A 55992-nucleotide genomic window follows, 5' to 3' on the forward strand; every position below is an offset into this window, starting at 1 on the left:
ACACCGGCAGCACGCGCGCGCGTTGAGCCCGGCGCCTGCGCAGGGGTAAACTGCCCGCCCCGTGAAATGTCTGCGAGCTGGAGTCGGCAATGCGTAAAGATAAGAAGCAAGTGATTGGTGACGAGATCGGCGATGAGCAGATCAAGCTGTTTCTCGATTTTGAACCGGTCGATGCCACCTCGCCGTCGCTGCACAAACTGGTCAAGGCCTACCGTGGCCTGCGCATCGACGACTTCGAGCGGTTCCTGACGTTCTTCGTCGCGGCCGGTTACGACGTGGATGGCAAGGACGAACAGGGCAAGACCTTTGTCGAGCTGATCCAGGATCAGCGCAATGCGCCGGATTACATCGAGCTGATCGCGAAGGCTCGCGGTTAAGCGCAAAAGACCGCAGCCAAAAAAAACGCCCCGCACTCACCGAGTGCGGGGCGTTTTTTCATGCGGCGGGATCAAGCGTAGCTTGGGGTCTCGCTGCTTTCTTCGACCAGCTCCAGAGCGATGTTGTTCTGCGTGTTGATCTTGCGATACAGCGCAGCATCGGTTTCCAGAACCTTTTCCCGGGCCGGGAAGATTTCTGCCAGTTTGGCAGCCCATTCACCCTTGGCCTTGCTCGGGAAGCACTTCTCGATCAGTTCCAGCATGATCGAAACGGTCACCGAGGCGCCTGGCGAAGCGCCGAGCAGGGCGGCGAGAGAGCCGTCCTTCGCGGCCACCAGTTCGGTGCCGAACTGCAGGATGCCGCCCTTTTTCGGGTCTTTCTTGATGATCTGCACCCGTTGGCCGGCCACTTCCAGGCGCCAGTCTTCGGCTTTCGCCTCAGGGTAGAAACGGCGCAGGGAGTCCAGACGCTGTTCCATCGATTGCATCACTTCGCTGACCAGGTATTTGGTCAGGTCCATGTTGTTCTTCGCCACGGCCAGCATCGGGCCGATGTTGCCGGCGCGAACCGACAGCGGCAGGTCCATGAAGGAGCCGTGCTTGAGGAACTTGGTGGTGAAGCCGGCGTATGGCCCGAACAGCAGGGATTTCTTGCCATCGACCACGCGGGTGTCCAGGTGCGGCACCGACATCGGCGGCGAACCCACGGCGGCCTGGCTGTAGACCTTCGCCTGGTGGTGCTTGACCACTTCCGGGTTGTCGCAACGCAGCCACTGGCCGCTGATCGGGAAGCCGCCAAAGCCTTTGCTTTCTTCGATGCCCGAGGCTTGCAGCAGCGGCAGGGCCGCGCCACCGGCGCCAAGGAAGACGAATTTGGCGTCGACTTCACGGCTGGCGCCGCTGTTGACGTCCTTGATGCTGACGGTCCAGCCGCTGGCGTTACGCTTGAGACCGGTCACGCGCTTGCAGTATTTGACCTGGGTGTCCGGAGCGGCAGTCAGGTGCTTGAGCAACTGATTGGTCAGCGCGCCGAAGTTGACGTCGGTGCCGTTGATCACGCGGGTGGCGGCGAGCACCTGGTCTTTCGGACGACCCGGCATCATCAGTGGCATCCACTCGGCCAGCTTCGCCTTGTCTTCGGTGTATTCCATGTCGGCAAACGCGTGGTGCTTGTGCAGCGTGTTGAAGCGTTCCTTGAGGAACGACACGCCTTTTTCACCCTCGACGTAGCTCAGGTGCGGCACCGGGCTGATGAAGGATTTGCACGAGCCGAACGTGCTTTTTCTGGTCAGGTACGACCAGAACTGCTTCGACACCTCGAACTGGGTGTTGATGTGTACGGCCTTCTTGATGTCGACGCTGCCATCGGCCGCCTGCGGCGTATAGTTCAGCTCGCACAGGCCGGCGTGGCCGGTGCCGGCGTTGTTCCACGGGTTGGAACTCTCCGCGGCACCAGAATCCATCAGCTCGACGACTTCCAGCTTGATCGCCGGGTCGAGCTCCTTGAGCAGTACTGCAAGGGTGGCACTCATGATGCCGGCCCCAACCAGAACTACGTCGACTGCTTCGTTATGCGCCATTTAACGCGTCTCCAAAATCTGCAGCACCAAATTGTCGGCATGGCTGCCAGGTGTCCGGGGCAGGTTCAGTGGCGCCCCAGATACCCATGGCCAGGATCGCCATGTCCGAATCTTCGCAATTTTTCGCAACTTCGACGGATGCATGCGGCCTGGCTTCAAGAGTTCCATGAACTCATTTCAGCGCGCGGCTGGCAATTCGACTTATGGTCGAGACATCCGTTTGTGCAACCAAATCCGTAGCGGACAGGCTTCAGGCTCCGGTGTTCGAGGCGTTCCCGTTCCTGTGTCGTTGGGCTGTTTCAGACGCTAATGGTGCATGTTCAGACGCAAAACTATTCATTTGCTCGCCACACTCTTGTGAAGTTGTGAAAACCCGTTTTTTTCACGCTCTTTTGAAGACGTGAACCTCAAAAAAGGGCTGTCCCAGGCTGGCACCGTGCCCGAAGGGGCAAACAACTCAGTGGCCGAGCGTCATGACAGCTCTGCAGATTCGCGAAAAGCGGGGATTTGCCAGGGAAACAGCAAGCACGCCAGCTTCACTCGATCTGTGTGGGCGGCTCTCTGTGGGCGATTTGGATGCCAATGCAAGCGCATTGACGCTGTTGCGGGGCCCGATCAGGAGACGTCCTTATAATCGGGGGGAGATTGTATCGAAGAAATGCGGGGAGTTGGTCGAGTTTAATGACTTTTATTAGGCATCCGGTCAGATGCTCAACATCGCCTGTGCCCGTGGGCGTGAACGCTGCTGTTCGACCCGGGCGCTGGCAGGCAGCGGCTGGTGCAGCCAGTTGAGGCGGATTTCTTCGATTTCCACCCAGCCGTCACCCATCGGCTGCAGGCTGCACTGTTTGAATGCCTGGCAGTGGCCGTTGCGGTCGAGCAGGGCAAAGCAGCGGTGCAGCGGGCGTGGAGCGAACAGCGAGATCAGATGACGCATGGCGATATACCTTTCTTTTCCTTGGGGTCGCACACAGGTTGTCAAAGGGCCGTGACGCGCACGTGTAAGGGGAGTGAAGAATCTGTGACAGGAACCGCGGCCGACGGGCTCTGTCAGACATTTCAGTATTCACTGACGGGTGCTGGTGACCCACAGTGGCCCACCGCTATACTGCCGGCCTGTTTGTGCCTGATTCTGGAGAGAAGAGCATGTTGCAACGCCTGTTGTTCGGTTTGATCACTGTGACCAGTTTGACCCTGGTTGGCTGCGCCCACAGCCCGCAACAACTGAGCCCGGAACCGAAGCTGACCACCCAGCTGGCACCGGTCGGCCACGGCCAGCCTGTCGTGGTGCGCGTGGTTGACGGTCGTCCGTCGCCGACCCTGGGCACCCGTGGCGGCCTGTACCCGGAAACCAGCGCCATCACCGTGCAGCGCGAGCAGATCCTGCCGAAACTGCAGGCCCAGGCTGAAGCGGCGGTACGCCTGCTCGGCTTCACCCCGACCAACAACGGGATGAACGCTCCGCAACTGACCGTGACCCTGACCGAGCTGAAATACCAGTCGCCGAAAGAAGGCATGTACGTGACCGAAGCCACCATTGGCGCGACTTTCCGCTCCGACGTGCAGAGCGGCAACCGTCGCTACAGCGGTCGCTACGGTGCGTCCCTGGACCAGCGCTTCGGCATGGCGCCGAACCAGGAAACCAACACCAAACTGGTCAGCGACGTGTTGAGCGATGCGTTGACGCGCTTGTTCAAGGATCCGACCGTGGGTCAGATTCTCGGCGAGTAAGTGCTTCGCCTGATGTGAAAAAGCCCGGGGCCAGTGATGGTTCCGGGCTTTTTTGTAGGGGGGGCTTTGGGCTCAAGCCGCCTGGGAATAGAAGTCGAGCACGCTCACGCCCGTCAGCAGGTCGGTCTCCGGCAGATCGGCATGCTGATGTCCGCCGAGTGCGCAATACACCAGCCAATGGCGATCCTGAACATTGAAGGCGAGGCTGCCGACGAGGCTCTGCTGTTCGTCGGATGGGGTGATGAGGTACAGGCGATCCTGGTTTTCAGCGTGAAGCATGACGCGGTCCGTGGCGGTTTCGAGGCGCGCATGGTGGCCGATGTAAATGACGAAGCCGTGACACAGGACAGCCATCGGTCGATTGTCGGGTTATTTGTCGCAAAGGGTAGGGCACGGGGGGACGGTTTGGGTAGAATCCGGGCGCGGTCGTCGGTCTGGCGTTCGCCATACCGGTTTAGCCTGAGGTCTGTGATGTCGCTGCACTTGATGACGCTGTTTACCGCCCATCCCGCCAAATTGATCAACCTGCTGGCGCTGCTGCTGGCGTTTCCCGGCAGTTGGCTGCTGCATGCGACCCGTCGCCGCGAGCAACGGGCAATGGCCAGCATCGCTGCCCAGCGCGAAAACCGCCCCGATCAGGAGCCGACGCTGGATTGGTCGACCCTGCGCATGAACCGCTTCTTCTACCGTTTCGGGTTTGCCTGCCTGGGACTGGCGTTGCTGGTTTCGTGGATCAGCACCCGGGTCTGACTTTTTCGCAGGCATGAAAAACGGCGCCCCAGGGCGCCGTTTTTGTGTCCGCAAGGCAACCGCTTACAGCGGCAACCCGGCCTTGACCCGATACTGATTGCGCACCGGCGTCGCGTATTGCAGCACCAGATACGGACGGTGTTCCGCCGGGCAGGCGTCGAGCCGGCGCTGCCACTCTTCCTGGGCCTTGGCCAGTTCTTCGGCACCGAACACCTCGGCGGCCTGCGGCACGTGCAGTTGCGGATCGGCATCGGCCCACTGTGCGTACGCCAGGTAATGCACCGGGAATAACCGATAACCGCCGAGAATCTGCTTGTCCATCTCGACCGCCAGTTGCTTGGTGTCTTCAAACAGCTCGGTGATCGGCGCGGCGAAGTTCACATGCACCCGGCCCTTGTAGCCGGTGATGCCCTTGGCGATGCTCACATCATCCTCGCCCGGCGCCTTGCTGTAGGTGCCGGTGGTGGCGCGGATGTACAGTTCGCGGGCCTTGGCCTGGTCGCACGGGTCGTATTCGTAGCTGATCGATACCGGGGTCAGGTTCAGCGACTGAATGACTTCGCCGAACGGCTCGTCCTTGCGGCTCATGTGGAACATCTTGAGGATCGCCGACTCGGTACGGTCGTCGCCGTCCTTGGCCCGGCCCTCGGCCTGGGCGATCCAGATCGAGGCGCAATCGGTGCGGATCGAGTGGTTGATGTAGGCCGACAGCAGTTGATAGGCGGCCATTTTCTCGCGGCGCCCGGTGATCGAGCGATGCACGATGAAACTCTTGTTCAACCGCATCAGGTCGCTGACAAACGGCTTTTGCAGCAGGTTGTCGCCGATCGCGATGCGCGGGGTCGGCAGGCCGGCGTGGTACACGGCATAGTTGACGAAGGCCGGGTCCATCACGATATCGCGGTGGTTGGCGATGAACAGATAGGCGCTGCCGGACTTGAATTGCTCGACACCGGTGTAGGTGACACCGTCGGTGGCCCGCTCGATGGTGTGGTCGACGTAGAATTCGACCTTGTCCTGCAAAGTGGCCACGGACGTCACGTCGGCGAACTCACGACGCAGCCGATGGGCTATAAGAGGTTTGAGCATCCAGCCGAAGGCACCGGCGAAACGCGGGAAGCGGAAGTGGGTGAGGATATCTAGAAACGCCTTGTCGCCGAGCAGTCTTGCCAGTACCGCAGGTACTTCGCTGTCGTCGTAAGGTCGGATGGCATCGAATTCGCCCATCATGCTCTCTTGTTGGAAACGGCTAGGGTAAGTAAAGGTTTTGATCGAAAACCAACGGGGCACGGTCTGAAAAGGTAGCCAGACAAAAATAGCCCTGCAAATAGACCGGCGATTATACGCACAAGTCACTCGGGAGACCGCGATGCTGGAAAGCGCAGACTATGAATGTCCGTATTGTGGTGAAGAGGTCGAGACGACCATTGATCTGTCCGGCGGCGATCAGACCTATATTGAAGACTGTCAGGTCTGTTGTCGGCCGATCACCTTTGTTTTGCAGGTTCACGGAGAGGAATGGCATCTCGAGGTCTTCAGCGAAAACGAGTGAGGGGCAGCCATGCAGCGAATCTACGAGCCGGAAAACCTGATGGAAGGCGAGATGCTCAAGGGCATGCTCGCCAGCGAAGGCATCGAGGCGCATCTGGTCGGGCGCGACCTGCTGGGCGGCACGGGTGAATTGCCGATCTTCGGCCTGCTCGGGCTGTCGGTCGATAACGACCAGGCCGAATACGCCCGCGAGCTGATCCGTGCGTACAATGCCGCGCTGCCGCTGCCCGGCGATGAACCGGAAAGCTTTCCCGGGACGCTGGTCTGTTAGGCTGGCGTTCGTTTTATTCTCGAGCCGTGTTGCCCCATGTGTGGACGTTATGCCCTGTTTCGCTGGAACCGCGACTTCGCGGCCCTGCCAGGTTTTCCCGCCGATCAGCAGGCGCAGTGGAACATTTCCCCCAACGATTCGGTGCTGATACTGCGCGCCGAGCCTGACGGCCCGCGCTCGCTGGCCCGCGCCCGTTGGGGGCTGACGCCGCCGTGGCTGACTGACCTGTCCCGCACGCCGGCCCATGCCCGGGCCGAAACCGTTGCCGAACAACCGATGTTTCGCGAGGCCTTGCGCCTGCGTCGCTGCCTGCTGCCAGCCAACGGCTTCTACGAATGGCGCGGCACGGCGCGCAAGCGCCCGTACTGGCTGACACCGGGGGAGGGCTCCTCGCTGTTTTTCGCGGCGATCTGGGAGGCGTATCCGGTGCAGGAACAGGTCTGGCTGAGTACGGCGGTCATCACCCAGCCGGCGGCCAGTCAACGCCGGCCGCTGATTCTCGATGAGGCGGGGCAGGCGGCATGGCTCGATCCGCAGACGCCGCTGCATGCCTTGCACGCGTTGCTGGCCAGTGAGCCAGTCGCGTTGCGTGAGCGAGTGTTGGCGAATCTGGTGAATGATCCGAAATTGAATGGGCCGGAGTGTCTGACCCCGGCCTAGCGCTCTCGATCAAAAGCCCCCTCACGCTAACCCTCTCCCGGAGGGAGAGGGGACCGATTGTGCGATGTTCCAGAAATACGCCGACCTGAACGCATAGCACCGAATCCATAATCGACTGGTTTTTTTCAGGTCGATGGATGACGCAAGACAACGCGGTCAGTCCCCTCTCCCTTGGGGAGAGGGCTAGGGTGAGGGGCTTTTGCTCTTGCTCTCAAACCTTGAACTGATTGATCAACCGCCGCTGCTGCTCCGCCAGTTTGGTCAGGTCCGCACTCGCCGAACTCGACTCATCCGCGCCACCCGCCACCTCGTTCGCCACCTGACCGATGTTGATCACATTACGGTTGATGTCATCGGCCACCGCGCTCTGTTCCTCGGCGGCGCTGGCGATCTGGGTGTTCATGTCGTTGATCACCGACACCGCCTGAGTAATGGTTTCCAGCGCCTCGGCAGCCTTGGCCGCGTGCTGCACGCTTTCGTCGGTGCGGTTCTGGCTGTCTTCCATGACCCGCACCACGTCGCGCGTGCCCTGTTGCAGTTGCTGGATCATGCTCTGGATTTCTTCGGTGGCCTTCTGGGTTTTCTGCGCCAGGTTGCGCACTTCATCGGCCACTACCGCGAAACCGCGACCCTGTTCACCGGCCCGGGCCGCTTCGATCGCCGCGTTCAGCGCCAGCAGGTTGGTCTGTTCGGCGATCCCGCGAATGGCGGTCAGGATCGCGTTGATGTTCTCGCTGTCCTTGGCCAGGGTCTGGACCACGTCCACGGCCTTGCTGATTTCCACTGCCAGAACGCCGATCGAGTTTGAAGTGTCGCGGACGATCTGCATGCCCTGGCTCGCCGCCTGATCCGCATGGCTGGCGGCTTGCGCGGCCTGGGTCGCGTTGCGCGCCACGTCCTGCGCAGTCGCCGTCATTTCCTGCACGGCGGTGGCGACCTGATCGATCTCGGCCATCTGTTTCTGCACGCCGATGTTGGTGCGGATCGCGATGTCGGCGGTGTGTTCCGAGGAGTCGCTGACGCTCTGCACCGACGTCACCACCTGGGTGATCATCGCCTGCAACTTGGCCAGGAAGGTGTTGAAGCCCTTGGCGATCGAACCCAGCTCATCGCTGCGGTCGCTGCTCAGGCGACGGGTCAGGTCGCCTTCGCCCTGGGCGATGTCGTCGAGCATGGTGACCATTTGTTTCAGCGGTCGGGCGATGCCGTGGCCGACCAGCCAGATCACCAGCAAGCCGAGCGCGGCGATGAGCAGGCCGACCATGGCCATGCCAAAGGTGTCGGATTTGCGTTGCGCGTCGAGGTCGCCCTGGAGCTTTTGCAGGTCGGCCATTACGGCGTTGAGCGGCAGTTGCAGCATCAGGGTCCAGCGCGCGTCGGTCTGGCCGATGCCGAACGGTAGATACAACTCGATGCGGCCCTGCTCTTTATTGACGGTGTAGGTGACTTCGCCACGCTTGAGATTGGCCATGTTGGCAATCTGCTGGGCGTCGAGGATATCGCTGACTTTTTCGCCGAATTTGCTTGGGTCCTTGGTGTAGGCGACGATCCGCCCGTTACCGCCGATCAACGCCATCTGGCCGGCGCCGCCGTAGAGTTTCTGGTTCGCGCCCAGAAGCATTTCCTGGATGAAGTTCACCGACAGGTCGGCGCCGACGATGCCCTGGAACGCGCCGTTGAGCATGATCGGTTCAATAAAGGAGGCGAGCATGACGATTTTGTCGCCGACCTTGTACGGCGCCGGATCGATCACGCAGGATTTTTTGGTTTCCTTGGAACACAGGTAGTACTCGCTGGCGCGCACGCCGGTGGACAGGACTTTCTGGTCGTCGACGTCCACCAGTTTGTCCAGGCCCAGGGTGCCGTCGTCATTGCGGAACCACCATGGCAGGAAACGCCCGTTGCTGGCGTCGATGCCGACCACTTTGGTGCCGACGTAGGCGGCGTCGTTGTGATCCAGTGCGTCCTTTTCCCAGCCGATGTAGGTGCCGAGGATTTTCGGGTTCTTCTCGACGTTTTCCTTGATCAGACTGATCAGTTGCTCGCGGCTGACGGTGAGTTTCGGCTGACCCTCGACGCCCGGTGTGCCGAGCAGGGCATTGACCCGCACCAGTCCGCCGGCAATCAGCAGTGGTGCCTCCAGCTCGCGCTGGATCTGGCTGACCTGGGTCTGCGCCAGCGATGTCAGGCGCTGCTCGATGACCTGCTCGAACTGATCCTGGGTTCGTTGCTGAACCATGTCTTGCGTGCGGGCGCCGGAGAACAGCGCATACAGCACCAGCGCGGCGACCACGCTGAGTACGATGGCGCCGGCCAGGGCGGCTACGGAAAACTGGATCGACTTGAATTTCATGAGGGCTCCGCACGCGAGAGGACGTCTGCGCTGTTGTATCGGCAGCAGGCATTGCGCCATGAGTCAGGCCGGATGCCATTGCGCAGAAATGTCGCAAATGGATCGGTGTGCGACGCAGTTGCCGCGTGGCTCGCAGGTGTCTGTGAAATTTTTCCTACAGGGTGGGCGGGCAGTTTCTGAAAGTGCGTGCAACACGTCCGTTGTATCTGGCGCGGATACATTTACCCGCCTAGGATACGCGGCAGGTTTTCAGGGAGCTTTTGAATGAACAAGACATTGGTTGTAGGTGCGCTGAGCGCAGCGCTGTTGCTGGCCGGCTGCCAGTCGGTCAACACCACCAGCGGCGGTGCCGTGGGCGTGGAACGCAAGCAGTACATGTCCAGCCTGCTGTCCTCGCAAGAGGTCGACCAGATGTACGCCCAGTCCTATCAGAAGACCGTGGGCGAGGCGTCGAGCAAGGGTGTGCTGGACAAGTCCAGCAACGAGGCCAAGCGGGTTCAGGCCATTGCCAACCGCCTGATCGCCCAGACGCCGAATTTCCGTCCGGATGCGGCGCAGTGGAAATGGGAAGTCAATCTGATCAAGAGCGATGAACTCAACGCCAACTGCGGTCCTGGCGGCAAGATCATTTTCTACACCGGGCTGATCGACAGCCTGAAACTCACCGACGATGAAATCGCTGCGGTCATGGGCCATGAAATCGCCCACGCCCTGCGCGAGCACGGTCGTGAAGCGATGTCCAAGGCCTATGGCATCGAAATGGCCAAGCAGGGCGCCGGTGCGTTGCTGGGGCTGGGCCAGGACAGCATGGCGCTGGCCGACACCGTGGCCCAATACGGCATGACGTTGCCCAACAGCCGGGCCAACGAAAACGAAGCCGACCTGATCGGCCTGGAACTGGCCGCCCGCGCCGGGTACAACCCGAATGCGGCAATCACGCTGTGGAACAAGATGAGCAAGGCTTCCGAGGGTTCGCCACCGGAATTCATGAGCACTCACCCGGCGTCGTCCAGTCGTATCGCATCGTTGGAAGCGGCAATTCCGAAGGTCATGCCGCTGTACGAAAAAGCACCGAAGTCCTGAGGGATTTTCAGCGAGGCTGATGGCCTCTTCGCGAGCAAGCCTGTTCCCCCATTGGTTAGCCGTAAATCGGTGGGGCTTGCTCGCGAAGAACGATAACGCGGTGTTACCGGGTTATCGCGTCAAACCCAGCCACTGCTCTGCATCGCCTTGTACACCGCAACAACCGCCAGAATCATGAACGCCGAAGCCGCGAGGCGACGGATCAGGGTCAGCGGCAGTTTCTCCGCCGCGAAGTTACCGGCCAGTACCACCGGAACGTTGGCAATCAGCATGCCGGCGGTGGTGCCGATGATCACCAGCCACAATTCCGGATATTGCGCGGCGAGCATCACCGTGGCGATCTGGGTCTTGTCACCGATTTCCGCGAGGAAGAACGCAATCAGCGTGGTCAGGAACGGTCCGAACTTGCGGGCGGTGCTGGCTTCGTCATCGTCCATTTTGTCCGGGACCAGGGTCCACAGCGCCGTGGCGGCGAAGCTGGCGGCGAGAATCCAGTGCAGGACCGCGTCGGAGAAGAAGCTGCCGAACCAGGCGCCGACCGCACCGGCTGCCGCGTGGTTGGCCAGGGTCGCAGCGACGATACCGGCAATGATCGGCCAGGGTTTGCGAAAGCGAGCGGCGAGAATCAGCGCGAGCAGTTGCGTCTTGTCGCCGATTTCGGCCAAGGCAACGATTGCGGTGGGAACGAGTAACGAGTCCAGCATCAGGATTTCCTAAGGGGCGGGTCGACACGGCTATGACACGTACAGCCTTCCCGCCCCGGGTAAGGTGTGCGTGTCATAGGTCTTGTCAAACCCTGCGATCCGTCTGCTGCGGACGCTTGGGTCGCATACGCCATGATCTGAGGATCAAGTATGTTGACGTATGCCGGACGAGCTTGGCGCTCGTGGGAGACTACTCCCCTAGGACGGAGCGGATTCTGCCTTCGCCAATCCGATAGAGCAAGTACAAATTTCTAGCCGCGTTTGGCCCGATAAATCCGGAAGCCATTGCCCTCGGCCTTGATCGCACACACGCCCAAGTGCTCTTCGATCAACGGCTGGTACTTCAGAAAACTGTTCGCCACCAGGCGCAGTTCGCCACCGTTTTTCAGATGTTTGGCCGCTTTTCGCAGCAAGTTCTCGGTGGCGACATAGTTGGTGTGAACGCCGGTATGGAACGGCGGATTGCTCAGAATCGCGTTCAAACCCATCGGGGCGGCATCGATCCCGTCGCCGGTCAGGACCTCGGCTTCCAGACCATTGGCAGCCAGGGTCAGGTGACTGCTGGCGGTAGCGAACGCATCGACGTCGAGCATCGTCACCTGCGTCTCGGGATAGCGACGTTTGATCGCCGCGCCCAATACACCGGCGCCACAGCCGAAATCCAGCAGATGCCCACCCGGCAGTTTGTCCAGATGCTCCAGCAGCAGGGCGCTGCCGCGATCCAGGCGACCGTGGCTGAACACGCCCGGCAGGCTGACGACCTTCAACGGGCCTTCGGCCAGCGGCAGTTCGTAGGTCTGTGCCAGGCTTTCCAGCGGTTTGGCCTGCGGTGCGTCGGCCACGGTGACTTGCCACAACTGGCAATGCCGGGCGCTGTCGAGCTTGCGCGGCTTGCCGAAGGGGTTGAGCTGTTTGGACGCGCCTTCGATGCCGCTGCGTTTTTCCCCGACCAGAAACACCTCGCGCCCGGCCAGGCGCGCGGCCACGGCGTTGAGCAGGTAATCGGTCAAGTCTTTGGATTTGGGCAGGAACACCACGGCGCTGTCGAATTCGCGCTCCGGGACATTCACGCCGAAGTGGCTGCGTCCGGCGAAACGCGCATCGAGCGCGGCTTGATCGCCGGCGTGCCAGCACCAGCCTAACGCGTTGGGCAGGCGCCCGAGCAAATCGTCGGCGGGCAAACCGGCCAACAACAGCGGCCCCTGGAATAACTCGGCCTGACGAAGCAGTACTTCACTGCGCGGATCCATAACTGCTCCCGTGAAAAAAAGTGCCGCAGTTTATCAACTGACGACCCGCAGCGCCTTACCGCTGAAGAAGGCCTGGGCGTTTTCGCGCAATTGCCCCACGATCCGTTGCCGGGCCTCGCGGCTGCCCCAGGCGTTGTGCGGAGTGACGATCAGGCGCGGGATGTCGGCGGCCAGCAGCGGATTGCCATGGTTGGGCGGCTCCACGCTCAGCACATCGGTGGCAGCGCCGCCGAGATGCCCGTTGCGCAAGGCATCGGCCAGCGCCTGTTCGTCGATCAGGCCGCCACGGGCGGTGTTGACCACCAGGGCGCCGGGTTTCATCGATGCCAGCTCGCGGGCGCCGATGAAGTGTCGGGTGTGTTCGTTGAGCGGGCAGTGCAGGGTGAGAGCGTCGATCTGTGGCAGCAGTTCCTCCAGCGGCAGACGATCCGCGCGGGCAGGGCGACCGGGAATCTGCCCCAGCAACACGCGCATCCCGAACGCTTCAGCCAGGCGCGCCACCGCGCCGCCGAGTTCGCCGTGGCCGAGCAGACCCAGGGTTTTGCCCTCCAGTTCGATGATCGGGTAGTCCAGCAGGCAGAACTGTTTCGCCTGCTGCCAGCGACCTTCGCCGACGGCTTTCTGGTAGTCGGCCAGGCGGGTGGCGAGGTTGAGCAGGAGCATGATCGTGTGCTGCGCCACCGACGGTGTGCCGTAACCCTGGCAGTTGCACACGGTGATGCCGCGTTCGCGGGCGGCGGCCAGGTCGACGTTGTTGGTGCCGGTGGCGGTGATCAGGATCAGTTGCAGATCCGGGTTGGCGGCCATGGCGGCGGCGTCGATCAGGATCTTGTTGGTGATCGCCACCGTGGCGCCTTGCAGGCGTTCGGCGACTTGTTCGGGCAAGGTCTGGGCGAACAGTTGCAGATCGCTGAAGCATTCGCGCAAGGGACTCAGGTCGAGATCTCCCAGATCCAGCGAGGGATGATCAAGAAATACGGCGCGGCGAGCGTTCGTCATCAACTGTACCTTTTGTGCTTTGAGCGGAGGGCGTACTCTGCCGAGCCTAACAGATGAAACAAATCGTTACGCCTTTGTAAGGGAGCCCTCATGTACTGGACCGAGTTCTTGACCGTTGCACTGATCCATCTGCTGGCTGTCGCCAGTCCCGGCCCGGACTTCGCCGTGGTGGTGCGCGAAAGTGTGACCCACGGTCGGCGCGCCGGCACCTGGACGGCGCTGGGTGTGGGCACGGCGATTTTCCTGCATGTCGGCTATTCGTTGCTCGGCATCGGCCTGATCGTGTCGCAGTCGATTGTGCTGTTCAATGCCTTGAAGTGGGCCGCTGCCGCCTATCTGCTGTACATCGGCTTCAAGGCCCTGCGCGCGCAACCGGCGAAAACCGTGACCGACGACTTGCACAAGGAGGCTGGCGAACGCACCGCCCGTGGCGCATTCACCTCAGGTTTCGTGACCAACGGCCTGAACCCGAAAGCGACGCTGTTCTTCCTGTCGCTGTTCACCGTGGTGATCAATCCGCACACGCCGCTGGCGGTACAGGCCGGTTACGGGATCTACCTGGCGGCGGCGACTGCCACCTGGTTCTGCCTGGTGGCGATGCTGTTCAGCCAGCAGCGCGTGCGCGCCGGTTTCGCCCGCATGGGCCACTGGTTCGACCGCACCATGGGGGCGGTACTGATCGCCATCGGGGTGAAACTCGCGTTCACCGAGATGCATTGATCGGCTAAACCAGCTCGCTGAGTTTGTTCAGGGTGTTCAGATAGTCCCGGGGATTCTCCCCGAGCAAGCGGCGAAACATCGCGCTGAACGCCCGCGCGCTGCCGTACCCCAAATCTCCCGCCACGCGCTGCACGCTGTCCCCGGCGAGCAGGCGTGGCAGGGCTTCCATCAGGCGCAGTTGCTGGCGCCAGGCATTGAAATTCATCTGCAACTGCTGCTGGAACAGTCGCGCCAGGGTGCGTGAGCTGGCGCCGACCTGCTGCGCCCAGTCTTCCAGGGTATTGGGGTGATCCGGCGTGCGCAGCAACGCCAGGCAGATGTTCTGCAAGCGCCGGTCGGTGGGCATCGGTATGTGCAGCGGCAGGTTTTCCAGGCTGGCGAGTTCTTCCAGCATCAATTGCTGGATCAGCGGATTGTCGGCGTGGGGCGGGCCTTGCACCGCACGCAGGATCAGCTCGCGCAGCAAAGGCGTCACCGCCAGCACGCAACAGTGCTGGAGGCTGGCGGGCGACAGATGCGCGGCGATGAACAGCGAACGCATCTGCACATCGCCGGACATGAAAATCTCGTGCGCCACCTCCGGTGGAATCCACACCGCGCGACTCGGCGGAATCACCCATGCCCCTTGTGCGGTGACCACCCGCATCACTCCGCTGGCGGCATACAGCAACTGCGCTTCACGGTGCAGGTGCAGCGGCTGGTGTGCGCCGTCCAGATAATCCCGAGGGTAGGCGCTCACCGGGCCGTGGTCGAAATGGCTGATCAACATGTCTGATTTGATGACTCGGATGGCAGGAATGCGCTTTTTCGCCAACTTAGCATAAGCCACTGACAACCACCGATAACTCTATAAAGCGTGCCGCGATGAACCCATCCAGAAACGTCATTCGCTACATCAACGCAGCCCATGTGATCGATCACATGTTCATGCTGATTTTTCCCGCCGCCGTGCTCGGCATGACCCAGGCCTTTGCCCTCGACTACGCCGCGCTGATCGGCCTGTCGCTGGGTGGCTTTATCGCGTTCGGCGCCTGTTCGCTGCCGGCCGGCTGGCTGGGCGATCACTGGAGCCGGCGCCGGATGATGCTGGTGTTTTTCTTCGGCATCGGCGCCTCGGCGATCTTCACCGGCCTGAGCAACAGCCCGACGATGCTGGTGATCGGCCTGACCCTGATCGGCATTTTTGCGGCGATCTATCATCCGGTAGGCACCGCGATGCTGGTGGCCTGTGCGCAGAATCGCGGGCGGGAAATCGGCATCAACGGCATGTGGGGCAACCTCGGCGTGGCGTTTTCGGCGCTGATCACCGGGTTGCTGGTGGCGCAGTTCGGCTGGCGCTCGGCGTTTCTGTTACCGGGAGCGGTGGCGATCATGCTGGGGATCGGCTTCGCCTTGCAGGTGCGCGAGGAACCCATTTCGCAACGTCCGCACACCGCGCTCAAAGGTGCCGGCGGCCAGCGGATTTCGATGGTCATGGTGTTCGCTGTGCTGGCGTTGGCCACCGCCACCGGTGGCGTGGTGTTCAACGCCACGACCATGACGTATCCGAAACTGTTCCAGGAGCGCCTGCACGATTTGTTTGCTTCGCCGCAGACCCTCGGCGTGGTGGTCAGCCTGGCCTATGCCTTCGGTGCCATCGCGCAGTTGAGCATTGGCCGGGTGTTGCACCGCGTCAGCCTGAAGTGGCCGTTCATCGCCTTGACGCTGTGCCAGGCGCCACTGCTGTTTGCGCTGGCCTACGTCGACGGCTGGGCGGTGATCGCCATCGGGGCGGCGTTCATGTTCGTGGTGTTCGGCCAGGTCACGGTGAACGATTCGATGGTCGCCAATTTCGTCGCGCCGCATTGGCAGTCGCGGGTCTTCGCGCTGCGTTACTGTTTATCGTTCGGCGCCAGTGCGACGGCGATTCCGCTGATTTCCTATGTCGAACCACGCCATGGTTTTGTGGGGCTTTACCTGATCCTGGCCGGTTTTGGCGCTTTGACTTTCCTTGCTGCGGTGGTTTTCCCACGCACGCCTTCTGAAGCGGCTGTAGGGCAAACCGCCTGAACGACGATGAATCCCGGCAGATGCTGGCGCAAAGCTAGCATTTGTCCGGCTCTGCAAATCATTCCTTTGGCTGATTTAGCTGTCACGTAACGGTTTTAGAGTACGAATCTGTTCATCAAAACCGTGCAGTCAGAAAAGGGACTCTTATGTTGCAGACTCGCGTTATTCCGCCCGCCGAAGGGGCCTACCAGTACCCATTGCTGATTAAACGGCTGCTGATGTCCGGTGCCCGTTACGAGAAAACCCGCGAGATCATCTACCGTGACCAGTTGCGTTACAGCTATCCGACCCTGATCGAACGGGTGGCGCGGCTGGCCAACGTGCTGACGGCGGCCGGGGTCAAGCCCGGTGATACCGTGGCGGTGATGGACTGGGACAGCCATCGTTACCTGGAGTGCATGTTTGCCATCCCGATGATTGGCGCGGTGATTCATACCATCAACGTGCGCCTGTCGCCGGAGCAGATTCTCTACACCATGAACCACGCCGAGGACCGCTTCGTGCTGGTCAACAGCGAGTTCGTGGGCTTGTACCAGGCCATCGCGCCGCACCTGACCACGGTCGACAAAACCCTGCTGCTGACCGATCTGCCGGAAAAAACCGCCGACCTGCCGAATCTGCTCGGCGAGTACGAGCAACTGCTGGCCGCCGCCAGCCCGCAGTACGACTTTGAGGATTTCGACGAAAACTCGGTCGCGACCACGTTCTACACCACGGGCACCACCGGCAATCCGAAAGGGGTGTACTTCACCCATCGGCAACTGGTGCTGCACACCATGGGCGTGTCGACCATCATGGGCGCCATCGACAGCGTGCGGCTGCTGGGCACCAACGATGTGTACATGCCGATCACCCCGATGTTCCACGTACACGCCTGGGGCCTGCCGTATGTGGCGACCATGCTGGGTCTCAAACAGGTTTATCCGGGGCGTTACGATCCGGAGTTTCTGGTCGAGCTGTGGCGCAAGGAAAAGGTCACGTTCTCCCATTGCGTGCCGACCATCCTGCAAATGCTGCTCAACGCCAAGGGGGCGCAAAGCACCGATTTCGGCGGCTGGAAGATAGTCATCGGCGGCAGTGCGCTCAACCGCACACTCTATGAAACCGCCAAGAGCAAAGGCATTCAGCTGACCGCCGCCTATGGCATGTCGGAAACCGGGCCGCTGGTGTCCTGCGCGCACCTGAACGACGAACTGATGGCGGGCAGCGAAGACGAGCGCACCACCTACCGGATCAAGGCCGGGGTGCCGGGACCGCTGGTGGAGGCGGCGATCGTCGACGGCGAAGGCAACTTCCTCCCGGCCGACGGCGATACCCAGGGCGAACTGGTGCTGCGTGCGCCGTGGCTGACCGAAGGCTATTTCAACGAACCGCAGAAGGGCGCCGAGCTGTGGGCCGGCGGCTGGTTGCACACCGGTGACGTCGCGACCCTCGACAGCATGGGCGTGATCGATATCCGCGACCGTATCAAGGACGTGATCAAGACCGGCGGCGAATGGATTTCCTCGCTGGATCTCGAAGACCTCATCAGTCGTCACGTTGCGGTACGTGAAGTAGCAGTGGTGGGTATCCCTGATCCGCAGTGGGGCGAGCGGCCGTTCGCCTTGCTGGTGATCCGCGAAGGGCACGCCATCGGGGCGCGGGAACTCAAGGAACACCTCAAGCCGTTCGTGGAACTGGGGCACCTGAGCAAGTGGGCGATTCCGAGTCAGATCGCCCTTGTTACGGAAATTCCCAAGACCAGTGTCGGCAAGCTCGACAAGAAGCGCATCCGCCTCGACATCAGCGAATGGCAGACCAATAACAGCACCTTCCTCTCGACCCTCTGAACCTCCCCTGGCGCGCCGAAAACGGCGCGCCAGACCCGCCCAAGCAAGCGCTTGGCTTGTGAAATCCGAATTTTCAGCCATTCTTGCCGTGCCGACGTGTGTCGGACTGGCGAAAGGACTGTTCCAGAGTGGTCGGCAGCGCAAATCACACTTTAGAGGGATCAAGCACTACCACCTGCTGGCTATAGTCCGCTCAAGGATTTTTAAGAACGGGGCAAACGCACAAAACGGGGCGATGCAACATTGAAGCGATTTCGGGCGACCCTTGGCTCCCGGTCCTTCAGGCGTTTTTAAAAGTACTCACTGCCATAACAATAATGCACATGGAGTAGCGTCGATGACCTCAGTAAATCAGTTCTGGCGCCGGGCTAAACTGCCTCTGGCCGTCAGTCTTGCTTCTTCGCTCGCCGGGCCGGCATTCGGCGTCAGTTTCAACGTCGGTGAAATCGAAGGCCAGTTCGACTCATCCCTGTCGATTGGCGCCAGTTGGTCTACCCAGCAACCGAACAAGAACCTCATCGGCGTCAACAACGGTGGCAAGGGGCTGTCCCAGACCTCCGATGACGGTCACGCCAACTTCAAGAGCGGCGAGACCTTCTCCAAGATCTTCAAGGGTATCCATGACCTTGAACTGAAATACGGCGACACCGGCGTGTTCGTCCGTGGCAAATACTGGTACGACTTCGAGCTCAAGGATGAAAGCCGCGAGTTCAAGGACATCAGCGACCACAACCGCAAGGAAGGCGCCAAGTCCTCCGGCGGCCAGATCCTCGACGCCTTCGTCTACCACAACTACTCGATTGCCGATCAGCCGGGTTCCGTGCGTCTGGGCAAGCAGGTGGTGAGCTGGGGTGAAAGTACCTTCATCGGCGGCGGCATCAACTCGATCAACCCGATCGACGTGTCCGCGTTCCGTCGTCCCGGCGCCGAAGTCAAGGAAGGCCTGATTCCGGTCAACATGTTCTACGTGTCCCAGAGCCTCACCGACAACCTGTCGGCCGAAGCCTTCTATCAGCTCGAGTGGGACCAGACTGTCGTCGACAACTGCGGCACCTTCTTCTCCCAGCCGGACATCATTGCCGACGGCTGCACCGACAACCTGCGCGTGCTGAACAAGCGTTCGCAGATCCCTGCCGTCGCCCTGGGGCCATTGGCCGCCGCCGGTGTCGACGTCAACGAGGAAGGCGTGCTGGTGCGCCGGGCCGGCGACCGCGATGCCCGTGACAGCGGCCAGTGGGGTGCGTCGTTCAAGTACATGTTCGACCCGCTCGATACCGAGTTCGGTGCCTACTTCATGAACTACCACAGCCGTGCGCCGATCTTCAGCGCCACGGGTGCGCCGCAGTCGGTGTACAACGGTGTGGCGGCACTGCCGGCGGCATTCCGCGCGCTGGGGCCGCTGGTGGTCGCGGGCAGCTCGAAATACTTCGTCGAATACCCTGAAGACATCCGTCTCTATGGCCTGAGCTTCTCCACCACCCTGCCTACCGGTACGGCGTGGAGCGGTGAAATCAGCTACCGGCCGAACGCTCCGGTACAACTGAACTCCACCGACATCCTGTTTGCCGGTGTGCGTCCTCTGGGCGGCTCCCTGGCCAACGCCTCGCTGCTCAACGGCGTGCCGGGCCAGGATCTGCACGGCTATCGCCGCAAGGAAATCACCCAGTTCCAGACCACCCTGACGCACTTCTTCGATCAGGTCATGGGTGCCAGCCGTCTGACCCTGGTGGGCGAAGTGGGCGTGACCCACGTCGGCGGCCTGGAAAGCAGCTCCGACGTACGTTATGGCCGCGATCCGGTCTACGGTCCGGGCGAACTGCCGGCCACCGGTGGCGCCAACACTTGCGTGGCGCTCAATACCAGCACCATCAACGGTGCCGGTCCGGGCACACCGACCAACAACCGCAGCCGCAATTGCAACGATGACGGTTTCACCACGGCGACTTCGTGGGGCTATCGCGGTCGGGCGATCTGGGAATACAACGACGTGTTCGCCGGTGTGAACCTCAAGCCGAACGTGGCCTGGTCCCATGACGTCAGCGGTTACTCGCCAGGCCCTGGCGGCAACTTCGAGGAAGGTCGCAAGGCGGTGAGCCTGGGTGTCGATGCCGAGTACCAGAACACCTACACCGCGAGCCTGGCCTACACCAACTTCTTCGACGGCAAGTACACCACTGTTGATGACCGCGACTTCGTTGCACTCAGCTTCGGCGTGAACTTCTAAGCACTGCATTTTCAGGACGAGCGAATTTATGAAAATAACAAAGAGTCTGTTCCACGCCGGTGTTCTGGGCCTGTCGCTGCTGGCGACCGGCGTCATGGCGGCGGTGCCTGCCGCCGAAGCGGACAAACTGGGCAAGAGCCTGACCCCGATGGGCGCCGAGATGGCCGGCAACGCCGATGGCTCGATTCCGGCCTGGAAACCGATGGCGAAAAATGCCGGCACCGTCGACAGCAAGGGTTTCCTGTCCGATCCGTATGCCAGTGAAAAGCCGCTGTTCACCATCACCAAACAGAACGTCGACCAGTACAAGGACAAGCTCTCGCCGGGCCAGTACGCGATGTTCCAGCGCTACCCGGACACCTTCAAGATGCCGGTCTACCCGTCCCATCGCGGCGCGACCGTGCCGGATGACGTGTTTGCCGCGATCAAGAAGAACGCGGTCAATACCACGCTGGTGTCTGGCGGCAACGGTCTGGAAAAATTCGATACCGCTGTGCCTTTCCCGATTCCGAAAAGTGGCCTGGAGGTGATCTGGAACCACATCACCCGTTATCGCGGCGGCAGCGTGACCCGACTGGTAACCCAGGCCACACCGCAACCCAATGGCTCGTTCAGCCTGGTGTACTTCCAGGATCAGTTCGTGTTCCGCGACAAGATGAAGGACTACGATCCGGCGAACCCGGGCAACATCCTGTTTTACTTCAAGCAAAAAGTGACTGCGCCGGCGCGTCTGGCCGGTACGGTGCTGCTGGTTCACGAAACCCTCGATCAGGTGAAGGAACCGCGTGCGGCGTGGATCTACAACGCCGGTCAGCGTCGCGTGCGTCGTGCGCCTCAAGTGTCGTATGACGGCCCGGGCACCGCGGCGGATGGTCTGCGTACCTCGGACAACCTCGATATGTACAACGGCGCGCCAGATCGCTACGACTGGAAGCTCGAAGGCAAGAAAGAGATGTACATCGCCTCCGACAGCTACAAACTCGACGATCCGAAACTCAAGTACGCCGATATCCTCAAGGCGGGTCATATCAATCAGGACCTGACCCGTTACGAGCTGCGTCGCGTGTGGCATGTGGTCGCCACCCTGAAAGAAGGCCAGCGCCACATCTACGCCAAGCGTGACTTCTACATCGATGAAGACACCTGGCAAGCCGCGGTGATCGACCACTACGACGGTCGTAATCAACTCTGGCGTGTGGCGGAAGCCCACTCTCAGGATTACTACAACGTGCAAGTGCCGTGGTACACCCTTGAAACCCTCTACGACCTGCAGTCGGGTCGTTACCTGGCCCTGGGCATGAAGAACGAAGAGAAGTCGGCGTATGACTTCGGCTTCACGGCCACTACCAGTGACTTCACCCCGGCCGCCCTGCGTCAGGATGGTGTCCGCTAAACCGTTGTAAAAACGAGGCCGCATCCTCGTGAAAACGCCCCGACTGGTTCGGGGCGTTTTTTTTCCGGGACTTTTCCGTCATCCACGCACGTAGTCTTTTTGTAGCCATTTGTAGCAGCAACCTTCATAACCGGTTCGTTTAAGGCTAGTCTGCGGACATCTGCAACGCCGCCAACAGCAATTCAAACAAGAGCCGGCCATGACTGATCTGTCCCCACTTCCGGGTCCCGCAAGCGTTGCCGTCGCGGCACTGGACGGACGTTTCTTCCGTCCACCGTTGCCCGAGGGCTACGTGCTACGACCGCGTCTGTGTGAACGCCTGAGTGCCGGGCTTGGCGGACGCCTGCTGCTGGTCAGCGCGCCGGCCGGGTTTGGCAAGAGTTCGCTGGCGGTGGAGTTCTGTCAGAGCCTGCCGGCGCACTGGCAAAGCCTGTGGCTGGGGCTCAGCGCCCGAGACAGCGATCCGGGGCGGTTCCTCGAGCGCTTGCTCGAAGGGTTGCAGGATTACTTCCCGCAACTGGGCAGCCGCGCGCTCGGGCTGTTGAAGATGCGTCAGCGGCATCAGCCGTTCGCCTTCGAAGAGTGGCTCGACGGCCTGCTCGACGAACTGGCGCTGCAGCTTGATCCGAAGGCGCCGCTGCTGCTGGTACTCGACGACTACCATCTCGCTCAGGGACCGGTGCTTGACCGTTGCCTGCAATTTTTCCTCAATCATTTGCCCGATGGCCTGGTGGTCATGGTCACCAGCCGCCAGCGTCCTGACTGGCATCTGGCGCGTCTGCGGCTGTCGCGCCAACTGCTGGAACTGAATGAACAGGACCTGCGGCTGACCTACGATGAGGCCATGACCCTGCTCGACCGCCATAGCAGTTCACTGCGCGGCGAGGCCCTGGAAAGCCTGATCCAGCGGAGTGAAGGCTGGGTCGCCGGGTTGCGCTTCTGGCTGCTGGCGGTTGCCGAGGCCGGCAGCGATGCTTTGTTGCCGCAAGCGCTGAACGGCGGGGAAGGGCTGATTCGCGACTATCTGCTGGAAGAGGTCATCGATTGTCTGCCCGGCGAGGTTCAGGCATTCCTTTATGAAACCGCGCCGCAGGAGCGCTTTTGCAGCGAACTGTGCGACGCCGTGCGCGAAGCCCATGACAGCGCCGAGATTCTGCGTTTTCTGCTGGCGCATCAGGTGTTTCTGGTGCCGCTGGACGAACACGGGCACTGGTATCGCTACCACCATTTGTTCTCCGATCTGCTGCGCAGCCGGCCCATGACCCAGGCCATGGTGCCGGCTGCGACGCTGCATCTGCGCGCCTGTCGCTGGTTCAACGCCCAGGGGCTGCTCGACGAAGCGGTGGAGCAGGCGTTGCGCGCCGGCCACCTCGATGTGGCAGCGAATCTGGTGCAGAACCTGTCCGAGGAACAGCTGCTGGCCGAGCAGAACGTCGGCATGCTGCTGCGCTGGAAAATGGACTTGCCCGACAGCCTGCTGATCAGCACGCCACGGCTGATTGTGCTGTACAGCTGGGCACTGGGGCTGGCCTGTCAGCTCGACGCGGCCGAAGAGTTGTCCAGTCATTTGAGCCGTTTCTTGCCAGCGCCCTCGGCAACCGCGCAGAAATCGATGCTGGCGCAATGGCTGGCGCTGAGCGGGATCATCGCCCGGGGGCGCGGCCATCGTGAACTAACGCTGAGGTATTGCACCGAAGCACTGGAGAGCCTGCCGGCCAAGCGTTACGGCCAGCGGCTGATGTGTCTGTCGACCCTGTCCAATCTGGCGATCGCCGACGGCGATCTGTGGCGCGCACGGGGCTTGAACCGCGAGTCGCTGGAGCTGGCGCAGCGGGTCGGCAATCCTCTGTTCGAGGCGCTGGCCCACTACGACCGCGCCCGGGTATTGCAGGCGCGGGGCGAGATCGTGCGGGCGCTGGATGAAGTTCATCAGGGTCTGGAGCGTCTGCGCGGGCTGTCGCCGCAACGCTTGTATGCGGTGCGTGCGCGTCTGACGCTGTATGAAGGTTTTCTGTTGGCGATGCGCCTGCAACCGCAGGCGGCACGTTCACGATTGCAGGCCGGTCTGAGCGAGGCGCGAGCCTGCCGCGACATCAGCGTGCTGATCGGTCATTGCGTGATTGCCCGGCTGGATGGCAACAGCGGTGAATTCGCCAAGGCCTTCGCCGAACTGGCCGAAGCCGAGCGCTTGATGCATATCTGGGATGTGCCGCCGATCTACTACCTGGCGATGATTACCCTGGTCAAATGCGAACTGTGGTTGACTCAGGGGCGCACGGATCTGGCCGAGGCCTGGCTGGCACGACTGGGGCAGACCTATACCGGTGAACGCGCGGCGGCACCGCCGGAGTTTCACCCGCAATTGCCGCTGCATGTCGAATTGCAGCAGGCGTTGCTCGACGTGATCCAGGGACAACCGATGCTCGCCGAAGGGCGGTTGAATGTGTTGCATGAAAACGGACAGCAGACCGGTCGCCAATTGCTGAGCGTGATGGCGTTGACGCAAAAGGTTGCCTTGCTGCTGGCGAGCGGTCGCGAACCGGAGGCTCGCAAAGCGTTGGTCGAGGCACTGGACGCGGCGGCTGGCGGTGTGTTGCAACCGTTCGACAGATTGGTCAAAGACAACCCGGACTGGTTGCGCGGGCAGCTGCAACTGACGGCGTCCAGTCCCGTCAATCAGCAATTGCTGGAGCACTTTCCTGTTTCCACCGCACGTCCTGCGCTGGAATGCGCGACGGCCGAACAGCTCAGCAGCCGGGAGCTGGCGGTACTGCGCCTGATCGCCCAAGGTTGTTCGAATCAGGAAATCAGCGAGCAACTGTTCATCTCGCTGCACACCGTGAAGACCCATGCCAGCCATATCAACAGCAAGCTGGGCGTGGAACGGCGCACACAGGCCGTGGCACGCGCCAAGGAGCTGGGCGTCCTGAGTTGACCGCCACAAAATGACAGCCCAAAAAAACGCCCCGAACCAGTCGGGGCGTTGTTGTTTTCAGTCCCGGCCATTGGCAGGCCGGGTTGAAAGCGTGAGGCGAGCGTCAGGCCACCAGATCGTTGGCGCTGAAACTGTTCACACCCACCAGCTGGATTTCGAAGTCTGCACCGGCGTTACCGCTGACGTTGCCCGACAGAACGTGGTCGACGAAACGCAGTTGGCCTGCGCCGGTGAAGTCGGCTGCGCCAATGAAGGAGAAACCGTTGACGCCGGAGGTCAGCAGGTTGGCATCAAACTTGGTCAGATCGATCTTGTCGCCTTGTGCACTGTTGAAGTCAGTAATCACGTCACGCAGATTGCCCACGCCTGACTCGTTCCAGGCACCGAGCACGAACACATCGGCACCATTGCCACCGGTCAGGGTGTCAGCGCCGAGGCCGCCGGTGAGGATGTTGTTGCCGCTGTTACCGATCAGTACGTTGTTGCCGTCGTTGCCGGTGCCGTTGAGGTTGCTGCTGCCGGCGAGGGTCAGGTTCTCGATATCACTGCCGAGGGTGTAGTTGATTGACGAGATGACCAGGTCGACATCGCTCGGACGGGTCCCAATATCCAGGTCCATGACAATGTCAAAGACGTCATCCACGTAGTAGGTGTCCGAACCCGCGCCGCCATTCATGTAGTCGCCATCCAGGCCGCCGTCGAGGATGTCGTCCCCGGCTCCACCTGTGAGGGTGTTCCAGCCGCTGTTGCCGATCAGCACGTTGTTCAGCTCGTTGCCGGTGCCTTTGATGTTGTCAGTGCCGGTGAGAACCAGGTTCTCCAGGTTGGCGCCCAAGGTCCAACTGATGGAGGAGCGCACGGTGTCGATTTCACTGGCCAGGGTGCTGGTTTCACTGATGATGTCGCCGACGTTGTCGACCACATAAGTGTCGTTGCCCAGGCCGCCCATCAGCGTGTCGGCACCCAGACCACCGTCGAGGTAGTTGTCGCCAGCGTTGCCGGTCATGCGGTTGGCGACGTTGCTGCCGATGCCGCGCAGATTGGCGGTACCGAGGAACAGCAGGTTTTCGACATTGCCGCCGAGGGTGTAGTCGATGGACGAGAACACGCGGTCGTAGGCGGTCGGTGAGTCGTCGGTCTCGATGATCACGTCGCCGACGTTGTCGACGTAGTAGGTGTCGACCCCGGCGCCACCAATCATGATGTCGGCCCCCAGGCCTCCATCGATCGTGTCGTCACCGGCACCCCCGTCAAGCGTGTTGTTGCCGCTGTTGCCGACCAGCGTGTTGTTCAGGCTGTTGCCGGTACCGCTGAGATTGCTGCTACCGGCCAGGAACAGGTTTTCCAGGTTGGCGCCCAGGGTCCAGTTGAGCGAAGCCCAGACGCTGTCGATCTCGTTGGCCAGGGTGCTGGTTTCGCTGATGGTGTCGCCGATGTTGTCGACCACGTAAGTGTCGTTGCCCAGACCACCGATCAAGGTATCGGCCCCCAGACCACCATCGAGGTAGTTGTCGCCAGCGTTGCCGGTCATGCGGTTGGCGACATCGCTGCCGATGCCGCGCAGATTGGCGCTGCCGACGAACAGCAGGTTCTCGACGTTGGCGCCGAGGGTGTAATCGATGGAGGAGAACACCCGGTCGTAGGCGGTTGGCGAGGCATCGGTCTCGATGATCACGTCGCCGACGTTGTCGACGTAGTAGGTGTCGACGCCGGCACCGCCGATCATGATGTCGGCCCCTGCGCCGCCATTGAGGGTGTTGTCGCCGTCGTTGCCGGTCAGGGTGTTGTTCAGCTCGTTGCCGGTGCCGTTGATTGCGCTGCCGGTCAGGATGAGGTTTTCCAGGTTGGCACCCAGGGTCCAGTCCAGTGAAGAGCGCACGGTGTCGATCTCGTTGGTCAGGGTGGGTCAGGCTGTTGGTTGCCGGTCAGGCTGTTGTTCAGCTCGTTGCCGCTGCCGTTGAGGTTGGCCGTGCCGGTGAGAACCAGGTTCTCCAGGTTGGCACCCAGGGTCCAGTTGAGTGAGGAGCGCACGGTGTCGATTTCGGAGGCCAGGGTGCTGGTTTCACTGACGGTGTCACCGATGTTGTCGACCACGTAAGTGTCGTTGCCCAGACCGCCCATCAGGGTATCGGCCCCCAGACCACCGTCGAGGTAGTTATCGCCGGAGTTGCCGGTCATGCGGTTGGCGACATCGCTGCCGATGCCGCGCAGATTGGCGGTGCCGACGAACAGCAGGTTCTCGACGTTGCCGCCCAGGGTGTAGTCGATGGACGAGAACACGCGGTCGTAGGCGGTTGGCGAGTCGTCGGTCTCGATGATCACGTCACCGACATTGTCGACGTAGTAGGTGTCGACACCGGCACCGCCGATCATGATGTCGGCCCCCGCGCCGCCATTGAGAGTGTTGTCGCCGTCGTTGCCGGTCAGGGTGTTGTTCAGCTCGTTGCCGGTGCCGTTGATTGCACTGCCGGTCAGGATGAGGTTTTCCAGATTGGCGCTCAGAGTCCAGTCCACCGACGCGCGGACGGTGTCGATCTCATTGGCCAAGGTACTGGTTTCGCTGATCGTGTCGCCGAGGTTGTCGACGATGTAGGTATCGTTGCCCAGACCGCCGGCCATGGTGTCGGCCCCCAGGCCGCCATCGAGGATGTTGTTGCCGCTGTTGCCGACCAGCATGTTGTTCAGGCTGTTGCCGGTGCCGTTGAGGTTGCCGGTTCCGGCCAGGAACAGGTTTTCCAGGTTGGCGCCCAGGGTCCAGTNCAGGGTGCTGGTTTCGCTGATGGTGTCGCCGATGTTGTCGACGATATAGGTGTCGTTGCCCAGACCGCCCATCAGGGTATCGGCACCCAGACCACCGTCGAGAATGTTGTCGCCAGCGTTGCCGGTCATGCGGTTGGCGACATCGCTGCCGGTGCCGCGCAGGTTGGCGCTGCCGACGAACAGCAGGTTCTCGACGTTGGCGCCGAGGGTGTAATCGATGGAGGAGAACACCCGGTCGTAGGCGGTTGGCGAGGCATCGGTCTCGATGATCACGTCGCCGACGTTGTCGACGTAGTAGGTGTCGACGCCGGCACCGCCGATCATGATGTCGGCCCCCGCGCCGCCATTGAGGGTGTTGTCGCCGTCGTTGCCGGTCAGGGTGTTGTTCAGCTCGTTGCCGGTGCCGTTGATTGCGCTGCCGGTCAGGATGAGGTTTTCCAGGTTGGCGCCCAGGGTCCAGTCCAGTGAAGAGCGCACGGTGTCGATCTCGTTGGTCAGGGTGCTGGTTTCGCTGATGGTGTCGCCGAGGTTGTCGACGATGTAGGTGTCGTTGCCCAGGCCACCGACCATGGTGTCGGCCCCCAGGCCGCCATCGAGGATGTTGTTGCCGGCGTTGCCGGTCAGCATGTTGTTCAGGCTGTTGCCGGTGCCGTTGAGGTTGTCGTTGCCGGCCAGGAACAGGTACTCCAGGTTGGCGCCCAGGGTCCAGTTGAGCGAAGCCCAGACGGTGTCGACTTCGTAGCTCAGAGGGCCGGTTTCACTGATGATGTCGCCGACATTGTCGACGATGTAGGTGTCGTAGCCTGCGCCGCCGATCAGGGTGTCGGCGCCCAGTCCGCCGTTCAGCGTGTCGTTGCCGGCACCGCCGTCGAGGATGTTGTTGCCACTGTTGCCGGTCAGGCTGTTGTTCAGCTCGTTGCCGCTGCCGTTGAGGTTGGCCGTACCGGCCAGGTTCAGGTTTTCCACGTTGGCGCCGAGCGTCCAGTTGACCGACGACCAGACAGTGTCGATCTCAGAGGCCAGGGTGCTGGTTTCGCTGACGGTGTCGCCGACGTTGTCGACGATATAGGTGTCGTTGCCCAGCCCACCCATCAGGGTATCGGCACCCAGCCCCCCGTCGAGGATGTTGTCGCCGGAGTTGCCGGTCATGCGGTTGGCGACATCGCTGCCGGTGCCGCGCAGATTGGCGGTGCCGACGAACAGCAGGTTCTCGACGTTGCCGCCCAGAGTGTAGTCGATGGACGAGAACACGCGGTCGTAGGCGGTTGGCGAGGCATCGGTCTCGATGATCACGTCGCCGACGTTGTCGACATAGTAGGTGTCGACACCATCGCCACCGATCATGGTATCGGCACCGACGCCGCCGTTCAGCGTGTTGTCGCCGCTGTTTCCGGTCAGTACGTTGTCGAGTTCGTTGCCGTAGAGGGACAGCGCCGCGTTGCCCATCAACTGGCCGTCTTCGACGTTGGCGGACAGGACGAAAGAGTTCCAGGCCAGCACCCGGTCATGACCTTCGTTGGCCTGTTCGATGATCTGGTCGCCGATCTCGTCAATGACGTAAGTGTCGTCACCGGTGAGGCCGACCAAGGTGTCTACCCCGCCGGCACCGTCCAGGATGTTGTTGCCGATGTTGCCGGTAATGCGGTTGGCGCTGGAGTTGCCGGTGCCGTTGAGGTTATCCGCGCCGGTCAGGGTCAATGCTTCGATATTGATATCGATAACGTAATTGACAGAGGCGTAGACCTGGTCGTAATCGTTGGTCCAGGTTTCGACAATGACGTCACTGGCGTTGTCGACGATGTACACGTCATTGCCAGTGCCGCCGCTCATCACGTCGGCGCCGAGCCCACCATTGATGACGTTGTCGCCGGAGTTGCCGGTCAGCACGTTGGCCAACTCGTTGCCATCGAGGTTCAGCGCTGCAGTGCCGAGCAGCTCACCGTCTTCGATGTTGGCGCCGAGGGTATAGTTGATGGATGTGCGAACCAGGTCACGCCCTTCGTTGGCCTGTTCGATCACAGTGTCTTGCAGCGTGTCGATGACGTAGATGTCGTTGCCCGTACCACCGATCAGGGTGTCCGCACCGGCACCGCCATCAAGCATGTCGTTGCCGGCACCGCCCTGCAGGTTGTTGGCGAAGGCATTGCCGACCAGATAGTTGTCCTGGCTGTTGCCCAGTACATCGAAGGCGCCCACACCGTTGAGGGTGACGTTTTCGAAGTTGTTCAGCGCGCTGCTGTTCAAATCGATGAGGGTGTTGCTCTGCACGCCATACGTGAGAATCAGGGTGTCGCTGCCCTGATTGGCGTCTTCTTTTACCAGGTTCAACTCACCCACTTGATCAATGACGTAGGCATCGTTGCCGGCGCCGCCGATCATGGTGTCCAGGCCGCCCTGGCCGTCGAGGACGTTGTTGGCGGCGTTGCCGGTCAGCACGTTGTCCTGGCTGTTACCGACACCATTGATGTTGCCGCTGCCAACAAGTTCGAGGTTTTCCAGGTTGTCTCCCAGCGTCCAGCTCACCGAGGCGCGCACGGTGTCAATCTCGCTGGCCAGGGTGCTGGTCTCGCGGATGACATCGCCTGCGTTGTCGACCGCGTAGATGTCATTACCGGCGCCGCCAATCAAAGTATCGGCACCGCCGTAACCGTCGAGCAGGTTATCGCCGGCGTTACCGGTGATGACGTTGTTCGAATCGTTGCCATACGCATTGATATTGGCGTTGGTCAGCAGCGTGAGATTTTCCACGTTCGCATACAGATACAGGCTGTAGCTGGTCGTGGAATAGACCGAGTCGACTTCGCTGGCCGAGGTGCCTGTTTCGATGACCTGGTCATCCCGGTTGTCGACGTAAAAGGTGTCGTTGCCGGCACCGCCGTACATGATGTCGGCGCCTGTGCCGCCATTGAGGACGTTGTCCAGGGCATTGCCGCGCAGGATATCGTTGTAGTTCGAGCCAGTGGCGTTTTCGATCTTGGCGCCGTAGGCGATACCCAGCCCTCGAGTGAAGACGCTGTTACTGGTGAGGTTGGGCAGGCCGATGCTGCTGTAGCTGCCTTCGTTCAGGTTGATATCGACCTTGGCAGCCTGATTGCTCGCATCGATCGTATCGTTGCCGCCGGCATCCCAGATGGTTTCGAACACCGGCGCGTAGGCGTTCCAGCTGTAGATGTTGTCGCCGGTCTGCCAATTCATGTTGGCGCCATACAGCGCCTGGATGGCGAGGATATCCAGCACCATCGGAGTCATCGGTTGATACGAATAATCGTTGTGGTAACTCATGACCGTGAACTGAACGTCGTCCAGGGCCGGATCGAGAATCGTCGGGTTCGCACCGCTGGCGGAAAACGGGTGCTTGAGGCCCAGGGCATGACCGATTTCGTGGATGAAGGTCATGTAGTCATAGGTACCCTTGGTAGGGTACTGAACGGTCGGGTCACCGATCCAGACGTCGCCCCCGCGTGGCACATTGGAAGGTGTATACGCCCAGGCTGCCGCTTCGTTGCCCATCAGCGCGTAGCCGCCGAAACGCAGGTCGCCGACGTTGGAAATGTCGTCTGAGGTCTGGGTGAAGGTGATGTTGGCGACTGCGCTCCAGGTGGCGAGCGCGTTGATGATGCCGGCCTTCTGACCGTCGGACAGCGCGTAAATGGCTTTGTATTCGTTGTCGGCGCTGTAGTTGGTCGCGAAATACGAGGTGTTCGGCTCGATAAAACTGTAGGTCAGTTTGGTCGGCCCATCGAAAGGCCAGTTCACGCCTGCCCAATAGGACCCTGAAAGCAAGCTGTCGAGCGCGTTCACGCCTGTCAGATTGGAAGGGAGACTTGTAGTACTACCAGTTGGACTAGGCATGCGTTATTCCTGAGTGCGCTGCGGCCCTTCCCGAATGCGACCGCTACAAAAAAGCGCGATTTTGCATCAGAAGCGTTACGAATGACATCACTTGGCCATTACTTTCCGATTAATGACGCCAAATAAATGTCCCGGCCCCTGTGTCGGCGCTTGGCGTAGAATCCTGAGGCGAAAGTCAACGCCGTCTGTCCAGGATCTCTCCCATGTCTGCCCCAAGCCCTGCGCTTATCCGTGAAACCTTCCCTGTCGGCCCGTTGCAGTGCAACTGCACGATCATTGGCGACCCGATCACCAAAAAGGCCATCGTCGTCGATCCGGGCGGCAACCCGGATCTGATCATGGCGCGCCTCGATGCACTGGGCCTGAAGGTGGTCAGCATCATTCACACCCACGCTCACCTCGATCACTTCCTGGCGTCGGGGCAGATGAAAGAGAAAACCGGTGCGACCCTGCACCTGCATAAGGAAGATCAGTTCCTCTGGGACAATCTCGAGATGCAGTGCCAGATGTTCGGAGTGCCTTACACCCCCGTGCCTTCACCGGATCGCTGGTTGAGCGACGATGAAGAACTGGCCTGCGGCTGCGGCGTTGCGCTGCACACGCCAGGACACACCCCAGGTTCCATGAGCTTTTGGTTTTCCGAGGCTAAGCTGTTGATTGCCGGCGACACGCTGTTCCGGCGCGGAGTAGGGCGCACGGATTTGTGGGGCGGTGATCAGGCCACCATCGTGCGTTCGATCAAGCAGCGGCTGTACACCCTGGACGAAGACGCGACAGTCATCGCCGGGCATGGTCCGGATACGCGTCTGGGCGACGAGATGCGCGAAAACCCGTTTGTGCGCGCCTAAACATTTTGTCACGGGTGCCCAGCGGAATTTTTGTGCATTGTCATGATCCAACGCCCGCACGGGCCAATTGCCAATGGCCGCTGCACCACAGAATGCAAAATGTAGGAGCACTCCATGTTCACCACGCGTCGTTTGATTATTGTCGCTACTGCCGTGGCCGTATTGTCCGGCTGCGCCTCGCCCAACCCGTATGACAATCAGGGCCAGGCCGACGGTGGCTCCCAGGGCATGAGCAAAACCGCCAAGTACGGCGGCCTCGGCGCGCTGGCCGGCGCATTGGCCGGTGCTGCCATCGATCACAATAACCGTGGCAAGGGCGCCTTGATCGGCGCGGCGGTGGTCGGTGCTTCGGCGGCCGGTTACGGCTACTACGCCGACCAGCAGGAAAAGAAACTGCGCGCCAGCATGGCCAACACCGGGGTTGAAGTGCAGCGTCAGGGCGACCAGATCAAGCTGATCATGCCGGGCAACATCACCTTTGCTACCGATTCGGCGAACATCGCTTCGAGCTTCTATCAGCCGCTGAACAACCTGGCCAACTCGCTGAAAGAGTTCAACCAGAACCAGATCGAGATCGTCGGTTACACCGACAGCACCGGCGCCCGCCAGCACAACATGGACCTGTCCCAGCGTCGTGCGCAGAGCGTGGCGACCTACCTGACCTCGCAAGGTGTCAGCGGTGCCAACCTGTCGGCCCGTGGCGCCGGCCCGGATAATCCGATTGCCAGCAACGCCGACGTCAATGGCCGGGCACAGAACCGCCGGGTCGAGGTCAACCTGAAGGCGATTCCGGGCCAGCAGTATGGTGGTCAGCAACAGCAGCCAGGTACGGTTCAGCAGTATCCGTAACCGCCAGCCTGAATGAGAAATGCCCGATCCCTGGTGGTCGGGCATTTTTTTGTGGCGCCGGTTCTGGCGCTTTCGCGAGCAAACCTGCTCCCACATGGGCAGAGCATTCCGATGCGTGGTGTGCCCGAGAAAATCAGCAGATACAAAAAAGCCCCCGGACAAGTGCTTGTCCGGGGGCTTTTTGTTGGCGCGAAGGCTGATTACTTCTTCAGGCCGTAATGCTCGTCGAGCATGCCCGGGGAATTCGGGGCTTTCGGCGCGTAGTCGCGCGGCGGTTCCTGGTCGCGCGGTGGCGTCAGGCGCTCGCGTGGCGCTTGTGCCGCTTCGGAGTGCAGAGACGCCAGCAGGCGTTGACGGGTCTGCTCGTCCAGGGCCAGACGGTTGGCGCCCTCGGCGAGATGATCCTGCACTTCCTGATAGCTCTGGGTCAGTTTCTTGACCAGATTGGCGGTGCTGTTGAAGTGGGTGACCACTTCGTTCTGATAACTGTCGAAACGTTCCTGAATATCGTCCAGTTGACGCTGCGTGCGGCTCGGCGCGGCGTTCGGCGCAACGCGTGCGATCAGGAATCCAATGGCGACACCCACAACCAGGGCAAGAGTCGGTAACAACCAAACTAAGAGCGAGTGTTCCACGAGTCCTTCCTCTATAAACGGCTTTGCTTTACGTTAACGGCTCGAACCTGCGCTGTATACCGCGATTCACTCGCAATAGATTGGCACAGACAATTTGCTAGACGAGTCGACCCGATTCGAGGTCACGGAGTTCCTTCCTTGCTGATGCGTGAAACCCCTGTAGTGATTGCCGGCCCTGTCGGTCAACTTGAAGCGCTGTACCTTGATAGCGAGCAGCCGCGCGGCATCGCGCTGATCTGCCACCCGAACCCGGTGCAGGGCGGCACCATGCTCAACAAGGTCGTTTCGACCCTGCAACGCACCGCGCGCGACGCCGGCCTGATTACCCTGCGCTTCAACTATCGCGGGGTCGGCGCCAGCGAAGGTTCCCACGACATGGGCAGCGGTGAAGTCGACGATGCCCAGGCTGCCGCCGCATGGCTGCTGGAGAAACACCCGGATCTGCCGCTGACCCTGTTCGGTTTTTCCTTCGGCGGATTTGTTGCCGCAAGTCTCGGCGGCCGTCTCGAAGCGCAAGGCGTGCAGCTCAAGCACCTGTTCATGGTCGCGCCGGCGGTGATGCGTCTGGGCGATCAGGATCAACTGCCGCAACGGGGCGACTTGACCGTGATCCAGCCGGAAACCGACGAAGTTATCGATCCACAGCTGGTTTACCAATGGTCCGAACAACTCCAGCGCCCCCATGAGCTGCTGAAAGTGGCAGAATGCGGACACTTTTTTCATGGCAAGCTGACCGATCTCAAGGATCTGATCCTGCCGCGTCTCTCGAATTGATTGCAGTCTGACAAGCGATTACCCATGACGAACCGTACCCGCATCCTCACCGGCATCACCACCACCGGCACGCCGCACCTGGGCAACTACGCCGGCGCCATCCGCCCGGCGATCGTCGCCAGCCGTGACAGCAATGCCGATTCGTTCTACTTCCTGGCCGACTACCACGCCCTGATCAAGTGCGATGACCCGCTGCGCATCCAGCGCTCGCGTCTGGAAATCGCCGCGACCTGGCTGGCCGGTGGCCTGGATGTCGACCGCGTGACGTTCTACCGTCAGTCCGATATCCCGGAAATTCCCGAGCTGACCTGGCTGTTGACCTGCGTGGCCGCCAAGGGCCTGCTCAACCGCGCCCACGCCTACAAGGCTTCGGTGGACAAGAACGTCGAAACCGGTGAAGACCCGGACGCCGGCATCACCATGGGCCTCTACAGCTACCCGGTGCTGATGGCGGCGGACATCCTGATGTTCAACGCGCACAAGGTGCCGGTCGGTCGTGACCAGATCCAGCACGTGGAAATGGCCCGCGACATCGGCCAGCGCTTCAACCACCTGTTTGGCCAGGGCAAGGAGTTCTTCACCATGCCCGAGGCGTTGATCGAGGAAAGCGTTGCCACGCTGCCAGGCCTCGACGGTCGCAAGATGTCCAAGAGCTACGACAACACCATCCCGCTGTTCTCCAGTGCCAAGGACATGAAGGACGCGATCTCGCGGATCGTCACCGACTCCCGCGCACCGGGCGAAGCCAAGGATCCGGACAACTCGCACCTGTTCACGCTGTTCCAGGCGTTCGCCACTGCGGCGCAGGCCGACGAATTCCGCAGCGAACTGTTGCAGGGTCTGGGCTGGGGTGAGGCGAAGAATCGTCTGTTCCAGTTGCTTGACAACGAACTGGGCGAGTCCCGCGAGCGTTATCACCAGTTGATCGAGCGTCCGGCGGATCTGGAAGACATCCTGCAACACGGTGCCAAGAAGGCCCGTGCGGTGGCGACGCCGTTCCTCAACGAGCTGCGTGAAGCGGTCGGCCTGCGTTCTTTCGTCAATCAGGTGCAGGTCGCCGCGACCACCAAGAAGAAAGCCGCGAAAGCCGCGCGTTTCGTCAGCTTCCGCGAAGACGACGGCAGTTTCCGTTTCCGCCTGCTGGCTGCCGATGGCGAGCAACTGCTGCTGTCGCGCAACTTCGCTGACGGCAAGGCTGCCGGCCAGGTGACCAAGCAACTGCAGTCCGGCCAGCCACTGGATGTACGCAGCGAAGACCTGAGCTTCGGCATCTGGCTGGAAGGCGAATGCGTCGGCGACAGCCCGGCGTTCGCTGACAGCGCGGCGCGCGATGCGGCGATCGAGGCTTTGCGGATCGCTCTGACACCGGTTCAGGAATAATCAACGGTTCGGCCCGACCAAGGGCCGATTGCCATTCCCACGGGCCATCGCTACAGTGACGGCCCGTTTTTGTTGCCTTGCTAACGAATTATGACGCCCCTAGAACGATATCAAGCTGATCTGAAACGCCCGGACTTCTTCCATGACGCCGCGCAGGAAACTGCTGTGCGTCATTTGCAGCGGCTGTACGACGATCTGATCGCGGCCGAGCAGAACAAGCCGGGTTTGCTGGGCAAGCTGTTTGGCAAAAAGGATCAGACGCCGGTCAAGGGGCTGTACTTCTGGGGCGGCGTCGGTCGCGGCAAGACTTACCTGGTGGACACGTTCTTCGAAGCGTTGCCGTTCAAGGAAAAGACGCGCACGCACTTCCACCGCTTCATGAAGCGCGTACACGAAGAAATGAAAACCCTGGGTGGCGAGAAAAACCCGCTGACCATCATCGCCAAGCGCTTTGCGACCGAGTCGCGAGTCATCTGCTTCGATGAATTCTTCGTATCCGACATCACCGACGCCATGATCCTCGGCACGCTGATGGAAGAACTGTTCAAGAACGGCGTGACCCTGGTCGCGACTTCGAACATCGTGCCGGACGGCTTGTACAAGGACGGCCTGCAACGCGCGCGCTTCCTGCCGGCCATCGCGCTGATCAAGCAGAACACCGAGATCGTCAACGTCGACAGCGGCGTCGACTATCGCCTGCGTCACCTCGAACAAGCAGAGCTGTTCCACTATCCACTCGACGAAGCGGCCCACGAAAGCCTGCGCAAGAGCTTCCGCGCGCTGACGCCTGAATGCACCGCCGCCGTCGAAAATGACGTGCTGATCGTCGAAAACCGCGAAATCCGCGCCTTGCGCACTTGCGACGACGTGGCCTGGTTCGACTTCCGCGAACTGTGCGACGGCCCGCGCAGCCAGAACGACTACATCGAACTGGGCAAGATCTTTCACGCCGTGCTGCTCAGCGGCGTCGAGCAGATGAGCGTCGCCACCGACGACATCGCCCGGCGCTTCATCAACATGGTCGACGAGTTCTACGACCGCAACGTCAAACTGATCATTTCTGCCGAAGTCGAGTTGAAAGACTTGTACACCGGCGGACGCCTGACGTTCGAGTTTCAGCGCACGCTGAGCCGCCTGCTGGAAATGCAATCCCATGAATTCCTGTCTCGGGCGCACAAGCCTTGAGACGATTCGTGAAATGAAAAAAGGGCCTGCACATGCAGGCCCTTTTTTATGGGCGGGGGTCAGGCAGCCTGCTGAAACTGCTGCCGATACTGGTTCGGCGACAGTTCGGTGTGTTGGCGGAACAATCGCGCGAAGAAGCTGGCGTCGTCGTAACCGACTTCATAGCTGATGGTCTTGATGCTCTTGCGGCTGCCAGACAGCAGGCCCTTCGCGGTTTCGATGCGCAGCCGCTGCAGGTAGTGCAGCGGCTTGTCGCCGGTGGCGGTCTGGAAGCGGCGCATGAAGTTGCGGATGCTCATTCCATGCTCGCGCGCCACGTCTTCGAAGCGGAACTTGTCGGCGAAGTGCTCTTCGAGCCAATGCTGGATCTGCAGAATGATCACGTCCTGGTGCAGCTTCTGCCCGCCAAAACCGATGCGTCCCGGCGAGTAGCTGCGCTGCACTTCATAGAGAATGTCGCGGGCCACGGCTTGCGCCACGTTGGCGCCGCAGAAGCGTTCGATCAGGTAGATGTACAGGTCGCAGGCCGAGGTGGTGCCGCCAGCGCAATACAGGTTGTCGGCATCGGTCAGATGCTTGTCCTGATTGAGTTGTACCCGTGGGAAACGCTCGGCGAATGCATTGAAGAAACGCCAGTAGGTGGTCGCTTCCTTGCCATTGAGCAGGCCGGCCTCGGCCAGCCAGAACACGCCGGTGGCTTCGCCGCACAGCACGGCGCCACGGGCATGTTGCTCGCGCAGCCAGGGCAGGATCTGTGGATAACGTTTGCACAGCGTATCGAAGTCATCCCAGAAGGCCGGGAGGATGATCACGTCGGCGTTTTCCAGGCCGCCGTCCACCGGCATGACCACGTCACTGAAGCTGTTCACCGGTTTGCCGTCGGGGCTGACCAGGCGTGTTTCGAACGCCGGAGTCAGGCCGTGGCCCAGTTGTTTGCCGTAACGCAGGCTGGCCAGATGGAAGAAATCCTTGGCTTGCATGAGGGTGGATGCGAAAACCCGGTCGATTGCCAGGATGCTGACGCGCCGCAAGGGCGTGGAGACTTGCTTGGACATAATTCAACTTTTGTTTTTATAAGGGAAAGTGGTCACCAGACGGCTGGATCGTCTTATTTTTTGTCGGGTGTGTCCAGTGTCCTGTATCGGAAGCAAGGCATAGTCTCTGAAGGTCTGATCCGTCCAACAATAAAGAAAAGGTGCCGCATGATTCCCAGAACCTTGTTCAGCCCTGAGCACGAATTGTTCCGCGACAGCGTCCGAACATTCCTCGAAAAGGAGGCGGTGCCGTTCCATGGGCAATGGGAAAAACAGGGCTACATCGACCGCAAACTGTGGAACAAGGCGGGGGAGGCGGGGATGCTCTGCTCGCACCTGCCAGAGGAGTACGGCGGTCTGGGGGCGGATTTTCTCTACAGTGCGGTGGTGATCGAGGAGGTCGGTCGTCTCGGTCTGACCGGTATCGGTTTCTCCCTGCATTCGGACATCGTCGCGCCGTACATCCTGCATTACGGCAGCGAGACGCTGAAACACAAATACTTGCCGAAACTGGTCAGTGGCGAGATGGTCACGGCCATCGCGATGACCGAGCCGGGTGCCGGTTCCGACCTGCAAGGGGTCAAGACCACGGCGGTGCTGGACGGCGACGAATACGTGATCAATGGCTCGAAGACCTTCATCACCAACGGCTACCTGGCCGACCTGGTGATCGTTGTCGCCAAGACTGATCCGAAGGCCGGGGCGAAAGGCACCAGCCTGTTTCTGGTGGAGGCGAATACGCCGGGCTTCGACAAGGGCAAGCGCCTGGAGAAGGTCGGAATGAAGGCCCAGGACACGTCGGAATTGTTCTTCCAGGATGTGCGCGTGCCAAAGGAAAACCTGCTGGGGCAGGCTGGAATGGGCTTTGCGTACTTGATGCAGGAGCTGCCGCAGGAGCGCCTGACCGTAGCGATTGGCGGTCTGGCTTCGGCCGAGGCGGCGCTGCAATGGACGCTGGATTACACCCGTGACCGCAAGGCGTTCGGCAAGGCAATCGCCGACTTCCAGAACACCCGTTTCAAACTGGCGGAGATGGCGACCGAGATTCAGATCGGCCGGGTCTTCGTCGATCGCTGCCTGGAGCTGCACCTGCAAGGCAAGCTCGACGTGCCGACGGCGGCAATGGCCAAATACTGGGGCACCGATCTGCAATGCAAGGTGCTCGACGAATGCGTGCAACTGCACGGCGGCTACGGGTTCATGTGGGAGTACCCGGTGGCCCGGGCGTGGGCGGATGCGCGGGTGCAGCGGATCTATGCCGGCACCAATGAAATCATGAAGGAGATCATTGCGCGCTCGCTTTGAGTTTTGCAGTGGCTTTGGCGCAAACCCGCTGCCACGGAGTCCAGAGTGACCCCATGGCAGCGGGCTCGCTTGCGAAGGTGGTTTACCGGCCGATCAAGGCGCCGGGTTCGGGTGATCCTTGTGAATCGCCTCGATCCCCGCCAGCACCTCATCCGACAGCTTCAGGTCGAAACTGGCGATGTTGCTGTCCAGTTGCTCCAGGGTGGTTGCGCCAATGATGTTGCTGGTGACGAACGGTTGCTGGGTGACGAAGGCCAGGGCCATTTGCGCCGGGTCCAGACCGTGTTCCCGGGCCAGTGCCACGTAACGGCTGCACGCCGCTTCCGATTGCGGGTTGAAGTAGCGACTGAAGCGGCTGTAGAGGCTCAGGCGCCCTTTCGGCGGGCGGGCGCCACCTTCGTACTTGCCCGAGAGGAAGCCGAACGCCAGGGGCGAATAGGCGAGCAGGCCGCACTGTTCGCGGATGGCGATTTCCGCCAGGCCCACCTCGAAGCTGCGGTTGAGCAGGCTGTACGGGTTCTGGATCGACACCGCGCGCGGCCAGCCACGGGCTTCGGCCAGGGCCAGGAAGCGCATGGTGCCCCACGGGGTTTCGTTGGACAGGCCGATGTGACGGATCTTGCCGGCGCGCACCTGTTCATCCAGCGCTTGGAGGGTGTCTTCGAGCGGGGTGAGGTTGGCCTCGATCCTGTGCTTGTAGCCGAGCTGGCCGAAGAAGTTGGTGCTGCGCTCCGGCCAGTGCAACTGGTAGAGGTCGATGTAGTCGGTCTGCAGGCGCTTGAGGCTGGCGTCCACCGCCTCGGTGATGTGCTGGCGGTTGTGGCGCAGGTTTTTGTCGCGGATGTAGTCGATGGTGTTGCCGGGGCCGGCGATCTTGCTCGCCAGGATCCAGTCGGCACGATCGCCGCGACTCTTGAAGTAGTTGCCGATGTAGCGCTCGGTAGTGGCGTAGGTGTCGGCCTTTGGCGGCACCGGGTACATCTCGGCGGTGTCGATGAAATTGATCCCGGCTTCTTTGGCCCGCTCGATCTGGGCGAAGGCTTCAGCTTCGGTGTTTTGCTCGCCCCAGGTCATGGTGCCGAGGCAGATTGCACTCACGTTCAGGTCGGTACGGCCTAGCTGGCGATAGTCCATCGGGTGCTCCTTGGGCAAAACAATCATAAAAGCAGGTTGAAAATTTTTTCGCAATCTGCATAATTGCCGACCTCTTTCTGCAGTGGAAGTGATGCGCCGCCGCCGAAGAATCTTGCCGTTGAACGGACGCGCCGACCCGAGCCCCCGAAAGCGTCTGTATCCGGCTGCCTTTGACTTGTCAAAGTACGCACTATTCAGTAAGATCCGCCGTCTTATTTACAGGCGGCCCCTGAGGCTATAAAGAATGAAAACTTTTACTGCTAAACCGGAAACAGTAAAGCGCGACTGGTTTGTCGTCGACGCTGCTGGTCAGACCCTGGGTCGTCTGGCCACCGAAATCGCGAGCCGCCTGCGTGGCAAGCACAAGCCTGAGTACACTCCTCACGTTGACACCGGCGACTACATCGTCGTAATCAACGCCGAGCAAATCCGTGTAACCGGCGCTAAAACCAGCGACAAAATGTACTACTCCCACTCCGGTTTCCCGGGCGGCATCAAGTCGATCAACTTCGAAAAGCTGATCGCCAAAGCCCCTGAGCGCGTGATCGAGACCGCGGTTAAAGGCATGCTGCCTAAGAACCCGCTGGGTCGCGACATGTACCGTAAGCTGAAAGTCTATGCGGGCGCTGCTCACCCTCATACTGCTCAGCAGCCCCAAGAACTGAAGATTTAACGGAATAGTTCATTATGTCGGCGACTCAAAATTACGGCACTGGCCGTCGCAAGACCGCAACCGCACGCGTTTTCCTGCGTCCAGGTACCGGTAAAATCTCCATCAACAACCGCACTCTGGACACGTTCTTCGGTCGCGAAACTGCCCGCATGGTAGTTCGTCAGCCGCTGGAACTGACCCAGACCGTCGAGAAATTCGACATCTACGTTACCGTTATCGGCGGTGGTGTGAGCGGTCAGGCTGGCGCAATCCGTCACGGCATCACTCGTGCCCTGATGGACTACGACGAAACCCTGCGTAGCGCTCTGCGCAAAGCTGGCTTCGTTACTCGCGACGCCCGTGAAGTTGAACGTAAGAAAGTTGGTCTGCGTAAAGCGCGTAAGCGTCCGCAGTACTCGAAGCGTTAATTCCGCTTCCACGTTCAAAAAGAACGCCCGATTCCTCACGGAATCGGGCGTTTTTTTATGCGTGCGATTTATCAAAGAATTGCGCTGTGACAACTTGCCACATTCGTAGACCCCCTATACTACAAGGCTTGGGGGCCTGGGCTTCCGGTAATTCCCTTGTCAGAATTGGGGGTTTTCATTACCATTCGGCAAAATTTTTATAAGTACATAGTTTTATTTAGTAGATGCCTGATTTAACAGGCCACAAAGCTGATGGGAGAGGACTGAATGAGCAATGACGGCGTGAATGCAGGCCGGCGTCGCTTCTTGGTAGCAGCCACATCCGTGGTGGGTGCTGCTGGAGCGGTGGGGGCTGCGATACCGTTCGTGGGGTCATGGGTTCCAAGTGCCAAGGCGAAAGCCGCCGGTGCGCCGGTGAAGGTGAATGTCAGCAAAATCGAGCCGGGACAGCAGATGATTGCTGAGTGGCGCGGCCAGCCGGTGTTCATTGTCCGCCGTACTCCGGAAATCCTGGGGAATCTCAAGAAGATCGAGGGCCAGCTCTCCGATCCAACCTCCAAAAACTCCACGCAACCCACCTATGTCGACCCTGAAGTGCGTTCGATCAAGCCGGAAATCCTGCTGCTGATCGGGATCTGCACACACTTGGGTTGCTCTCCGACCTTCCGTCCCGAAGTGGCACCCGCGGATCTGGGCAAAGACTGGGTAGGCGGCTATTTCTGCCCTTGCCACGGTTCCCACTACGATCTGGCTGGCCGCGTCTACAAGTCGCAACCTGCGCCTTTGAACCTGCCAGTACCCCCGCATTCCTATGAGACCGATGAGCTGATTGTCATTGGCGTCGATACGGAGAAAGCGTGATGAGCAAGTTCATGGATTGGGTTGATGCACGCTTCCCCGCCACCAAAATGTGGGAAGACCATCTCAGCAAGTATTACGCGCCAAAAAACTTCAACTTCTTCTACTTCTTCGGTTCCCTGGCGCTGCTCGTTCTGGTCAACCAGATCGTCACCGGTGTCTGGCTGACCATGAGCTACACCCCGTCGGCAGAAGAGGCGTTCGCTTCCGTCGAATACATCATGCGCGACGTCGAGTACGGCTCGATCCTGCGTCTTTTGCACTCCACTGGCGCCTCGGCGTTCTTCATCGTGGTCTATCTGCACATGTTCCGTGGCCTGCTCTACGGTTCGTACCAGAAGCCCCGCGAGCTGGTGTGGGTGTTCGGCATGCTGATCTACCTGGCGCTGATGGCCGAAGCCTTCATGGGTTATCTGCTGCCATGGGGCCAGATGTCCTACTGGGGTGCCCAGGTCATCATCTCGCTGTTCGGCGCCATTCCGGTGATCGGCAACGACCTGACCCAGTGGATCCGTGGTGACTATCTGATTTCCGGGATCACCCTGAACCGCTTCTTCGCCTTGCACGTGGTTGCCCTGCCGATCGTCATTCTCGGTCTGGTGGTGCTGCACATCCTGGCGCTGCACGAAGTCGGTTCGAACAACCCGGACGGCGTGGACATCAAGAAACACAAAGACGAAAACGGCGTACCGCTGGACGGCATTGCCTTCCACCCGTACTACACCGTGAAAGACATCGTCGGCGTGGTGGTGTTCTTGTTCATCTTCTGTTTCATCGTGTTCTTCTTCCCGGAAATGGGCGGTTATTTCCTCGAAAAACCGAACTTCGAACAGGCCAACCCGTTCAAGACGCCTGAGCACATTGCTCCGGTCTGGTACTTCACGCCGTTCTACGCGATCTTGCGTGCGGTTCCGGACAAACTCATGGGCGTCATCGCCATGGGCGCGGCGATTGCGGTGCTGTTCGTCCTGCCATGGCTGGATCGCAGCCCGGTCAAGTCGATGCGCTACAAGGGCTGGATGAGCAAGATCTGGCTGGTGGTGTTCTGCATTTCCTTCGTGATCCTCGGCATCCTGGGCGTTCTGGCGCCGACGCCGGAGCGTACGCTGGTATCGCAGATTTGCACCTTCCTGTATTTCGCCTACTTCATTCTGATGCCTTTCTACACCAGGCTTGAGAAGACCAAACCGGTTCCGGAAAGGGTGACTGGCTGATGAAAAAGTTATTTTTTGCACTGATTTTTGCTGCGTTGCCTGTCCTGTCCTTTGCGGCTGAACACGGTGGTCCGGAACTGGAAAAAGTCGATATCGATGTTTCCGACAAAGCTGCCCTTCAGGATGGCGCACGCACGTTCGCCAACTACTGCATGGGCTGCCACAGCGCCAAGTTCCAGCGTTACGAGCGGGTCGCCGATGATCTGGGCGTTCCTCATGAAATGATGCTGGAAAAACTGGTCTTCACCGGTGCCAAGATTGGCGACCACATGAATATCGGCATGCAACCGGCCGATGCCAAGACCTGGTTCGGCGCCGCGCCACCGGACCTGACCCTGGTGGCTCGCGTGCGTGGCACTGACTGGCTTTACGGTTACCTGCGTTCGTTCTATGAAGATCCTGCGCGTCCATGGGGCGTGAACAACAAGGTCTTTCCGAACGTCGGCATGCCTAACGTGCTGGTCGGCCTGCAAGGTCGTCAGGTCGTGGGTTGCAAACAGGTGCAGATCGTCGAAGACGGCAAGAAGCAATATGATCCGCTGACCGGTACGCCTCTGACTCATGAAGCGTGCGATCAACTGACCATCGTGCCGAAATCCGGGACGCTCAACGAAGAGCAGTTCGATGAGAAGGTCAAGAATCTGGTAACCTTCCTGGCTTACTCGGCTAACCCGGTTAAGCTGCAACATCAGCGCATCGGTACTTACGTCTTGCTGTACCTGGCGTTCTTCTTTGTGTTCGCCTACCTGCTCAAGCGTGAATACTGGAAAGACGTGCACTGATACGCTTCAAGCAATTGCTGTTTTAATCGCGCGCGCCCAAGGGCGTCTCCGTAAACGCAGGACCTGGTCAGTCGGGTCCTGCAGGAGACGCCCTCTGGGCGCGCGCGTTTTTCCGGCTCCGACAATTTCAACAAGCGAGGAGGATCGCCATGGGCGTGACCAATCGGTTGGCCTGTTACTCCGACCCCGCCGACCACTATTCCCACCGAGTACGCATCGTGCTTGCAGAGAAGGGTGTCAGCGCCGAGATCATTTTTGTGGAGGCTGGTCGTCAGCCGCCTAAACTGATTGAGGTGAACCCTTACGGAAGTCTGCCCACCCTGGTCGATCGCGACCTGGCGCTGTGGGAGTCGACCGTGGTGATGGAGTATCTGGATGAGCGTTACCCGCATCCGCCGTTGATGCCGGTCTATCCGGTGGCGCGTGCCAACAGCCGTCTGCTGATACACCGTATCCAGCGCGACTGGTGTGGTCTGGTGGACTTGATTCTGGATCCCAAGACCAAGGACGCGGCCCGTGCCGTGGCGCGCAAGGAATTGCGCGAAAGCCTGACAGGCGTGTCGCCGCTGTTTGCCGACAAGCCGTTTTTCCTCAGTGAGGAACAAAGCCTGGTGGATTGCTGCCTATTGCCAATACTCTGGCGTTTGCCGATTCTGGGTATAGAACTGCCGCGGCCCGCCAAGCCGCTGCTTGATTACATGGAGCGTCAGTTTGCGCGTGAGGCTTTCCAGGCGAGTCTGTCTGGTGTCGAACGCGACATGCGCTAAGGCTTAAGGAGCCGCTATGAACTCCAGTCGACCTTATCTGGTCCGCGCGCTCTACGAGTGGATTGTGGATAACGATTGCACCCCGCACATGCTGGTCAATTCCGAATACCCGGCGGTACAGGTGCCGCAGGGTTTCGCCAGTGACGGACAGATTGTCCTGAACATTTCGCCCAGTGCCGTGCGCCATTTGCACATGGACAACGACGTCGTGACTTTCGAAGGTCGCTTCGGTGGTGTCCCGCACAGCCTGTACGTGCCGATTGCCGCGATTCTGGGTATCTACGCCCGGGAAAACGGTCAGGGCATGGTCTTCGATCTCGAGTCGCCGATGGATGACGAAGACGACATCGAGTCCGATGATGACCTGCCACCACCGGACAGTGAGCCGCCGCGCCCAAGCGGCCGGCCAAGCCTGAAAGTGGTGAAGTAACAAAAAAGGCGATCCTTGCGGATCGCCTTTTTTATTGGGCGGGCAGTGCTCAGTCGATGTACTCGAACAGCTTCACAATCTTCTGCACGCCGGAAACGCCCTGCACCAGATTGGTCGCCTGTTGGGCTTCCTGCTTGGTCAGCAGACCGAGCAGATAGACGATGCCGTTCTCGGTCACGACCTTGATGCGTGAGCCTGGAATGCTGGCGTCAGTCAGCATCTGGGTTTTGATCTTGGTCGTCAGCCACGAGTCGTTCTGGCGGGCGAGGAAGCTCGAAGGTGCGATCACTTGCAGTTCGTTATGCACCTTCTTCACGCGTTGCACGTTGGCGGCAGCCTGTTCGGCCTTTTCCTTGAGGTCTGCACGCGGGGTCTGACCGGCCAGCAGCACCACGCCGTTGAAGCTGGTGACGACGATGTGCGAGTCGTTGTCCAGGCCTGGGTCGGCTTTGGCCACGTTGACACCGACTTTGGTTTCGATCAGTGAGTCATCGATCTTGCTGCCGAAGGTGCGGGTGCCACGGTCGTCTTCGATCGGCGCTTCGCGGCTGGCATTCACCACCGACGTGCAGCCGCTGATGCCGAGGCAAAGGGTCAAGGCCAGAAGACCAAGGCGATTAGGGGTCATTCTTCACTCCCGAACAGTTGGCTGTCGATCAGATCGCAAAGGCAATGGATCGCCAGCAAGTGGACTTCCTGAATACGTGCGGTGACGTTGGCCGGAACGCGAATCTCGACGTCTTCGGGCAGCAGCAGCGAGGCCATGCCGCCGCCGTCGCGTCCGGTCAATGCTACGACAATCATTTCGCGATCATGTGCGGCCTGGATCGCCTGAATAATGTTCGCCGAGTTACCGCTGGTCGAAATGGCCAGCAAAACGTCGCCCGGCTGGCCGAGGGCGCGGATCTGCTTGGAGAACACTTCGTTGTAGCTGTAGTCGTTGGCGATCGAGGTGATCGTCGAACTGTCGGTGGTCAGGGCGATGGCCGGCAGGCTCGGACGCTCGCGTTCGAAGCGGTTGAGCAGTTCGGAGGAGAAATGCTGGGCGTCGCCGGCAGAGCCACCGTTGCCGCACGAAAGCATTTTCCCTTCGTTCAGCAGGGCGTTGACCATCACTTGGCTGGCTTGCTCGATGTGCGGTGCAAGTACGTCCATCGCCTGTTGCTTGGTGTCGATGCTGGCCTGGAAGAGCTGGCGAATTCGGGATTGCATGTCCATCTGTGTGACCTTAATTAGCGCGGCTGTCCGGCACATGAATGTGCAGCCCGCAACGCAAAGAGCAAAAGTGTTGGGTGAATATGTCCGGGTCGGTGCAGGCGATCAACTGTCGAAAGCATTCTGCAACCAGTTCAACTGATCCTGGTGACTGTCGATAGCCACCACGTCGAAGCGGCAGGGGGAATTGGCCCAACGCGATTCGCGCTGAAGAAAATACTGTGCGGCGAAAATCAGTTTCTGCCGTTTGCGCCCATCGATGCTATCGAGCGCGCCACCCCATTGAGTGTTCTTGCGGTAACGAACTTCGACGAATACTACTGTATCGCCATCAAGCATGACCAGATCCAGCTCACCGCGTCTGCAGGTCCAGTTCTGCGCCAGCAGGCGCAGACCCTGGTGTTGCAGATGCTCGAGCGCCTGGCGCTCGGCATCCTTGCCGCTTTGCAGGTGCGAGCTGTCGGGCATCAGCGCGGGGTATCCGGCAGGCGCTGAACCTGACCGTTGACGAACTGTGCCCACGGCAGCTGACGTACGACGCGCTGGGTCTGCGTCATGCCGAGGCTGCCCGACTGGCCTTCGACGCGGCTGTCCGGCAACGCCTTGAGTTGAGACAGGCGTGGTGCCAGGCGATAGGCGTCCACACCCATCGCGTACAGGCGGCCAAGGCTGCCGGCGGCTTGCGGCCATTGCGCGGTGACTTGCTGGCGCAGTGGGTCGCTGGTTTCCAGCAGCCACGGGGTTTCGCAGAAGCGCACGCCGTTCATGTCGTTGTACTGGTTGACGTCGCCGCTGGCACTGAACACATGGGACGTCGCGTAAACCGGAACGTCGCCCGCGTACTGGAAGTTCAGGGTCGGCTTGATCTGCTGGGCCTGTTGCGGCGTCGCGGCGAGGAAGATGAATTCGATGTCCTGGCGGCGCGAAGGCTGCGCGGCGACGTTGGTGCCGGCGGCATTCTGCAGGCTCTTGGCGCGGGCTTCGCTCTGGCGCAGCTGGAACATGTCGGCGATCTGCTGGGCCAGTTGCACCGGCTGATCGACCCGTTCGGTGGCAACGATGCTGCCGCCGTTGGCTTGCCAGTCCTGGCTGAACGCCCGCAGGACACGATCGCCCCATTCGCCTTTCGGCACCATGATCGCGGCGCGGTGCAGGCCATCGGCGCGGGCGCGACGGGACACTTCACGGGCTTCGTCTTCCGCCGCCAGACCGAACTGGAACAGCTGCGCCGGGCCTTGCTCGCCTTCGCTGTAGTTCAGCGCCAGGGTGGTGATCGGCAGTTGCGGGCGAGTGCTCAGTTGCTTGACCAGCGGTTTTTCCAGCGGGCCAACGACCAGTTGCACGCCATCGGCCTGCGCCTTGCGGTAGAACTCGTCGAGGTTGCTCAGTTTCGAGCTGTCATAGAACACAATGGCTGGCGGCTTCTGGCCGGCCTGTTGTGCCTGGTAGTGGGCGGCCATGAAGCCTTCGCGCAGTGCTTTGCCGACCGAGGCCAGTTGGCCGTCCTGTGGCAGCAGCAGGGCGATCTTGCTCAGGGGTTGGCTCGCCAGTTCCTTGAGTTTGGTCAGTGGCAGCGGCAGGTTGATCGCGGCCGGGTGTTTAGGGTGCTGCGAGCGCCAGGTGTCGATGGCGGCTTGCTGCTGCTCCAGGGTGCCGGCGGTTTTTACCGCCAGGGCGAGGCTCATCCAGCCACCCAGATCGTCGGTGTTGTTCGGTTGCAGTTGGTCGGTCGGCAGCGAGGCGATCAGGGTCCAGATCGCTTCGTGGTTCTTGCTTGCGGCTTCGCCTTCCAGCATCGGCGCGATGAAGACACGCTCGCGGGCGGCGGCCAGGGTCTGGCCGTCGGCTTCGAGGGCGCGGGCGCGCACCAGGCCAGTACGCACTTGCAGCCCGCCAGACATTTCACTGAGGTTTTGCAGGCTTGGGTGATTCAGCGCGGCCAGGGCGGCTTTCGGCTGATTGCGGGTCATGGCCAGCTCGGCGGAGAGGGTGCTGGCGAAGGCCTGCTGACCCGGCTTGAGCTGATCCATCGGCACTTGTTGCAGGATCTGCGCGGACTGCCCGGCATTGCCCTGACGGTAAGCCAGATCCGCCGCGCTCAGGCGTAACAGAGCGGCCTTGTCCGGGGTCTTGCTCTGGGCGGCCTGTTCGAGCAGTTGCTCGATGCTGGCATCCGGAGTCCGTGGAAGTTCGCCAAGGCTGGAGGAAGGAGAGCTGGCGCAGGCCGCCAACAGGGCAGCGAGGCAGAGGGCAGTGAACAGCCGCAAGCAAGCGATCATGTAAGTGTTCCTGATACTCGATCAAATTAGCGTCGAATTGTACCCAAGCGCTGGCCGGGGTGCGATGTTACTGGCGTGAATCCGTCAATTTAGCTGAAGCAAATGTTGCGGCGCCGCACAACCCTGCGCAAAACCGCGACGGCCTCCGACACGTCGCAAGGCTTGTGACGCGCTACAATGGCGGCTTTTACCGACCATGAGGTGTGCGCTTTGACTGCTCCAGGTGCTTTGAATTCCGCTGCTGGCTCGCTTTATGTGGTGGCGACGCCCATCGGCAACCTGGACGACATCAGCGCCCGGGCGTTGAAAATCCTGCGTGAAGTGTCGCTGATCGCCGCCGAGGACACCCGCCACTCCCAGCGCCTTATGCAACACTTCGGCATCGCCACGCCGCTGGCGGCCTGTCATGAGCACAACGAGCGCGATGAGGGCAGTCGCTTCATTACTCGCCTGCTGGCGGGGGACGATGTGGCGCTGATTTCCGATGCCGGCACGCCGCTGATTTCCGATCCGGGTTATCACCTGGTGCGTCAGGCACGCGCGGCGGGGATCAATGTCGTGCCGGTGCCGGGTGCGTGTGCGTTGATCGCGGCGCTGTCGGCGGCGGGCCTTCCATCCGATCGGTTCATCTTCGAAGGCTTCCTGCCGGCCAAGGCTGTGGGGCGCAAGGCGCGGCTGGAGGCGATCAAGGAAGAGCCGCGTACGTTGATTTTCTACGAAGCGCCACACCGCATCCTCGAGTGCCTGCAGGATATGGAAGAAGTGTTTGGCGCTGATCGTCCGGCGCTGCTCGCCCGTGAGCTGACCAAGACCTTCGAAACCCTCAAGGGCTTGCCGCTGGCCGAGTTGCGCGGGTTTGTCGAAGCTGACAGCAATCAGCAGCGTGGCGAATGTGTGGTGCTGGTCGCTGGCTGGACGGCGCCTGCGTCGGAGGATGCGGTCAGCAGCGAGGCGATGCGCATTCTCGACCTGCTGCTCGAAGAGATGCCGCTCAAGCGTGCCGCCGCGCTGGCGGCGCAAATCACCGGTGAGCGCAAAAACGTGCTTTATCAGGTCGCGCTGGATAAACAGAAGGGTGCGTAACCCGTCGCGCAGACCGGTCTTGCGGCTATTAGCGCTTGTTCTTCGGCCGCTCTGCCGTTAACCTGCGCGGCGGAGAGTCGATCGGACAGTCGCTGCCCTCTATGAAAATTAGAGGGGGGAGGAAAGTCCGGGCTCCATAGGGCGAAGTGCCAGGTAACGCCTGGGAGGCGTGAGCCTACGGAAAGTGCCACAGAAAATAACCGCCTAAGCGCTTCGGCGCCGGTAAGGGTGAAAAGGTGCGGTAAGAGCGCACCGCACGTCTGGCAACAGTTCGTGGCTAGGTAAACCCCACTTGGAGCAAGACCAAATAGGGTCCCAAGGCGTGGCCCGCGCTGGGACCGGGTAGGTTGCTAAAGATGTCCAGTGATGGCCATCGTAGACGAATGACTGTTCAAGACAGAACCCGGCTTACAGATCGACTCTCCACCTTTTTCTTTTCCCTGCTTGAATTAAAAGCGACAGGGCTGTTTATTATCAGCAGGCCTGCGCTGGAAAACCGGCAGCGGCAAACGCAGTAATAGCCATTTCCCACCTCGCTTCAATCAACAGCAGAAGCGCTTTTGTAATACCGAAAAATTCTTACTCTTAACAAATTACTTTAACTTTCGAGCGCAGCTTTCTGTGCTGTCTCAAGTTATGGGTCGCCAGTCTCCGTCAGATTCTCGTTACCTCTCCTTTTATGCTCCTAAATCTCCGTTCTGTAAGGGTTTTCCTTTAATCCGCGCCTTGACGGTGTGGTGGGCGCATTCCTATAGTGTGCGCAAGTGGCGGAAAGTGGCATGAAGTGGGTTTTTTGAGCTCAAAACGCTAAAAAATGGAGAAACGCTGACGTGTTTCGCGGAGCTAACGCTATCAGTCTCGATGCAAAGGGCCGTCTCGCCATGCCGAGCCGGTACCGTGACGAGCTCGATTCGCGTAGTTCCGGGCAGTTGATCGTGACGATCGACGCCGTTGATCCGTGTTTGTGTGTCTACCCGCTCGATGAGTGGGAAATTATCGAAACCAAACTGCGCGCACTCCCTTCGCTTCGCGAAGAGAACCGTCGCCTGCAACGTTTATTGATTGGTAACGCCGTCGACCTCGAACTCGACGGCAGTGGTCGTTTTCTGGTTCCGCCGCGTCTGCGCGAATACGCAAAGCTCGACAAGCGGGCAATGCTGGTGGGCCAACTGAACAAGTTCCAGCTGTGGGACGAAGATGCCTGGAATGCGGTTTCCGCCGCTGACCTGGCTGCCATACAACAACCGGGCGCCATGCCTGACGAACTGCGTGATCTGATCCTGTGACTATTGATAGCGGCTTTAACCACATCACCGTACTGCTTGACGAAGCCGTCGAGGCTCTCGCCGTACGTCCTGATGGCTGCTATCTGGACGGCACGTTCGGGCGCGGCGGGCACAGCCGGTTGATCCTCAGCAAGCTCGGTCCCGATGGCCGGCTCCTCGGATTCGACAAAGATCCTCAAGCGATTGCCACCGGGCAAACGCTAGCGGCCGAAGACGGCCGCTTTGTCGTTGTGCAGCGCAGCTTTGCCGAGCTTGGTTCGGAAGTCGCCGAACGCGGCATGGCCGGCAAGGTCAGCGGCATTCTGCTCGACCTGGGTGTGTCTTCGCCGCAGCTCGACGATGCCGAGCGCGGCTTCAGTTTCCTCAACGACGGCCCGCTGGACATGCGCATGAACCCGGCGCGTGGCATCAGCGCCGCCGAGTTCGTCAACACCGCGCCAGTGGAAGAAATCGCCCGTGTATTCAAGGAATACGGCGAAGAACGTTTCTCCGGCCGCATGGCCCGTGCCGTGGTCGAGCGTCGCGATATCAAGCCGTTCGAGCGCACCGCCGATCTGGCCGAAGTCCTGAAAGTCGCCAACCCGGCGTGGGAAAAGGGCAAGAACCCGGCCACGCGCGCGTTCCAGGGGCTGCGCATTCACGTCAACAACGAACTGGGCGATCTGGAAGCCGGCCTCGATGCCGCGCTGGAAGCCCTGGAAGTGGGCGGTCGTCTGGTCGTCATCAGCTTCCACTCGCTGGAAGACCGCATCGTCAAACTGTTCATGCGCAAGCTGGTGAAAGGCGAAGCCGACAACCTGCCGCGCAACCTGCCGGTTCGCCACGTTGCGTTCGAACCGAAAATCAAAGTCCATGGCAAAGCGCAGACGGCCTCCGACGCCGAACTCAAGGCCAACCCACGTTCCCGTAGCGCCGTGATGCGCGTCGCGGAGAAGCTGCGGTGAGCAAGCTCTTCGCCAAGCCGTTGCCCGGCGGCAGCTTTTTCATGCTGCTGCTGTTTATCGGCGTGCTCGTGTCGGCCATCGGCGTGTCTTACAGCGCCCACTGGAACCGCCAGTTGCTCAACACCCTGTACAACGAACTCAGCGTGCGCGACAAGGCGCAGGCCGAGTGGGGCCGGCTGATTCTCGAACAGAGCACCTGGACCGCGCACAGCCGGATCGAAGTGCTGGCCACCGAACAACTGAAGATGCACATTCCGGGCGCGGCTGACGTGAAGATGGTGGCGCCATGATGAAACTCGAAGGGGCACTCTTCCCGTGGCGCTTCCGTCTGGTGGTGGGCTTGCTCGGCATCATGGTGGCAGCGATCTGCTGGCGCATCATCGACCTGCAAGTGGTCGACCGTGACTTCCTCAAGGGTCAGGGCGATGCGCGCAGCGTTCGTCACATTCCGATTCCGGCGCACCGTGGCCTGATCACCGACCGCAACGGCGAGCCATTGGCTGTCAGTACGCCGGTGACCACGTTGTGGGCCAACGCCAAGGAAATGCAACTGGCCAAAGAGAAGTGGCCAGCACTGGCTGCCGCGCTGGGGCAGGACCCGAAAGCCCTGGCCGAGCGTCTCGAAGCCCAGGCGAACAAAGAATTCATTTATCTGGTGCGCGGGTTGACCCCCGAGCAGGGCCAGGCCGTGCTCGACCTGAAAGTGCCGGGCGTCTACGGCATCGAAGAATTCCGCCGCTTCTACCCGGCCGGTGAAGTCACCGCGCACATGGTCGGTTTCACCGATATCGATGACCACGGTCGTGAAGGTGTCGAGCTGGCGTACGACGAGTGGCTGGCCGGCGTGCCCGGCAAGCGACAGGTCATCAAGGATCGGCGCGGACGGCTGATCAAGGACGTCCAGGTCACCAAGAACGCCAAGGCCGGCAAGCCCTTGGCGTTGTCCATTGACCTGCGCCTGCAATACCTGGCCAACCGCGAGCTGCGCAACGCGATCATCGAGAACGGCGCCAAGGCCGGCAGTCTGGTGATCATGGATGTGAAGACCGGCGAGATCCTCGCGATGGTCAACCAGCCGACCTACAACCCGAACAACCGGCGCAACCTGCAACCGGCGATGATGCGTAACCGCGCGATGATCGACGTGTTCGAACCGGGTTCGACCATGAAGGCAATCTCGATGAGCGCCGCGATCGAAACCGGCCGCTGGAAACCGAGCGACACCGTCGAGGTGTATCCGGGCTCGCTGCAGATCGGCAAATACACCATCAAGGACGTGTCCAAGACCGAAGGTCCGGTACTCGACCTGACCGGCATTCTGATCAATTCCAGTAACGTCGGCATGAGTAAGGTCGCGTTCGACATCGGCGGCGAAACCATTTTCCGTCTCGCACAGAAAGTCGGCCTCGGCCAGGACACCGGCCTCGGCTTCCCGGGCGAGCGCGTCGGCAACCTGCCGAACTACCGCGACTGGCGCAAGGCCGAGACCGCGACGCTGTCCTATGGCTACGGTATCTCGGTGACCGCGATCCAGTTGGTCCACGCCTTCTCCGCGTTGGCGAACAACGGCCGGATCGCGCCACTGACCCTGATCAAAACCGACAAGATGCCGCAGACCACCCAGGTGCTGCCGGAAGCGGTTGCGAAAACCATGCAAGGCATGCTGCAACAAGTGATTGAGGCGCCGCGCGGTGTGTTCCGTGCGCAGGTGCCGGCTTATCACGTTGCAGGCAAATCGGGTACGGCGCGCAAGACGTCGGTGGGCACCAAGGGCTACGCCGAGAACTCCTACCGCTCGCTGTTCGCCGGTTTCGGCCCGATGAGCGATCCGCGTTATGCAATCGTCGTGGTGATCGATGAACCGACCAAGGCCGGTTACTTCGGTGGTCTGGTTTCGGCGCCGGTGTTCAGCCGTGTGATGTCCGGCACCCTGCGTCTGATGAACATCACCCCGGACAACCTGCCGACTACCCAACAAGCCAACGCAACCCCGGCTGTTCCGCTGAAAGCCAATGGAGGGCGCGGCTGATGTCTCTGAGTCTGAACAAGATATTCCCCCACGCCGGCCACGATCTGTTGATTCGTGAACTGGCGCTGGACAGTCGCAATGTGCGTGCGGGCGACCTGTTCCTCGCGGTGCCGGGCGGAAAATTCGACGGTCGTGCCCACATCGGCGACGCGCTGGCGCGTGGCGCGGCGGCGGTGGCTTACGAAGTGGAAGGCGCCACCGTGCTGCCGATCACTGACGTGCCGCTGATCCCGGTCAAAGGGCTGGCAGCGCAACTGTCGGACATCGCCGGACGTTTTTACGGTGAGCCAAGCCATCATCTGAACCTGATCGGCGTGACCGGCACCAACGGCAAGACCAGCGTGACCCAACTGGTCGCGCAGGCGCTGGATCTGCTCGGTCAGCACTGCGGCATCGTCGGCACGCTCGGCTCCGGTTTCCATGGTTCTCTGGAAAGCGGCCTGCACACCACGCCGAACCCGATTGCCATGCAGGCGACCCTGGGCGACCTGAAAAAGGCCGGCGCCAAGGCCGTGGCCATGGAAGTCTCGTCACATGGTCTGGATCAGGGCCGGGTCACCGCGCTGGCGTTCGACGTGGCGGTGATGACCAACCTGTCCCGCGATCACCTCGATTACCACGGCACCATGCAGGCCTATGGCGAAGCCAAGGCCAAACTGTTCGCCTGGAATGATTTGAAATGCCGCGTCGTCAATCTCGATGACGACTTCGGCCGGCAACTGGCGGCGCAGCAGCGCGAATCGCGTCTGATCACCTACAGCCTGCTCGACAAGAGCGCCTATCTGTATTGCCGCGAAGCGCAGTTCGACGACCACGGCGTCCGTGCCACGCTGGTGACGCCGCAGGGCGAGCATCATCTGCGCAGCACGTTGCTTGGCCGTTTCAATCTGAGCAACGTATTGGCGGCGGTCGGTGCCTTGTTGGGGCTGGACTACGCCCTCGATGAAATTCTTAAAGTGCTGCCGAAGCTCGAAGGCCCGGCCGGACGCATGCAGCGTCTGGGTGGCGGCACTCAGCCGCTGGTGGTGGTCGATTACGCCCACACCCCGGATGCCCTGGAAAAAGTTCTGACCGCGCTGCGCCCGCACGTCAAAGGTCAGTTGCTGTGCCTGTTCGGCTGCGGCGGCGACCGTGATCGCGGCAAGCGTCCGCTGATGGCCGAAGTGGTCGAACGTCTGGCCGACCGTGTGCTGGTCACCGACGACAACCCGCGCACGGAAGATCCGGCGGTGATTTTCGACGACATCCGCGCCGGTTTCTCGGCTGTGGATAACGTCACTTTCGTGGCCGGTCGTGGTCAGGCCATCGCCCGGTTGATCGCCAGCGCATCGGCGGACGACGTCGTGGTGCTGGCCGGCAAGGGGCACGAGGACTATCAGGAAATCAACGGCGTGCGCCATGACTTTTCCGATCTGGTCGAGGCCGACCGTGCCCTGACCGCGTGGGAGGTGGCCCATGCTTAAGGCCCTGAAACTCAGTGAACTGACCAACGCCCTCGACGCACGCCTGATCAGCGGCGATGCCGCTTTCGACGGTGTCAGCATCGACAGTCGGGCGATCAAGCCCGGACAACTGTTCATTGCGCTGACCGGCCCGCGTTTCGACGGTCATGACTATCTGAACGAAGTCGCCGGCAAAGGCGCGGTGGCCGCACTGGTCGAACGCGAGGTCGCCGACAGCGCGTTGCCGCAATTGCTGGTCAAGGACACCCGTCAGGCCCTCGGTCAACTGGGCGCGCTCAACCGTGCCGCGTTTACCCAGCCGGTGGCGGCAGTGACCGGTTCCAGCGGCAAGACCACGGTCAAGGAAA

52 protein-coding genes, 1 other RNA gene, 2 pseudogenes and 1 riboswitch (2 of these 56 running past the window's edge) are annotated in these 55992 nt (G+C 60.8%); of the genes and pseudogenes, 35 read left to right on the forward strand and 20 right to left on the reverse strand.

What is annotated here, in order from left to right; all coding sequences use genetic code 11:
• On the forward strand, positions 1-26 hold the end of the coding sequence (locus KVQ74_RS23965) for a hypothetical protein (RefSeq protein WP_217833852.1). 454 nt of this gene lie to the left of the window's left edge; the window shows 26 of its 480 coding nt (coding positions 455-480); its start codon lies off the left edge, out of view; the stop codon is at positions 24-26.
• Between the two features lie 63 nt (positions 27-89).
• Positions 90-377: a PA4642 family protein gene (locus KVQ74_RS23970; protein WP_217833853.1), complete on the forward strand. Its 288-nt coding sequence runs from the start codon at positions 90-92 to the stop codon at positions 375-377.
• Between the two features lie 71 nt (positions 378-448).
• Here the strand turns inward: KVQ74_RS23970 and mqo are convergent, their stop codons facing one another.
• Complete coding sequence (mqo, locus tag KVQ74_RS23975; protein ID WP_217833854.1) at positions 449-1957, reverse strand: malate dehydrogenase (quinone); 1509 nt, start codon at positions 1955-1957, stop codon at positions 449-451.
• A gap of 703 nt (positions 1958-2660) precedes the next feature.
• On the reverse strand, positions 2661-2894 hold the full coding sequence (locus KVQ74_RS23980) for a hypothetical protein (protein ID WP_217833855.1): 234 nt from the start codon (positions 2892-2894) through the stop codon (positions 2661-2663).
• A gap of 209 nt (positions 2895-3103) precedes the next feature.
• On the opposite strand from KVQ74_RS23980, the gene KVQ74_RS23985 reads away from it, so the two are divergent.
• Positions 3104-3688, forward strand: a complete 585-nt coding sequence (locus tag KVQ74_RS23985) for a YajG family lipoprotein (RefSeq protein ID WP_217833856.1) — start codon at positions 3104-3106, stop codon at positions 3686-3688.
• Positions 3689-3760: 72 nt separating this feature from the next.
• On the opposite strand, the gene KVQ74_RS23990 is transcribed toward KVQ74_RS23985, so the two are convergent.
• A complete protein-coding gene (locus KVQ74_RS23990) occupies positions 3761-3967 on the reverse strand; it encodes a hypothetical protein (protein ID WP_047296561.1) in 207 nt (68 codons plus the stop codon).
• 192 nt (positions 3968-4159) lie between these two features.
• Between KVQ74_RS23990 and KVQ74_RS23995 the strand changes: the two genes are divergently transcribed.
• On the forward strand, positions 4160-4438 hold the full coding sequence (locus tag KVQ74_RS23995; protein ID WP_217833857.1) for a hypothetical protein: 279 nt from the start codon (positions 4160-4162) through the stop codon (positions 4436-4438).
• 63 nt (positions 4439-4501) lie between these two features.
• On the opposite strand, the gene KVQ74_RS24000 is transcribed toward KVQ74_RS23995, so the two are convergent.
• Positions 4502-5668, reverse strand: coding sequence for a 1-acyl-sn-glycerol-3-phosphate acyltransferase (locus tag KVQ74_RS24000; RefSeq protein WP_217833858.1), 1167 nt, complete (start codon positions 5666-5668; stop codon positions 4502-4504).
• A gap of 139 nt (positions 5669-5807) precedes the next feature.
• Here KVQ74_RS24000 and KVQ74_RS24005 point away from each other — a divergent pair, with 139 nt between their 5' ends.
• The 3 genes from KVQ74_RS24005 to KVQ74_RS24015 are packed head-to-tail and all read left to right on the forward strand — an operon-like array spanning position 5808 to position 6920.
• Entirely contained in the window at positions 5808-5990 is a 183-nt protein-coding gene (locus KVQ74_RS24005; protein WP_217833859.1) for a CPXCG motif-containing cysteine-rich protein, read from the forward strand.
• Positions 5991-5999: 9 nt separating this feature from the next.
• A complete protein-coding gene (locus KVQ74_RS24010; RefSeq protein ID WP_217833860.1) occupies positions 6000-6260 on the forward strand; it encodes a putative signal transducing protein in 261 nt (86 codons plus the stop codon).
• Between the two features lie 36 nt (positions 6261-6296).
• Positions 6297-6920, forward strand: a complete 624-nt coding sequence (locus KVQ74_RS24015) for an SOS response-associated peptidase (RefSeq protein WP_217833861.1) — start codon at positions 6297-6299, stop codon at positions 6918-6920.
• Between the two features lie 211 nt (positions 6921-7131).
• On the opposite strand, the gene KVQ74_RS29680 is transcribed toward KVQ74_RS24015, so the two are convergent.
• Together KVQ74_RS29680 and KVQ74_RS29685 are read right to left on the reverse strand one after the other, a co-directional pair.
• The gene (locus KVQ74_RS29680; RefSeq protein WP_404822736.1) at positions 7132-7974 is read right to left on the reverse strand and encodes a methyl-accepting chemotaxis protein; all 843 of its coding nucleotides are present in this window, start codon (positions 7972-7974) and stop codon (positions 7132-7134) included.
• A 12-nt stretch (positions 7975-7986) separates the two neighbouring features.
• A pseudogene (locus KVQ74_RS29685) lies at positions 7987-9333 on the reverse strand (HAMP domain-containing protein); the annotation flags it as partial.
• Between the two features lie 204 nt (positions 9334-9537).
• Between KVQ74_RS29685 and KVQ74_RS24025 the strand changes: the two are divergent.
• Positions 9538-10356 (forward strand): M48 family metallopeptidase, encoded by an 819-nt coding sequence (locus KVQ74_RS24025; protein ID WP_217833863.1) that lies wholly within the window; start codon positions 9538-9540, stop codon positions 10354-10356.
• Positions 10357-10475: 119 nt separating this feature from the next.
• Here the strand turns inward: KVQ74_RS24025 and KVQ74_RS24030 are convergent, their stop codons facing one another.
• The 3 genes from KVQ74_RS24030 to KVQ74_RS24040 all read right to left on the reverse strand — a co-directional run bounded on the left by KVQ74_RS24030 (position 10476) and on the right by KVQ74_RS24040 (position 13309).
• Positions 10476-11060, reverse strand: coding sequence for a TMEM165/GDT1 family protein (locus KVQ74_RS24030; protein ID WP_217833864.1), 585 nt, complete (start codon positions 11058-11060; stop codon positions 10476-10478).
• An 87-nt stretch (positions 11061-11147) separates the two neighbouring features.
• A riboswitch (yybP-ykoY riboswitch) is annotated at positions 11148-11272 on the reverse strand.
• Positions 11273-11311: 39 nt separating this feature from the next.
• Positions 11312-12310 carry a class I SAM-dependent methyltransferase gene (locus KVQ74_RS24035; protein WP_217833865.1) on the reverse strand — a complete coding sequence of 333 codons (999 nt, stop codon included), beginning with the start codon at positions 12308-12310 and terminating at the stop codon, positions 11312-11314.
• Positions 12311-12343: 33 nt separating this feature from the next.
• Entirely contained in the window at positions 12344-13309 is a 966-nt protein-coding gene (locus KVQ74_RS24040) for a 2-hydroxyacid dehydrogenase (RefSeq protein ID WP_217833866.1), read from the reverse strand.
• 90 nt (positions 13310-13399) lie between these two features.
• Between KVQ74_RS24040 and KVQ74_RS24045 the strand changes: the two genes are divergently transcribed.
• Positions 13400-14029, forward strand: a complete 630-nt coding sequence (locus KVQ74_RS24045) for a LysE family translocator (protein ID WP_085700862.1) — start codon at positions 13400-13402, stop codon at positions 14027-14029.
• A gap of 4 nt (positions 14030-14033) precedes the next feature.
• Here the strand turns inward: KVQ74_RS24045 and KVQ74_RS24050 are convergent, their stop codons facing one another.
• Complete coding sequence (locus KVQ74_RS24050; RefSeq protein ID WP_217833867.1) at positions 14034-14798, reverse strand: AraC family transcriptional regulator; 765 nt, start codon at positions 14796-14798, stop codon at positions 14034-14036.
• Positions 14799-14893: 95 nt separating this feature from the next.
• Between KVQ74_RS24050 and KVQ74_RS24055 the strand changes: the two genes are divergently transcribed.
• From KVQ74_RS24055 to KVQ74_RS24075, 5 genes are all read left to right on the forward strand, one after another.
• Positions 14894-16078 (forward strand): MFS transporter, encoded by a 1185-nt coding sequence (locus KVQ74_RS24055; protein WP_217833868.1) that lies wholly within the window; start codon positions 14894-14896, stop codon positions 16076-16078.
• 146 nt (positions 16079-16224) lie between these two features.
• On the forward strand, positions 16225-17907 hold the full coding sequence (locus tag KVQ74_RS24060; RefSeq protein WP_217833869.1) for a fatty acid--CoA ligase: 1683 nt from the start codon (positions 16225-16227) through the stop codon (positions 17905-17907).
• A 337-nt stretch (positions 17908-18244) separates the two neighbouring features.
• Positions 18245-20131, forward strand: a complete 1887-nt coding sequence (locus tag KVQ74_RS24065) for a DUF1302 domain-containing protein (RefSeq protein WP_217833870.1) — start codon at positions 18245-18247, stop codon at positions 20129-20131.
• Positions 20132-20159: 28 nt separating this feature from the next.
• Positions 20160-21524, forward strand: a complete 1365-nt coding sequence (locus KVQ74_RS24070) for a DUF1329 domain-containing protein (protein WP_217833871.1) — start codon at positions 20160-20162, stop codon at positions 21522-21524.
• A 199-nt stretch (positions 21525-21723) separates the two neighbouring features.
• A complete protein-coding gene (locus tag KVQ74_RS24075) occupies positions 21724-24459 on the forward strand; it encodes a LuxR C-terminal-related transcriptional regulator (RefSeq protein ID WP_217833872.1) in 2736 nt (911 codons plus the stop codon).
• Positions 24460-24562: 103 nt separating this feature from the next.
• Here KVQ74_RS24075 and KVQ74_RS24080 read toward each other — a convergent pair whose 3' ends face one another.
• The 3 genes and pseudogenes from KVQ74_RS24080 to KVQ74_RS29780 form a co-directional block, all read right to left on the reverse strand.
• Positions 24563-26338 (reverse strand): calcium-binding protein, encoded by a 1776-nt coding sequence (locus KVQ74_RS24080; protein ID WP_318837873.1) that lies wholly within the window; start codon positions 26336-26338, stop codon positions 24563-24565.
• A gap of 17 nt (positions 26339-26355) precedes the next feature.
• Positions 26356-30459 carry a beta strand repeat-containing protein gene (locus KVQ74_RS24085; protein ID WP_450091449.1) on the reverse strand — a complete coding sequence of 1368 codons (4104 nt, stop codon included), beginning with the start codon at positions 30457-30459 and terminating at the stop codon, positions 26356-26358.
• Positions 30439-31071, reverse strand: a pseudogene (locus KVQ74_RS29780) (matrixin family metalloprotease); the annotation flags it as partial. The gene KVQ74_RS24085 and the pseudogene KVQ74_RS29780, both read right to left, overlap by 21 nt.
• 203 nt (positions 31072-31274) lie before the next feature.
• Here KVQ74_RS29780 and KVQ74_RS24090 point away from each other — a divergent pair.
• Together KVQ74_RS24090 and KVQ74_RS24095 are read left to right on the forward strand one after the other, a co-directional pair.
• Positions 31275-31919, forward strand: coding sequence for an MBL fold metallo-hydrolase (locus KVQ74_RS24090; protein ID WP_217833874.1), 645 nt, complete (start codon positions 31275-31277; stop codon positions 31917-31919).
• A 114-nt stretch (positions 31920-32033) separates the two neighbouring features.
• Positions 32034-32768 (forward strand): OmpA family protein, encoded by a 735-nt coding sequence (locus tag KVQ74_RS24095; protein WP_217833875.1) that lies wholly within the window; start codon positions 32034-32036, stop codon positions 32766-32768.
• Between the two features lie 200 nt (positions 32769-32968).
• Here the strand turns inward: KVQ74_RS24095 and KVQ74_RS24100 are convergent, their stop codons facing one another.
• Entirely contained in the window at positions 32969-33403 is a 435-nt protein-coding gene (locus tag KVQ74_RS24100) for a YhcB family protein (RefSeq protein WP_217833876.1), read from the reverse strand.
• A gap of 144 nt (positions 33404-33547) precedes the next feature.
• Here KVQ74_RS24100 and KVQ74_RS24105 point away from each other — a divergent pair, with 144 nt between their 5' ends.
• The 3 genes from KVQ74_RS24105 to zapE all read left to right on the forward strand — a co-directional run bounded on the left by KVQ74_RS24105 (position 33548) and on the right by zapE (position 36742).
• Entirely contained in the window at positions 33548-34177 is a 630-nt protein-coding gene (locus tag KVQ74_RS24105; protein WP_217833909.1) for an alpha/beta hydrolase, read from the forward strand.
• A gap of 24 nt (positions 34178-34201) precedes the next feature.
• A complete protein-coding gene (locus tag KVQ74_RS24110) occupies positions 34202-35557 on the forward strand; it encodes a tryptophan--tRNA ligase (RefSeq protein ID WP_217833877.1) in 1356 nt (451 codons plus the stop codon).
• Between the two features lie 90 nt (positions 35558-35647).
• Positions 35648-36742: a cell division protein ZapE gene (gene zapE, locus KVQ74_RS24115; RefSeq protein ID WP_217833878.1), complete on the forward strand. Its 1095-nt coding sequence runs from the start codon at positions 35648-35650 to the stop codon at positions 36740-36742.
• Positions 36743-36801: 59 nt separating this feature from the next.
• Here zapE and KVQ74_RS24120 read toward each other — a convergent pair whose 3' ends face one another.
• Positions 36802-37698, reverse strand: coding sequence for a GlxA family transcriptional regulator (locus KVQ74_RS24120; protein ID WP_217833910.1), 897 nt, complete (start codon positions 37696-37698; stop codon positions 36802-36804).
• Between the two features lie 246 nt (positions 37699-37944).
• On the opposite strand from KVQ74_RS24120, the gene KVQ74_RS24125 reads away from it, so the two are divergent.
• Complete coding sequence (locus tag KVQ74_RS24125; RefSeq protein WP_217833879.1) at positions 37945-39081, forward strand: acyl-CoA dehydrogenase family protein; 1137 nt, start codon at positions 37945-37947, stop codon at positions 39079-39081.
• A 93-nt stretch (positions 39082-39174) separates the two neighbouring features.
• Here the strand turns inward: KVQ74_RS24125 and KVQ74_RS24130 are convergent, their stop codons facing one another.
• Entirely contained in the window at positions 39175-40215 is a 1041-nt protein-coding gene (locus KVQ74_RS24130; RefSeq protein ID WP_217833880.1) for an NADP(H)-dependent aldo-keto reductase, read from the reverse strand.
• Positions 40216-40459: 244 nt separating this feature from the next.
• Here KVQ74_RS24130 and rplM point away from each other — a divergent pair, with 244 nt between their 5' ends.
• The 7 genes from rplM to KVQ74_RS24165 all read left to right on the forward strand — a co-directional run bounded on the left by rplM (position 40460) and on the right by KVQ74_RS24165 (position 45346).
• On the forward strand, positions 40460-40888 hold the full coding sequence (rplM, locus tag KVQ74_RS24135; RefSeq protein WP_110964818.1) for a 50S ribosomal protein L13: 429 nt from the start codon (positions 40460-40462) through the stop codon (positions 40886-40888).
• Between the two features lie 14 nt (positions 40889-40902).
• A complete protein-coding gene (rpsI, locus tag KVQ74_RS24140) occupies positions 40903-41295 on the forward strand; it encodes a 30S ribosomal protein S9 (protein ID WP_217833881.1) in 393 nt (130 codons plus the stop codon).
• A 267-nt stretch (positions 41296-41562) separates the two neighbouring features.
• Complete coding sequence (gene petA / locus KVQ74_RS24145) at positions 41563-42156, forward strand: ubiquinol-cytochrome c reductase iron-sulfur subunit (protein WP_217833882.1); 594 nt, start codon at positions 41563-41565, stop codon at positions 42154-42156.
• Positions 42156-43367, forward strand: a complete 1212-nt coding sequence (locus KVQ74_RS24150; RefSeq protein ID WP_065261493.1) for a cytochrome b — start codon at positions 42156-42158, stop codon at positions 43365-43367. Before petA ends, KVQ74_RS24150 begins: the two co-directional genes overlap by 1 nt.
• Positions 43367-44149, forward strand: coding sequence for a cytochrome c1 (locus KVQ74_RS24155; RefSeq protein WP_217833883.1), 783 nt, complete (start codon positions 43367-43369; stop codon positions 44147-44149). The genes KVQ74_RS24150 and KVQ74_RS24155 overlap by 1 nt, the downstream gene beginning before the upstream one ends.
• 149 nt (positions 44150-44298) lie before the next feature.
• Complete coding sequence (locus tag KVQ74_RS24160) at positions 44299-44916, forward strand: glutathione S-transferase N-terminal domain-containing protein (RefSeq protein WP_217833884.1); 618 nt, start codon at positions 44299-44301, stop codon at positions 44914-44916.
• Positions 44917-44932: 16 nt separating this feature from the next.
• Positions 44933-45346, forward strand: a complete 414-nt coding sequence (locus KVQ74_RS24165) for a ClpXP protease specificity-enhancing factor (protein WP_217833885.1) — start codon at positions 44933-44935, stop codon at positions 45344-45346.
• A 49-nt stretch (positions 45347-45395) separates the two neighbouring features.
• On the opposite strand, the gene KVQ74_RS24170 is transcribed toward KVQ74_RS24165, so the two are convergent.
• The 4 genes from KVQ74_RS24170 to KVQ74_RS24185 all read right to left on the reverse strand — a co-directional run bounded on the left by KVQ74_RS24170 (position 45396) and on the right by KVQ74_RS24185 (position 48840).
• Positions 45396-45974: a BON domain-containing protein gene (locus KVQ74_RS24170; RefSeq protein WP_217833886.1), complete on the reverse strand. Its 579-nt coding sequence runs from the start codon at positions 45972-45974 to the stop codon at positions 45396-45398.
• The gene (locus KVQ74_RS24175; RefSeq protein WP_007928463.1) at positions 45971-46564 is read right to left on the reverse strand and encodes a phosphoheptose isomerase; all 594 of its coding nucleotides are present in this window, start codon (positions 46562-46564) and stop codon (positions 45971-45973) included. Before KVQ74_RS24175 ends, KVQ74_RS24170 begins: the two co-directional genes overlap by 4 nt.
• A 102-nt stretch (positions 46565-46666) precedes the next feature.
• Positions 46667-47029, reverse strand: coding sequence for a YraN family protein (locus KVQ74_RS24180; RefSeq protein ID WP_217833887.1), 363 nt, complete (start codon positions 47027-47029; stop codon positions 46667-46669).
• Positions 47029-48840, reverse strand: coding sequence for a penicillin-binding protein activator (locus KVQ74_RS24185; protein ID WP_217833888.1), 1812 nt, complete (start codon positions 48838-48840; stop codon positions 47029-47031). Before KVQ74_RS24185 ends, KVQ74_RS24180 begins: the two co-directional genes overlap by 1 nt.
• Positions 48841-49017: 177 nt before the next feature.
• Between KVQ74_RS24185 and rsmI the strand changes: the two genes are divergently transcribed.
• From rsmI to KVQ74_RS24225, 8 genes are all read left to right on the forward strand, one after another.
• Complete coding sequence (rsmI, locus tag KVQ74_RS24190; protein WP_217833889.1) at positions 49018-49923, forward strand: 16S rRNA (cytidine(1402)-2'-O)-methyltransferase; 906 nt, start codon at positions 49018-49020, stop codon at positions 49921-49923.
• A 73-nt stretch (positions 49924-49996) separates the two neighbouring features.
• An RNA gene (gene rnpB, locus KVQ74_RS24195) (RNase P RNA component class A) lies at positions 49997-50350 on the forward strand.
• Positions 50351-50753: 403 nt separating this feature from the next.
• Positions 50754-51209 (forward strand): division/cell wall cluster transcriptional repressor MraZ, encoded by a 456-nt coding sequence (gene mraZ / locus KVQ74_RS24200; RefSeq protein WP_007917012.1) that lies wholly within the window; start codon positions 50754-50756, stop codon positions 51207-51209.
• Complete coding sequence (gene rsmH, locus KVQ74_RS24205) at positions 51206-52153, forward strand: 16S rRNA (cytosine(1402)-N(4))-methyltransferase RsmH (protein WP_404822732.1); 948 nt, start codon at positions 51206-51208, stop codon at positions 52151-52153. The genes mraZ and rsmH overlap by 4 nt, the downstream gene beginning before the upstream one ends.
• Positions 52150-52443 carry a cell division protein FtsL gene (gene ftsL, locus KVQ74_RS24210; RefSeq protein WP_007956777.1) on the forward strand — a complete coding sequence of 98 codons (294 nt, stop codon included), beginning with the start codon at positions 52150-52152 and terminating at the stop codon, positions 52441-52443. The genes rsmH and ftsL overlap by 4 nt, the downstream gene beginning before the upstream one ends.
• Entirely contained in the window at positions 52443-54182 is a 1740-nt protein-coding gene (locus KVQ74_RS24215) for a peptidoglycan D,D-transpeptidase FtsI family protein (protein WP_217833912.1), read from the forward strand. The genes ftsL and KVQ74_RS24215 overlap by 1 nt, the downstream gene beginning before the upstream one ends.
• Positions 54182-55645 carry a UDP-N-acetylmuramoyl-L-alanyl-D-glutamate--2,6-diaminopimelate ligase gene (locus KVQ74_RS24220; protein WP_217833890.1) on the forward strand — a complete coding sequence of 488 codons (1464 nt, stop codon included), beginning with the start codon at positions 54182-54184 and terminating at the stop codon, positions 55643-55645. Before KVQ74_RS24215 ends, KVQ74_RS24220 begins: the two co-directional genes overlap by 1 nt.
• Positions 55638-55992, forward strand: partial view of a UDP-N-acetylmuramoyl-tripeptide--D-alanyl-D-alanine ligase gene (locus KVQ74_RS24225; RefSeq protein ID WP_217833891.1) — the beginning only. It continues 1013 nt past the right edge of the window; 355 of the gene's 1368 nt are visible here — the first part of the coding sequence; its start codon is at positions 55638-55640; the stop codon falls past the right edge of the window. The genes KVQ74_RS24220 and KVQ74_RS24225 overlap by 8 nt, the downstream gene beginning before the upstream one ends.

The organism is Pseudomonas botevensis (assembly GCF_019145475.1).
Taxonomy (GTDB): Bacteria; Pseudomonadota; Gammaproteobacteria; order Pseudomonadales; family Pseudomonadaceae; genus Aquipseudomonas; species Aquipseudomonas botevensis.

Excerpts from the sequence above, each read along its gene's own strand:
- KVQ74_RS23970 (WP_217833853.1), top strand. The coding sequence starts at position 90 with ATGCGTAAAGATAAGAAGCAAGTGATTGGTGACGAGATCGGCGATGAG.
- mqo (WP_217833854.1), bottom strand. The coding sequence starts at position 1,957 with ATGGCGCATAACGAAGCAGTCGACGTAGTTCTGGTTGGGGCCGGCATC.
- KVQ74_RS23980 (WP_217833855.1), bottom strand. The coding sequence starts at position 2,894 with ATGCGTCATCTGATCTCGCTGTTCGCTCCACGCCCGCTGCACCGCTGC.
- KVQ74_RS23985 (WP_217833856.1), top strand. The coding sequence starts at position 3,104 with ATGTTGCAACGCCTGTTGTTCGGTTTGATCACTGTGACCAGTTTGACC.
- KVQ74_RS23990 (WP_047296561.1), bottom strand. The coding sequence starts at position 3,967 with ATGCTTCACGCTGAAAACCAGGATCGCCTGTACCTCATCACCCCATCC.
- KVQ74_RS23995 (WP_217833857.1), top strand. The coding sequence starts at position 4,160 with ATGTCGCTGCACTTGATGACGCTGTTTACCGCCCATCCCGCCAAATTG.
- KVQ74_RS24000 (WP_217833858.1), bottom strand. The coding sequence starts at position 5,668 with ATGATGGGCGAATTCGATGCCATCCGACCTTACGACGACAGCGAAGTA.
- KVQ74_RS24005 (WP_217833859.1), top strand. The coding sequence starts at position 5,808 with ATGCTGGAAAGCGCAGACTATGAATGTCCGTATTGTGGTGAAGAGGTC.
- KVQ74_RS24010 (WP_217833860.1), top strand. The coding sequence starts at position 6,000 with ATGCAGCGAATCTACGAGCCGGAAAACCTGATGGAAGGCGAGATGCTC.
- KVQ74_RS24015 (WP_217833861.1), top strand. The coding sequence starts at position 6,297 with ATGTGTGGACGTTATGCCCTGTTTCGCTGGAACCGCGACTTCGCGGCC.
- KVQ74_RS29680 (WP_404822736.1), bottom strand. The coding sequence starts at position 7,974 with ATGATCACCCAGGTGGTGACGTCGGTGCAGAGCGTCAGCGACTCCTCG.
- KVQ74_RS24025 (WP_217833863.1), top strand. The coding sequence starts at position 9,538 with ATGAACAAGACATTGGTTGTAGGTGCGCTGAGCGCAGCGCTGTTGCTG.
- KVQ74_RS24030 (WP_217833864.1), bottom strand. The coding sequence starts at position 11,060 with ATGCTGGACTCGTTACTCGTTCCCACCGCAATCGTTGCCTTGGCCGAA.
- KVQ74_RS24035 (WP_217833865.1), bottom strand. The coding sequence starts at position 12,310 with ATGGATCCGCGCAGTGAAGTACTGCTTCGTCAGGCCGAGTTATTCCAG.
- KVQ74_RS24040 (WP_217833866.1), bottom strand. The coding sequence starts at position 13,309 with ATGACGAACGCTCGCCGCGCCGTATTTCTTGATCATCCCTCGCTGGAT.
- KVQ74_RS24045 (WP_085700862.1), top strand. The coding sequence starts at position 13,400 with ATGTACTGGACCGAGTTCTTGACCGTTGCACTGATCCATCTGCTGGCT.
- KVQ74_RS24050 (WP_217833867.1), bottom strand. The coding sequence starts at position 14,798 with ATGTTGATCAGCCATTTCGACCACGGCCCGGTGAGCGCCTACCCTCGG.
- KVQ74_RS24055 (WP_217833868.1), top strand. The coding sequence starts at position 14,894 with ATGAACCCATCCAGAAACGTCATTCGCTACATCAACGCAGCCCATGTG.
- KVQ74_RS24060 (WP_217833869.1), top strand. The coding sequence starts at position 16,225 with ATGTTGCAGACTCGCGTTATTCCGCCCGCCGAAGGGGCCTACCAGTAC.
- KVQ74_RS24065 (WP_217833870.1), top strand. The coding sequence starts at position 18,245 with ATGACCTCAGTAAATCAGTTCTGGCGCCGGGCTAAACTGCCTCTGGCC.
- KVQ74_RS24070 (WP_217833871.1), top strand. The coding sequence starts at position 20,160 with ATGAAAATAACAAAGAGTCTGTTCCACGCCGGTGTTCTGGGCCTGTCG.
- KVQ74_RS24075 (WP_217833872.1), top strand. The coding sequence starts at position 21,724 with ATGACTGATCTGTCCCCACTTCCGGGTCCCGCAAGCGTTGCCGTCGCG.
- KVQ74_RS24090 (WP_217833874.1), top strand. The coding sequence starts at position 31,275 with ATGTCTGCCCCAAGCCCTGCGCTTATCCGTGAAACCTTCCCTGTCGGC.
- KVQ74_RS24095 (WP_217833875.1), top strand. The coding sequence starts at position 32,034 with ATGTTCACCACGCGTCGTTTGATTATTGTCGCTACTGCCGTGGCCGTA.
- KVQ74_RS24105 (WP_217833909.1), top strand. The coding sequence starts at position 33,548 with ATGCGTGAAACCCCTGTAGTGATTGCCGGCCCTGTCGGTCAACTTGAA.
- KVQ74_RS24110 (WP_217833877.1), top strand. The coding sequence starts at position 34,202 with ATGACGAACCGTACCCGCATCCTCACCGGCATCACCACCACCGGCACG.
- zapE (WP_217833878.1), top strand. The coding sequence starts at position 35,648 with ATGACGCCCCTAGAACGATATCAAGCTGATCTGAAACGCCCGGACTTC.
- KVQ74_RS24125 (WP_217833879.1), top strand. The coding sequence starts at position 37,945 with ATGATTCCCAGAACCTTGTTCAGCCCTGAGCACGAATTGTTCCGCGAC.
- KVQ74_RS24130 (WP_217833880.1), bottom strand. The coding sequence starts at position 40,215 with ATGGACTATCGCCAGCTAGGCCGTACCGACCTGAACGTGAGTGCAATC.
- rplM (WP_110964818.1), top strand. The coding sequence starts at position 40,460 with ATGAAAACTTTTACTGCTAAACCGGAAACAGTAAAGCGCGACTGGTTT.
- rpsI (WP_217833881.1), top strand. The coding sequence starts at position 40,903 with ATGTCGGCGACTCAAAATTACGGCACTGGCCGTCGCAAGACCGCAACC.
- petA (WP_217833882.1), top strand. The coding sequence starts at position 41,563 with ATGAGCAATGACGGCGTGAATGCAGGCCGGCGTCGCTTCTTGGTAGCA.
- KVQ74_RS24150 (WP_065261493.1), top strand. The coding sequence starts at position 42,156 with ATGAGCAAGTTCATGGATTGGGTTGATGCACGCTTCCCCGCCACCAAA.
- KVQ74_RS24155 (WP_217833883.1), top strand. The coding sequence starts at position 43,367 with ATGAAAAAGTTATTTTTTGCACTGATTTTTGCTGCGTTGCCTGTCCTG.
- KVQ74_RS24160 (WP_217833884.1), top strand. The coding sequence starts at position 44,299 with ATGGGCGTGACCAATCGGTTGGCCTGTTACTCCGACCCCGCCGACCAC.
- KVQ74_RS24165 (WP_217833885.1), top strand. The coding sequence starts at position 44,933 with ATGAACTCCAGTCGACCTTATCTGGTCCGCGCGCTCTACGAGTGGATT.
- KVQ74_RS24170 (WP_217833886.1), bottom strand. The coding sequence starts at position 45,974 with ATGACCCCTAATCGCCTTGGTCTTCTGGCCTTGACCCTTTGCCTCGGC.
- KVQ74_RS24175 (WP_007928463.1), bottom strand. The coding sequence starts at position 46,564 with ATGGACATGCAATCCCGAATTCGCCAGCTCTTCCAGGCCAGCATCGAC.
- KVQ74_RS24180 (WP_217833887.1), bottom strand. The coding sequence starts at position 47,029 with ATGCCCGACAGCTCGCACCTGCAAAGCGGCAAGGATGCCGAGCGCCAG.
- KVQ74_RS24185 (WP_217833888.1), bottom strand. The coding sequence starts at position 48,840 with ATGATCGCTTGCTTGCGGCTGTTCACTGCCCTCTGCCTCGCTGCCCTG.
- rsmI (WP_217833889.1), top strand. The coding sequence starts at position 49,018 with ATGGCGGCTTTTACCGACCATGAGGTGTGCGCTTTGACTGCTCCAGGT.
- KVQ74_RS24215 (WP_217833912.1), top strand. The coding sequence starts at position 52,443 with ATGAAACTCGAAGGGGCACTCTTCCCGTGGCGCTTCCGTCTGGTGGTG.
- KVQ74_RS24220 (WP_217833890.1), top strand. The coding sequence starts at position 54,182 with ATGTCTCTGAGTCTGAACAAGATATTCCCCCACGCCGGCCACGATCTG.